We start from the raw sequence: 57,671 nt of genomic DNA on the forward strand, positions 1-57,671 counted from the left end.
CGGCTCCAACGAGGCGCGGTGGGCGGCTGGTTGGGGGCGGCGCAGATCCTCGGCGTGGTCGGCGGCACCGGGCTGGCGACGCTGGGCGGGGGTGTCGGCGCGGGGTACGCGGCGTGCGCGGTGTTCACCCTGGTGGGCGTGTTGCCGTACGTGCTGGGGCACCGGGATCCGCGGTTGCCGGCGTCGGTCCTCCCGCCGTGGTCGTGGCGGGGGTTCCTGGGCGGCTTCTGGCTGAGCCCGCGGCGCCACCCGGACTTCGCGTGGGCGTGGCTGACGCGCTTCCTGATCAATCTGAGCAACAGCATCGGCCTGCTCTACCTGCTGTTCTACCTGCGGGACCGCGTCGGGTATCCCGACCCGGAGAAGGGGGTGCTGATCCTCACGGTGGTGAACGCCTCGACGCTGCTGGCGACGGTGGTGGTCTCCGGGGTGTGGTCGGACCGGGTCGGGCGGCGCAAGCCGTTCGTGTACTGGTCGGGGATGGTGATGGCGGCCGCGACCGGCGTCATCGCCCTGTGGCCGACCTGGCCCGGCACGATCGTCGCCTCGGCACTCCTCGGCCTGGGCTTCGGGGTGTTCACCTCGGTCGACTTCGCCCTCATGACCGACGTCCTGCCGAAGGCCCTCGACCGGGGCAAGGACCTGGGCGTCATCAACGTGGCCAACTCCCTGCCCCAGGTGGCCGCCCCGGTCCTGGCCGCGCCGATCGTGACCTATCTGGGCGGCTACCGGGCGCTGTATCTGGTGGCGGCGGTGATCGGGCTGGCGGGGGCGGTGTTCGTGGGGCGGATCCGCTCGGTGGAGTAGACCCCGCGCGGGGGCGGCGCGGTGCATCGGCGGGCGGGGTAAGGCAGTTCACGGGCGGCGTGCGGTGGATCACGCGGGCGAGTGCGCCAGATCACGCGAGGCACAGGCCGTTCACAGACAACGGATCGGCCACTCCGTACGTCTTCCGTGCTGACCACGCTCGCCGCCGAAGGGACGCTCCGTGCCTACGCGTTCAACCAGACCATTCCGAACCCGCCCCGCACGGCAGGCGATAGCCGTGCTGGCGGTGTCCGGCACGCTGCTCGCGACGCCCTCGCTGGCGGCGCCCTCGGCGTTCGCGGCCGGGGCGCCCCCGACCGATCTGCGCGTGGACACGAACCGGGACGGCACGGTCGACGTCACCGGCACCACCGACACCGCCGGCGAGAACGGCTGGACCGTCGCCCGGGGCGCGCTGATGCTGCCCAACATCGACGACGACACCAAGCGCTGCCCGGTGACCGGCCCGAAGGGCAAGCCCCTCTCGGACGCCAAGCTGGCCGCCTGCAACGACGCCTCCGACACGAAGGTGAACGGCACGGCCGACGCCGCCGACCTGGCCCGGGTGCGGTCCGTACCGATGGCGAGCGTCCCCGCCGGGGCGCAGGGCAGCGTGAAGATCACGGCGGGCGCCCAGCAGACCCGGGTCTTCGTCAAGCGGGGCACGAAGTGGGAGCTCGTCACGGACAGGACCCGGCTCTCGCGGGCCGAGCTGAAGGCGGGCGTCGAGTTCGGCGTCGAGGCCCGTGACGTGATCCGGGACGCCGCGAAGTGGGACGGCACGGCCCGGGTCCGACTGACCGTGAAGTCCTCCAAGGGCACCACCGCGGACTCCGTCACCCTGCGCGTGGCCCCGCTGCTGACCCACCACCACCTGCAGAACGCCCAGCAGATGCTGGTCACCAAGATCTCCGGCGGCAACTACGGCAAGCTCAACCGCGCCTTCCGCGAGGGCCTGGACAAGGCCGCCAAGAGCGCCGGCATCACCCAGCCGACGGTGAACTTCACCAAGTACGGCGACATCTGGGCGCAGGACTTCGTCGAGCCCGCCTACGTCAGCATGACCGGCACGAACGGCAAGCGGCAGGCCATGCGGGTGATGCTGCGCTCCGCCCAGCTGGACCGGGAGTCGGGCCGGGAGCTGTTCGAGAAGATGCGCGGCCCGAACATCGGTGCCGTGCAGGTGACGGGCGCCAAGGACTCGGAGGAGTGGACGCTCAACTCCATGGGCAACCTGGAGACCATTCCGCCGTACGCGCAGGGCGACCGCTCCTACCCGGCGGGCCGGATCATCATGGGCCAGCGCCCGGACACCGGCTCCAAGCCGGCGAAGGTGATGCGGACGTTCCTGAAGTCGCAGGGGCTGCAGGACCCGCTGTTCCTCGACACGTCCTGGCTGCACGTGGGCCACGTCGACGAGTTCGTGCAGTTCCTGCCCGCCGACACCCCGCGCGGCTGGAAGATCGCGATCGCCGACCCCGAGGCGGGGCTCAAGCTGCTGCGCGACGCCAAGGCCGCGGGTCACGGCTCGACGTCGATGTTCTCCCTCCCGGGCGTGCCCTGGGAGAGCATCTCCGAGGCGCTCGGCTCCAAGCACCTGGTCTCCGACAACAACCTCGCCACGCGCCGCATCGAGGCCAACCTCGCGGTGCTCAAGCGCGAGACGGGCGTCACGGACGCCGAGATCGTCCGCGTCCCGGCCCTCTACACCCGGGGCCGGGAGATGGTCGGCGAGTCGCAGTCGGGCGGCGACGAGAAGATCCGTCTCCCCCGCCTGACCCGCCTCGGCGCCGGCTCCGAACTCCCGGACGCCGCACGGGAGTACGGCCAGCAGCGCCGGCTCGACGGCCCCCGGGCCGACCAGGGCGCCCTCACGCCCGACAGCTCGGCGGCGGCCTCCCCGGCGGCCCCGGCGCCCTCCGTCATGACCAGCGCCTACGTCCCGGGCGCCGTCAACGGCATCGTCCTCAGCCGCACCCACTACCTGGCGCCGCGCCAGTGGGGTCCCGTCATCGGCGGCAAGGACATCTTCACCGAGGCGGTGACCGCCGCGTACACGAGCGCCGGCATGAAGGTGTCGTACCTCGACGACTGGGAGACGTACCACCTCGGCATGGGTGAGATCCACTGCGGTACGAACACCCTGCGCACCACCTCGGCGGCCTGGTGGACGCGCTGACGCACACCGCCGCCGCCTGACCGCGCACGAGAGGAACGCCGCCGCCCCGGAGAACCTGGGCGGCGGCTCCTTTCACACCGGCTCCCGGCCCCGCAGGTCCGCCAGCCGCAGCAGCGCGTCATGGGCCGTCTCCCGCTGCGCGGGGGTGAGGGGCACCGCCTCGGCCCGGGCGAGCGCGGCGGTCGCCGTCTCCTCGTCGCCGAGCCGGACGGCGACGTCGGCCCGCAGCACGAGCAGCCGCAGCAGCAGGGGCTCCGCGGGCTTCTGAGCCGTCGCCAGAACCCGGTCGACCACCTTCGCCGCGCCCGCCGGATCGTCCTTCGAGTCGGCCAGCAGGGACGCGTGGTGCAGGGCCCGCGCGAAGGTCTCCTTGGGGGCGGGCCGGTGGCTCTGGTCCGTGCTCGTGGGCTGTCCGACGCGTACGCAGTTGCCGCCCGGGTCGGTCAGCAGGAACTGCCGCACGCCGTACGACATGTCCTTCAGCGGTCCGAGCCGTGGCAGTCCCCGTGTCGGTATCCGTCCGTAGGTCTCCTTGAGTCCGGATCTGAAGGCCGTGTAGAGGCCGTCGACGTCGTCCGTGATCACGTAGCACGTGCTGAAGGACCGGGTGGGATCGAACGCCTTCAGTCCGAAGAACTGGAGTTCGATGCCACCTCGCTCGACCACCGCGTACGGGTTGGGGCTGCGCTGTCGAAAGGTCACCTCGAAGCCGAGGGCCTCGTAGAAGTCCAGCACGGGCTGGAGTGTCCGGCAGGGAAGGATCGGGATCGTCTTCTCGCCCATCACTCCACTCTAGTCAAACTTGAACAGTGGTGTAAACGAGAAGGGGCGCCGGTGCGGGTCGTGGCGCCCCTCGCTCGTCCGGTTCGCTGTCAGAACCCCAGCTTGCGCAGCTGACGTGGGTCCCGCTGCCAGTCCTTGGCCACCTTCACATGGAGGTCCAGGAAGACCGGGGTGCCGAGCAGCGCCTCGATCTGCTTGCGGGACTTGATGCCGACCTCCTTCAGGCGCTTGCCCTTGGGGCCGATGACGATGCCCTTCTGGCTGGGACGCTCGATGTAGACGAAGGCGTGGATGTCCAGGAGGGGGCGGTCGGCGGGACGGTCCTCGCGGGGCAGCATCTCCTCGACGACGACGGCGATGGAGTGCGGCAGCTCGTCGCGGACGCCCTCCAGGGCAGCCTCGCGGATCAGCTCGGCGATCATGACCTGCTCGGGCTCGTCGGTGAGGTCGCCCTCGGGGTAGAGGGCGGGGCCCTCCGGGAGGAGGGGGACGAGCAGGTCGGCCAGCAGATCCACCTGCTTGTCGGCGACCGCCGAGACGGGCACGATCTCGGCCCACTCGAAGCCCAGCTCCTTGCCGAGCTGGTCGATGGCGATCAACTGCTCGGCGAGCTGCTTGCTCTCGACGAGGTCGGTCTTCGTGACGATCGCGATCTTCGGCGTCTTCCTGATGGACGCCAGCTCCTTCGCGATGAAGCGGTCACCGGGGCCGAGCTTCTCGTTCGCGGGCAGACAGAAGCCGATCACGTCGACCTCGGCCCACGTCGCGCGGACCACGTCGTTGAGGCGCTCGCCCAGCAGCGTGCGCGGCTTGTGGAGACCGGGGGTGTCGACCAGGATCAGCTGGGCGTCCGGCCGGTGCACGATGCCCCGTACGGTGTGCCGTGTGGTCTGCGGCTGGTCCGCCGTGATCGCCACCTTCTGGCCGACCAGAGCGTTCGTGAGGGTGGACTTGCCCGCGTTGGGGCGGCCCACGAAGCAGGCGAAGCCGGCGCGGTGGGCGGCCTCGGCCGGCTGCTCGGATGACTGGGTACGGACGCTCATGGCGCCCATTCTCCCTGATCCACGGAGTCCCGCCGCACCCGGCACCGACGGTGAGCTTTCCGAAACCCCCACGCAACGAAACGTCACCGAAACACACCTGTACGCTTCCGGAAACGCACGCCGATCACCCTCTGACGAGCCCCCGCCCCGCCAGAGAAAGGCCGTGCCGACCGTGACCCTCGCCGCGCCACTCGCCGCGCCGATCGCCGCGTCCCTCGCCTCACCGGCCGTCGACACCGGCGACACCGCCTGGCTGCTCGCCGCCACCGCCCTCGTCCTGCTGATGACCCCCGGCCTGGCCCTCTTCTACGGCGGCATGGTCAGGACGAAGAGCGTCCTCAACATGCTGATGATGAGCTTCGTGTCGATCGCGCTGGTCACCGTCGTATGGCTGGCCGCCGGGTATTCGCTCGCCTTCGGGGACGACGCCTTCGGAGGTCTCATCGGCGGTCTCGACCACCTCGGCATGGCCGACCTCGGCCCCGCCGACGTCCACGGCACCGTCCCGACCCTCCTCTTCGCCACCTTCCAGCTCACCTTCGCGGTCATCACGGCCGCGCTGATCAGCGGCGCGATCGCGGACCGGGCGAAGTTCGGGGCCTGGCTGGTCTTCGTGCCGGTGTGGACGCTGCTCGTATACGTTCCGGTCGCCCACTGGGTGTGGGGGCCGGGCGGCTGGATCCTCGACGGCCTCGGTGCCCTCGACTTCGCGGGCGGCCTGCCGGTCGAGGTCACCTCCGGCGCCTCCGGCCTGGCGCTGTGCCTGGTCCTCGGACCGCGGCTCGGGTTCAAGAAGGACGCGATGCGACCGCACAACCTGCCGATGGTCATGCTGGGCGCGGGCCTGCTCTGGTTCGGCTGGTTCGGCTTCAACGCCGGCTCCGCGCTCGGCGCCAACGGGCTGGCCGCCGCCACGTTCCTCAACACCCTCGCCGCCGGCTGCACCGGCCTGCTCGGCTGGCTCTTCGTGGAGCAGAAGCGCGACGGGCACCCGACGACGCTGGGCGCGGCCTCCGGCGCGGTCGCCGGTCTCGTCGCCATCACCCCGTCCTGCGGCTCGGTCTCCCTGCTCGGCGCACTCGTCATCGGCCTGGCCGCGGGCGTCGTCTGCTCCTACGCGGTGGGCTGGAAGTTCCGGCTGAACTACGACGACTCCCTCGACGTCGTCGGGGTCCACCTGGTCGGCGGGGTCGTCGGCACGGTCCTGATCGGCGTCTTCGCCGTGGAGTCGATGACCGGCGGACCCGAGGGCCTGCTCCACGGCGGCGGACTCGCCCAGCTCGGCAGGCAGTCGGTGGCCGTGGCCGCCGTCGGAACGTACGCCTTCCTCGTCACGTACGGCATCGGGAAGCTGATCGACAAGGTGCTGGGCCTCCGCGCGGAGGAGGAGCACGAGCACACCGGCCTCGACCTTACGGTGCACGCCGAGACGGCATACGATCACGGCGTCCTGGGCCATGGCGCCCCGGTCGGCGCGTCCGTCTCGTCCTCGTCATCGACGTCCTCCCCGTCCTCCACCCAGAAGGCCAAGGCATGAAGCTCATCACCGCGATCGTCAAGCCGTACCGCCTCGACGCGGTCAAGACCGCCCTGCAGGAGATGGGCGTGCACGGTCTGACCGTCAGCGAGGCCAGCGGCTACGGGCGGCAGCGCGGTCACACCGAGGTGTACCGGGGCGCCGAGTACCAGGTGGACCTCGTCCCCAAGGTCCGGATCGAGGTCGTCGTCGGGGACGCCGACTCGGACGCCGTGATCGACGCGATCGTGAAGGCCGCCCATACCGGGAAGATCGGCGACGGCAAGGTGTGGGCACTGCCGGTGGAGACGGTCGTCCGGGTGCGGACGGGCGAGCGGGGTCCCGACGCGCTCTGAGCCGGCGGAACAGCGGGTGAGGGGTGGCGCCGCCGGTGGGCGGCACCACCCCTCACCCGTGGCCCGGGTGCGTGCGGCGGATCAGTCGAAGACGAACGGCCCCGGCGACTGGGCCGCGCCTGCGGTGCAGGTCACCGGGAAACCGAAGATCACCATCTGCAGCGAGCCGCCGAAGGCCTCCAGCGAGTCTCCGGGAGCGACGGTGCCGGTCAGGGGCCCGACCTCCACGCCGTCCCCGGCGGCCAGCGCCGGGTTCTCGGTACCGGTGAAGGCGACGGTGCCGCCGCTCGCGTTCACGAAAGTGAGTGTGGACTGGATGGAGTCCTCGGCGAGGGCGATCGGCGCGGTGATCTCCTCGGAGGTGACGGTGACGGTCGCGGAGGTGCCGTCCTGTGTGGCCGTGAGCGTGGCCACTCCGGAACCGCCGATCGTGCAACTGGCGTTGATCGTCGCGACGTCAGGGGTGACGGCCACGGCGGTGGGGGCGAGCGCGAGGCCGGTGACGGCCAGCGTGCCCGCCACGAGCGCCGAGGCGGCTCCGAGTCGTATGCGTCTCATCGAGCGAATTCCCTTCCCTGGTACGGGACGGCGCACGGGGGCATGGGGGAGCCCCGTACGTCCCGGTACGGGCGTTGCCATGTGGGGGAGGTGCAATGCGCGGCCGCGCGGCGGAATATGACGGTCCGCCAGGAGAACGGCTCCATTGAGACGCGGGCGGCCCAAGATTGCAAGAGACGGTCCGCGGGTGATGCCAGGGCTGTCGAAAGTGGCCGAACCCGTTCGCCGACGGCACCGGCCGACTCGCCCGCCGGGCCGCGAGGGTGGGCCGATCTGTCCCGCCCCGCACGGTTTCGCCGGTGGCCGGGCCCGGATGTCCACTCGCCCGCGCATGAGTTTTCCCGCAGCTCGGCGGGCCGTTACCGGCCGTAACACGCTAGGGCGGGCGACTCCGGGCCCGCGCTCAGCCCGCCGTCAGCGTCGTGCGCACCGATCCGTCCGGTCCGGCCAGGAGCACCGGGGTCTTCGGGCCGCCGAGGTCCCGTACGGCGGCCCGGTCCTCGTCGGAGACGGTCTCGGCGGCGGTCACCACGGCCGCCGCCTCCAGGGACGTGGCGCCGGAGGCCACCGCCATGGCGACGGCCGTGCGCAGCGCGCTCAGCCGCAGGGAGTCGAGGGCCACGGTCCCGGCCACATAGGTACGGCCCGTCTCGTCCCGGACGGCCGCCCCCTCGGGCACGGCGTTGCGGGCCCGCGCGGAACGGGCCAGGGTCACGATCTTGCGGTCCTCGGGGTCGAGCGCGCTGCTGTCGGTCATGAGCCGAGCATACGGAGACCGGGCCCGCCCACCACGCCACGGGGTGTGTTCAGGGCCGGTCGAGACGGAGCCGCTGCGCCCGGGGCAGGCCCGCCACCACCAGGTCGTACGAGTCCTCGATCAGTTCCCTGGCGAGGTGATCGGGGAGGTCGCCGTCGAGGGTCACGGTGTTCCAGTGGCGTTTGTTCATGTGGTAGCCGGGGGCGATGAGGCCGGGGTGTTCGGTGCGGAGCCGGACCGCGTCCTCGGGGTCGCACTTGAGGTTGACCTTGAGGGGACGCTGGTCCGTCCAGCTGAGGGCGAACATCTTGCCGAGCACCTTGAAGACGGAGATCTCCGGACGGAAGGGGAAGTCCTCGACGACCTCATCGAAGGAGAGGCAGAAGGAACGCAACTCCTGTGGGGTCACTCGGACTTCTTCTCCCCCTCCGGCGCCTCGGCGGGACCGATCGGCTCCACCAGCACCGTGACGATCTTGTTCCGGCGGCCGGCCGCGGCCTCCGCGGTGAGGCGCAGGTCGCGCTCGTCCGGCAGGGCGACGACCGAGGAGGCACCGGCGATGGGGACACGGCCCAGGGCCTTGGCGAGGAGGCCGCCCACGGTCTCCACGTCCTCGTCGTCGTAGGCCTCCAGGCCGTACAGCTCCCCGAGGTCGGTGATGTCCAGGCGGGCGGTGACGCGGTAGCGGTCCTCGCCGAGGTCCTCGACGGGCGGGAGTTCGCGGTCGTACTCGTCGGTGATCTCGCCGACGATCTCCTCCAGGATGTCCTCGATGGTGACGATCCCGGCGGTGCCGCCGTACTCGTCGATGACGACGGCGACGTGGTTGCGCTCCTGCTGCATCTCGCGGAGCAGGTCGCCGGCGTTCTTCGTGTCGGGGACGAAGACGGCGGGGCGCATGGCCGTGGACACCAGCTCGCTCTCGGCGTCCCGGCTGATGTGCGTCTTGCGGGCCAGGTCCTTCAGGTACACGATCCCGACGATGTCGTCCTCGTTCTCGCCGGTGACCGGTATGCGCGAGAAACCCGAGCGCAGGGCGAGGGTGAGGGCCTGCCGGATGGTCTTGTAGCGCTCGATGGCGACCAGGTCGGTGCGCGGGACCATCACCTCGCGGACGAGGGTGTCGCCCAGCTCGAAGACCGAGTGCACCATGCGGCGCTCCTCCGCCTCGATCAGCGACTCCTTCTCGGCCAGGTCGACCAGCGCGCGCAGTTCGGCCTCGGAGGCGAACGGGCCGCGCCGGAAGCCCTTGCCGGGCGTCAGCGCGTTGCCGATGAGGATGAGGAGCGAGGGGATGGGCCCCAGGACCCGGGCCAGCGGCAGCAGCACGTACGCCGCCGCCGTGGCCGTGTTCATGGGGTGCTGGCGGCCGATGGTGCGGGGCGAGACCCCGACGGCCACATAGCTGACGAGGACCATCACGGCGATGGCGACGGCCAGGGACTGCCAGGTCCGGTCGAACGCCTGCAGACAGGCGTAGGTGACCAGCGCGGCGGCGGCCATCTCGCAGGCCACCCGCACCAGCAGCGCGAGGTTCAGATAGCGGGTCGGGTCGGCCGAGATCTGGGCGAGCTTCGCGCTGCCGCGCCGCCCGGACCGTACGGCCTCCTCGGCACGGAAGCTGGAGACGCGCGCGAGGCCCGCCTCCGCGCAGGCGGCGAGCCAGGCGACGACCACCAGAGCGACGGCACCCGCGATGAGAGTCGCGCTCATGACACGGTCGGCGCCGGGGAGGGGCCGGTGAAGCCCTTCTCCGCGCGCCAGCCGTCCACGATGGCGGCCTGCAGACCGAACATCTCGGCCTTCTCGCCCTGCTCCTCGTGGTCGTAGCCCAGCAGGTGCAGCACCCCGTGGACGGTGAGGAGCTGGAGCTCCTCGTCCATGGAGTGCTGCGTGTCCGCTTCCCTGCCCTGTTTCTCGGCGACCTCGGGGCACAGCACGATGTCACCGAGGAGGCCCTGCGGCGGCTCGTCGTCGTCCTTCGACGGCGGACGCAGCTCGTCCATCGGGAAGGACATGACATCGGTCGGACCGGGGAGGTCCATCCACTGGATGTGCAGCTGCTCCATGGCGTTCTCGTCCACCACGATCACCGACAGCTCGGAGAGGGGGTGGATGCGCATCCGTGTCAGCGCGTAGCGGGCGATGTCGAGGATCGCCTGCTCGTCGACCTCGGTTCCGGACTCGTTGTTGACGTCGATCGACATGGTGCGGTGTCTGTCTACTTCCCCTTGGGCCCGGACCGCCTGCCCCGGCCGCCCTGGTGGCCGCCGTTCTCGGTGCCGTGCTCGCTGTCGTACTTCTCGTACGCGTCGACGATACGGCCGACGAGCTTGTGCCGTACGACATCCTGCGACGACAACCGGGAGAAGTGCACGTCGTCCAGGCCCTCCAGGATGTCCTGGACCTGACGCAGACCGGACTTCGTGCCGTTCGGCAGGTCGACCTGGGTCACGTCACCGGTGATGACGATCTTCGAGTCGAAGCCGAGGCGGGTGAGGAACATCTTCATCTGCTCGGGCGAGGTGTTCTGGGCCTCGTCGAGGATGATGAAGGCGTCGTTCAGCGTTCTTCCCCGCATGTAGGCGAGCGGCGCGACCTCGATCGTCCCGGCCGCCATCAGCCTCGGGATCGAGTCCGGGTCCAGCATGTCGTGCAGCGCGTCGTAGAGCGGGCGCAGGTAGGGGTCGATCTTCTCGTAGAGCGTGCCCGGCAGGAAGCCCAGGCGCTCGCCGGCCTCGACAGCCGGGCGGGTCAGGATGATGCGGTTGACCTGCTTGGACTGCAGGGCCTGAACGGCCTTGGCCATGGCCAGGTAGGTCTTGCCGGTGCCGGCGGGGCCGATGCCGAAGACGATGGTGTGCTTGTCGATGGCGTCGACGTACCGCTTCTGGTTGAGCGTCTTGGGGCGGATCGTGCGGCCACGCGAGGACAGGATGTTCTGCGTCAGCACCTCGGCCGGGGTCTCCTGGCCGTCGCTGTTCCCGTTCTCGCTCGCTCTCAGCATGGCGATCGATCGTTCCACTGCGTCCTCCGTCATCGGCTGTCCGGTGCGGAGCACCAGCATCATCTCGTCGAACATGCGCTGGACGAGAGCGACTTCGGGGGCGTCGCCGACCGCGCTGATCTCATTGCCCCGGACATGGATGTCGACCGCCGGGAAGGCCTTCTCGATCACGCGCAGGAGGGAGTCGCCGGAACCCAGCACGGTCACCATGGGGTGCGCCGCGGGGACGGTGAACTGTGCTCTCGCCTTGCCCTGCGCGGGGGGGTGAGCTGTGGGTGTCTGAGTCATGAGCCGGCTCTGGGGCCGCGGTTCCTCCTTGACGCGGTGGGGCTGGTGTCGCCCCTTCCAGGGTACGACGCGGCGGTGACAGTGCTGTAGGGCTTTTCCGGGGCCGCTCGGGGCCGGCCCGGCCGTCAGCGCCAGACCGGTGCCCCCGCCCCTCCCGGGGTGGTCGCCTCGATCTTCGCGCGGATCTCCCGCATGACGTCCACGATCCGCCGCTCGTGCTCCGGGGTCAGGCGGGCGAGGGGGACCGAGCAGCTGACGGCGTCCTCGGCCGGGGTGTCGGTGCGCAGGGCGAAACCGAAGCCGACGATCCCGGTGACGCCCTCCTCGCGGTCGACGGCGTAGCCGCGGGCGCGGACACCGGCGAGGTCGGCGGCGAGGGCGTCGCGGGTGGTGCGGGTGTTCGGGGTGAGCGCCTCGTAGGGGCCCTCGGGGAGGTCGCTGTCGGGGCGTTCGGCGAGGAGGGCCTTGCCGAGGGCGCCGGCGTGGGCGGGCAGGCGGCGGCCCACGCGGCTGATCGTGCGCAGGTACTCGTGGGACTCGCGGGTGGCCAGGTAGGCGACGTCCGTGCCGTCGAGACGGGCGAGGTGGATGGTCTCCCCCAGCGCCTCGGACGCCTCGTCGAGATAGGGCCGTACGGCGCGTACGCGCGGGTCGGAGTCCAGGTAGCTGGTGCCGGTGAGCAGGGCGCGGATACCGATGCCGTAGAGGGAGCCGGTGGTGTCGGTGCGGACCCAGCCCCGGCCGATCAGGGTCCGCAGCAGGGCGTACATCGAGCTGCGCGGGACCCCCAGTTCGTCCGCCAGTTCCTGGAGGCGGGCGGGGCGGTCGCCGCGCGCGGCGAGCAGTTCCAGCACCTCGACCGTACGGGCCGCCGATTTCACCTCACGGACGCCCCCGGCGCCGTCTGTCTCCGCCATGGGCCGATCGTATGCGGGGCCGCGCCGCACGCCGGTGGCGCCTCTTGACGCTCCTCGTTCACTTACCTAATCTCCATCTTCATACATAGACGACGTCTCCATAGGAAGATGATGCGCGTGAGCCTCGACACGGACTCGGCGGCCGAACCGGGGAACGGCCCGGTCACGGACCGCTTCACGGACACGGTCCGGCGGCTGCGGCACGGCATGACGCAGGGCGTCCTGTCGTTCCCGCTCACCAGCTTCCGCACCGACCTCTCCCTCGACCTCGACGGCTTCCGCGCGCACCTCGACGCGCAGGTCGCCACCGGCCCCGGCGCCGTCTTCCCCGCCTGCGGCACCGGTGAGTTCTTCTCGCTCGACGAGGACGAGTACCGGCAGGTCGTGACCGCCGCCGTGGAGGTCACGGCCGGCCGGGTGCCCGTCGTCGCGGGCATCGGCTACGGCTGGGCGCAGGCCGTACGGTTCGCGCGGATCGCCGAGGAGGCGGGCGCCGACGCCCTGCTCGTGCTGCCGCACTACCTGGTCGCCGCCCCGCAGGAGGGCCTGGTCCGGCAGCTGGAGGAGATCGCCGCCCGCACCCATCTGCCGCTCGTCGCCTACCAGCGCGGCCAGGTCGCCTTCACCGCCGATGCGCTGCGGCGGATCGCCCGGATCCCGCACGTCGTCGGCCTCAAGGACGGCCACAGCGACCTCGACCGGCTCCAGCGCCTCACCCTCGCCGCACCCGAGGACTTCCTCTTCTTCAACGGCGCCTCCACCGCCGAGATCCAGGCCCGCGCGTACGCCGCCGTCGGCGTCCCCGCCTACTCCTCCGCCGTGCACGCCTTCGCGCCCGAGATCGCCGGTGCCTTCTTCGACGCGCTGCGCCGCGGCGACGACACGGCGGTGGACCGGCTGCTCCGCGGGTTCTACGTCCCGCTCGTCGAGCTGCGCGACCGTCGGCCCGGGTACGCGGTCTCGCTGGTCAAGGCGGCGGCCCGGCTGCGCGGCCGTCCCGTCGGCCCCGTACGCGCCCCCCTCACCGACCCCTCGCCCGCCGACCTCGCGGACCTGGAGAAGCTGCTGGCGGAGGGCCTCGACCTCGTCGGCGGCCACGTCGGCGGCCCCACGCGCGGCGCGTCCGCCGTCCCGACCGTAGGAGCCGCCCTGTGACCCGCGACCTGACCATCACCGAGGTCCGGCTGACCCCGATCCTGGTCGCCGACCCGCCGCTGCTGAACACGCAGGGCGTGCACCAGCCGTACACCCCCCGGCTCATCGTGGAGGTCGTCACCGCCGACGGGATCACGGGGGTCGGTGAGACGTACGGCGACACCAAGTACCTGGAACTGGCCCGGCCGTTCGCCGAGAAGCTGGTCGGCCGGCCGGTCGGCGATCTGAACGGGCTGTCCGCCCTCGCCGACGAAGTGGCGGTCGACGGCTCACGGGTCTCCGGGCAGGTCGACGTGGGCGGGCTGCGCGGTGTCCAGACCGCCGACAAGCTGCGGCTGTCGGTCGTGTCGGGGTTCGAGGTCGCCTGCCTCGACGCGCTCGGCAAGGCACTGGGGCTGCCCGTGCACGCGCTGCTCGGCGGGAAGGTGCGCGACCGCGTGGAGTACAGCGCGTACCTCTTCTACAAGTGGGCGGAACATCCCGAGGGCGTCCCCTGCGAGAAGGACGACTGGGGAGCGGCCGTGGACCCGGCCGGGATCGTGGAGCAGGCCCGGAAGTTCAAGGAGCGGTACGGGTTCACGTCGTTCAAGCTCAAGGGGGGTGTCTTCCCGCCGGACGAGGAGATCGCGGCGGTCCGCGCGCTGGCCGAGGCGTTCCCCGGGCACCCGCTGCGGCTGGACCCCAACGGGGCCTGGTCCGTGGCGACTTCCCTCAGGGTCGCGGACGCGCTGTCGGACCTCCTCGAATACCTGGAGGACCCGGCGCTCGGGACGCCCGCGATGGCCGAGGTGGCCGCGGGGACGTCCGTGCCGCTCGCCACCAACATGTGTGTGACGACCGTCGCCGAGATCGAGGAGGCGTTCACCAAGGGGGCCGTCCAGGTCGTCCTCTCCGACCACCACTACTGGGGCGGGCTGCGCAGCACGCGTGAACTCGCCGCTATCTGCCGGGCGTTCGGTGTCGCGGTGTCCATGCACTCCAACACGCATCTGGGGATCAGCCTGGCCGCGATGACGCATGTGGCGTCCACGGTCCCCGACCTCCACCACGCCTGCGACTCCCACTACCCCTGGCAGTCCGAGGACGTCCTCACCTCCCGGCTCAGGTTCGAGAACGGGGCGGTCCGGGTCTCGGACGCGCCCGGACTGGGCGTCGAACTCGACCGCGACCAGCTGGACCGCCTGCACCGCCGCTGGCTGAACGACGACGGAGCCCTCAGGGACCGCGACGACGCGGCGGCGATGCGGGTCGCCGAACCGGGGTGGGTGACACCGCGGGTGCCTCGCTGGTAACGGTGGTGGGTCGTTCGTCGACCGCGGCCCGGTGGGGCTTCTCGCGCAGTTCCCCGCGCCCCTGAAAGCACCAGGCCCTGCGGGCCTGAAAGGCGCCGGGGTGCGGGCCTGAAAGGCGCCGGGGTGCGGGCCTGAAAGCGCCGGGGTGCGGGCCTGAAAGCGCCGGGCGCAGCCCGTGCCTTTCAGGGGCGCGGGGAACTGCGCGAACAACCCCCACGACCCGCGGCCGCCAGAATCCGGAAGGGACCGATCCGAAAGGCGCACAGCGAGGTCACAGGGGCGGCAGCCCCGTTGGAACGCCCCCCACCCGCGCCACACACCCCAGGGCCCACCCCGCGCCCCCCGCCCCCCGGCGGAGCACTTGGTGCAGACTTACTGGATCCGCACCACGCCAGGGAGCACACCGTGACCGCGTTCAAGGGAGAGCGACCACACCGGCAACAGGTGGACCCGCTGGGGTCCCTGAGAGCACCGGACGACCCGCCCTGGGACGTCTACCTGACCGGCACCGTCTTCCTCGACATCATCTTCACCGGCCTCGACTCCGCCCCGGTGCGCGGCACGGAGTCCTGGGCGCGCGGCATGGGATCGAGCCCCGGCGGCGTGGCCAACATGGCGACGGCCCTGGCCCGGCTGGGCCTGAAGACCTCCCTCGCGGCGGCCTTCGGCGACGACCACTACGGCGAGTACTGCTGGGACGCCCTGGAGCAGGGCGAGGGCATCGACCTCTCCGCCTCCCGCACGGTCCTCGGCTGGCACTCCCCGGTCACGGTCTCGATGGCCTACGAGGGCGAACGCACCATGGTCTCCCACGGCCACGCGACACCCCCGGAGCAGTCCGAGCCGGAGTACCCGCCGCACGCCCGCGCCGCCGTCGCCTCCCTCACACCCGGCGTGCGCGCCCCCTGGATCGTGCGCGCCGCGAGCAAGGGCACCCGGATCTTCGCGGACGTCGGCTGGGACGAGACCGGCGCCTGGGACCTGTCGGCCCTGCCCGATCTCGCCCACTGCGAGGCGTTCCTGCCCAACGCCGCCGAGGCGATGCGCTACACCGGCGCCGACTGCCCCCGGGCCGCCGCCCGCGCCCTCACCGACCACGTCCCGGTGGCCGTGGTGACCCTCGGCGCGGAGGGCGCGTACGCCGTGGACGGCCGGACCGGCGAGACGGCGGAGGTGCCGGCCATCGCCGTGCAGGCCCTGGACCCCACGGGCGCGGGTGACGTGTTCGTCGCCGGCTTCGTCACCGGCACCCTCGCCGACTGGCCCCTCGCGGACCGGCTGGCCTTCGCGGGTCTGACCGCCGCGCTGTCGGTCCAGGAGTTCGGCGGTTCGCTGTCCGCCCCCGGCTGGTCGGAGCTGGCCGCGTGGTGGCACCGGGTGCGGTCCCTGGAGGACCAGGACCCCGCGGCACTGCGCCGGTACGCCTTCCTGGCGGATCTCCTGCCCAAGGACCACGTCAGCCCCTGGCCGCTGCGCCGCGCCGTCCCCACGATCGGCTTCCGCCGGTCGGCCTGACGCCTCGCCCCTCACCCGAACTCGTAGGCGTCCACCTCGGCGAGATACCGGGCCCGCCGCTCCTCGTCGTGCTCCAGGAAGGAGGCGGTGAAGGAGTTGCGGGCCAGTTCGCGCAGCCGCTCCTCGCCGAGACCCAGCGTGCGCCCCACGGCGTCGAAGTTGTCGCCGGCGTAGCCGCCGAAGTAGGCCGGGTCGTCGGAGTTGACCGTGCAGAGCAGGCCCGCGTCGAGCATGGCGGGCAGCGGGTGGTCGGCGAGCGTGTCGACGGTCCGCAGCCGGACGTTCGACAACGGGCACAGCGTCAGCGGGATCCGGTCCCGTACCAGCCGCTCGACGAGGGCCGGGTCCTCCATGCACCGCAGCCCGTGGTCGACGCGTTCGACACCGAGGACGTCCAGGGCCTCGGTGATGTACTCCGGCGGCCCCTCCTCCCCCGCGTGCGCGACCCGCCGCAGCCCCAGCGCGGCGGCCGCCTCGTAGACCGCGCGGAACTTGGCCGGCGGATGCCCGACCTCGGCGGAGTCCAGCCCGATCCCGACGATCCGGTCGAGATACGGCTCGGCGGCCTCCAGGGTGTCCAGGGCCGACGCGGCGGACTCGTCGCGCAGGAAGCACATGATCAGCTGGGTGGTGATCCCGTGCGTCTCCTCGCTCCTGCCCAGCGCCCGCCACAGCCCCTCGACGACCGTCCCCATCCCGACACCGCGCGCGAGGTGGGCCTGCGGATCGAAGAAGATCTCCGCGTGGCGTACGCCCTGGGCGGCGGCGCGGGCCAGATAGGCGTCGGCGAGGTCGGCGAAGTCCCGCTCGGTGCGCAGGACGGCCATCAGCTCGTAGTACAGGTTCAGGAAGGACTGCAGATCCTCGAACTCGTACGCCTTGCGGAGCGCGTCCGTGTCCGCGTACGGCAGCGCCACCCCGTTCCGGGCGGCCAGCGCGAACGCCAGCTCCGGCTCCAGGGTGCCTTCGATGTGCAGGTGCAGTTCAGCTTTGGGGAGGGACATCAAAGCATCGTACGGCCGCTCTACCGCCGTTTCGGAAGTGCCACCCGCATGAGGTCGTGCGCCACGGTCAGCTCGCCCTCGAACCCGGCGGCCCGCGCCTGCCGTTCGAACTCGGCGGGCTCGGAGTACCGCTGGCTGAAGTGCGTGAGCACGAGATGCCGTACGCCGCAGTCACGGGCCACCGAGGCGGCCTGACCGGCCGTCAGATGACCGTGGTCGACGGCGAGTCGGACGTCCTCGTCGAGGAACGTGGACTCGATGACGAGCATGTCGGCCGCGTCGGCGAGGGCGTAGACCCCGTCGCACAGCCGGGTGTCCATGACGAACGCGAACCGCTGGCCGCGCCGCGGCTCGCTCACGTCGTCCAGCGTGACGTCACCGACCGCGCCCTCCCGCTGGATCCGTCCGATGTCCGGCCCCTTGATGCCGCGCTCGGCGAGCCGCTCGGGCAGCATCCGGCGCCCGTCCGGCTCCACGAGCCGGTAGCCGTACGACTCGACGGGGTGCGAGAGCCTGCGCGCGTCCAGGGTGTACGACGGTGTGGCGGCGAGTGTCCCGCCCTCGCCGTCGACCGGCGCCTCGATCAGCCGGACCGTCTCCCGGTAGGCGGTGGCGTAGCGCAGGCGGTCGAAGAACCGCTGCCCGGAGCGCGGGTAGTGGGCGGTGACGTCGTGCGGGACGCGGTCGAGGTTGATCCGCTGGACGACACCGGCCAGCCCCAGCGAGTGGTCGCCGTGGAAGTGGGTGACGCATATGCGGTTCAGGTCGTGTGCGGCGACGCCGGCGCGCAGCATCTGCCGCTGGGTGCCCTCGCCGGGGTCGAACAGCAGCCCCTCCGCGTCCCAGCGCAGCAGATAGCCGTTGTGGTTGCGGTGCCGGGTCGGGACCTGGCTGGCCGTGCCGAGGACGACCAGTTCACGTACGGACACGGCGCTCTACCCGGGGGGCCACTGCAGGCCGCGGCCGCCGACGACGTGGGCGTGCGCGTGGAACACGGTCTGGCCGGCGCCGGTGCCGGTGTTGAAGACGATGCGGTAGCTCTCCAGCTTGTCCTCGTCGGCGACGGCCTTCGTCTCGCGCAGGACGTCGGCGGCGAGGTCCGGGGCGGCGGTGGCGAGGGTCGCGGCGTCGGCGTAGTGCGCCTTCGGGATGACCAGGACGTGGGTCGGTGCCTGTGGGTTGATGTCCCTGAACGCGACCGTCGTGTCGGTCTCCCGCACGATCGTCGCCGGTACGCGTCCCGCCACGATCCTGCAGAACAGACAGTCGTCCTGCGGCTCCCCAGCCATGTGTTGCCTCCCAGCACCGGTGATCGCCTACCGGGGCATGCTATCGCCAGGGTGCGTCGTCGGGTGCGGGTCCGTGGAGGCTTCTCGCGCAGTTCCCCGCGCCCCCAAAAGATCAGGTCCCCCGCGGCCCTGAAAGGTGTTCGGCGGCGGGCCCGAAAAGCAGGCGGCGCAGCCCCTGCCTTTCAGGGGCGCGGGGAACGCGCGATCAGCCCCCACGCACTCGCACCCGCACCCGCACCCGCACCCGCACCCCACATCGAACCCACACCCCGGCAACGAACCCGCGCGGCTACGACTCCGGCAGCGCGGGTGCCGTCCTCGCCGGCGTCGACTCCAATCCCTCCAGCGCGATCCGGATCGCCTCGTCGAGCTGGGGGTCGCGCCCGGCCGCGTGGTCCTGGGGCGCCTGCACGACCTCCACGTCCGGGTCGACCCCGTGGTTCTCGACCCCCCACCCGTACCCCTCCAACCAGAAGGCGTACTTCGGCTGGGTCACGAGCGTCCCGTCCACCAGCCGGTACCGGCTGTCGATCCCGACGACACCACCCCACGTCCGCGTCCCCACGACCGGCCCGATCCCGAGCGCCTTGATCGCCGCGTTGACGATGTCCCCGTCGGACCCGGAGAACTCGTTGGCGACGGCGACGACGGGCCCGCGGGGCGCGTCGTCGGGGTAGCTGGTCGCGCGCATCCCGCGCGGCAGGTCCCAGCCGACGATCCGCCGGGCCAGTTTCTCCACCACGAGCTGGGAGGTGTGCCCGCCCCGGTTCTCCCGGACGTCCACGACGAGTCCCTCCCGGGCGACCTCCACCCGCAGATCGCGGTGGAGCTGCGCCCAGCCGGAGCCGACCATGTCGGGCACGTGCAGATATCCGAGCCGGCCGCCGGACCTCTCGTGGACATAGGCCCGCCGGTCCGCCACCCAGGCGTGGTACCGCAGCGGCTCCTCGTCGGAGATGGGCACCACCACGGGGTGGCGCAGATCCCCGCCGCCGGACGGCAGGACGGTCAGCTCGACCGCCTTGCCCGCCGTGCCGACGAGCAGCGGTCCGGGCCCGGCCACCGGGTCGACCGGCTGCCCGCCCACGGCGACGATCGCGTCCCCGGCCCGCACGGCCACACCCGGCGCGGCGAGCGGCGAGTGCGCGTCGGGGTCGGAGGTCTCGGAGGGCAGCACCCGGTCGATGCGCCACAGGGCCGATCCCTGCGGGCCGTCCTCGTGCCGGGAGACGTCCGCCCCGAGCAGCCCCTGCCGCCGGTCGCCGGATCCGCCCCGGCCGCGCGGGGTGACGTAGGCGTGGGAGGTGCCCAGCTCGCCCTGCACCTCCCACAGCAGGTCCACGAGGTCGTCGTGGGTGGCCACGCGCTCCAGGACCGGGCGGTACCGGTCCAGGACGGCGTCCCAGTCCACCCCGCCGAGGTCCGGGCGCCAGAAGTTGTCCCGCATCAGACGGCCGGTCTCGTCGAACATCTGGCGCCACTCGGCGGCCGGGTCGACGGTCCGCCGTACGCGCGAGAGGTCGACGGTGATGTTGCTGTCGCTCTCGTCGTCGTTCGAGGCGCGCCGGTCGCTGGGGACGACCTTGAGCTTGCCGTCGGTCCACAGCAGGACCCGCTTGCCGTCGCCGCTGACGGCGACGTGGTCGGCGTCGGAGGCGAGGTACTCCAGGCGCCGCTGGGCGAGGTCGTAGCGCTCCAGGGACGTCTTGGGGTCGGGATCGTCGGGGGTGGCCCGGGAGTGGCCGAGGACGCCGGTGACGGGGTGGCGCAGCCACAGGACGCCGTCCTTGGCGGCGCGGAGGGTCGAGTAGCGGCCGGCCTCGACCGGGAAGGGGACGATCCGGTCGGCGAGACCGTCGAGGTCGATCCGGGTCGCCGGGGCGCCCTCGCTGTCCGGGGTCTCGTCCTTGTCGGGCGCCTCGAAGGGGCGGCCGTGCCGCTGCGGCCCGAAGGGCGACGGGGTGGTCGCGGCGAGCGTGATGAGGTGCGGCCGGGCCCCGCTGACGAAGTGGAGGTCGAAGACGTGTTCGTCGTAGACGGGGTCGAAGGCGCGGGCGGAGAGGAAGGCGAGGTGCTTGCCGTCGAGGGTGAACGTCGGTGAGAAGTCCTGGAAGCGCAGCGGGGTCGCCTCGGTGACGGACAGGTCGGCGGTGTTGGCGAGCTTGAGCTGACGCAGCGGGCGCGGGCCGGGGTGCGACCAGGCGAGCCAGGCGGAGTCGGGCGAGAAGACCAGCCCGGAGACCTCGCCGTCCTCGCTCCGGTCGACCTCCCGCACCTCACCCGACTCCCGTTCGACGAGCAGGACCCGGCCGTCGTGCGCGGCGACGGCGACCCGGCTGCCGTCGGGCGCGACCGCGAGCCCGAGGACCCGGCCCAGCTGCCCCGCGGCGAGCCGGCGTGGGGTGGCGCCCGGGGCGAGACCGGTCGCCGGGGCGAACTCCAGCCCGTCGTCGCCCTCCGCGTCCGTCACCCAGACCACCCACTCCTCGCCCTCCACCCGGAAGGTGCGCGGCAGCCGGGCCCGTACGCCGTCCTCGGCGACGAGCGCGCGGGCGGGGCCGGAGCGGTGGGTGACCCAGTGGATCGAGCCGCGTACGGAGACGGCGCTGCCCCGGGCCGTGTGGTCGGGCGAGGCGGAGCCGAGCCAGCGGGAGGCGTTCACCGGGAACGGCTGGAGGTCGACGCGCTGTCCGCCGAGCCGGATGTCGAGCCCGCGCGGCTCGGCCCCGTCCAGGTCGTCCAGGAGCCACAGTTCACCGGCGGACGCGTACACGACCCGGGTGCCGTCGGTGGCCGCGTGCCGGGCGTAGAAGCCGTCGAGCGGGGTGTGGCGGCGCAGGTCCGAGCCGTCCGCGAGGGAGGAGTACAGCGCCCCGACGCCCTCGTGGTCGGAGAGGAAGGCGATCCGGTCACCCACCCACAGCGGGTACTCGATGTTTCCGTCCAAGTCGGCGTGCAGCCGCGCGAATTCCCCGGCGCCCTCGCCTTCCTCGGTCGCGCGGTCGATCCACAGCTTGCCCGCCGTGCCGCCCCGGTACCGCTTCCACCAGGCGGCCTCGCGGCCCATCGGCGCGGACAGCAGCACGGTCGCGGGGCCGTGGGCGACATCACCGACCGGCCCGTACGGGAGAGTGGTGGCCGGGCCGCCGTCGAGCGGGACGGCGCGGGCCCAGCTGCGCCGGAGGCTGGCCTGTCCGTGGGTGCTGAGCGCGAGGACCCGGCCCTCGGGCGTCCAGCCGCGTACCTGGGTGCGCCAACTGCCCCAGTACGTCAGGCGCTTGGCCGAACCGCCGTCGACGGGCGCGACATGCACCTCGGGCGCGCCGTCCCGCGTGGAGGTCCACGCGACGGTGGTGCCGTCCGGGGAGATCCGGGGATGGTTCACGGGCACGTTGTCCGCGCTGACCCGCCAGGCACGGCCGCCGTCCAGAGGCGCGACCCACACGTCGTCCTCGGCGGTGAAGGCGACCAGGTCGCCGTGCAGGTGCGGATACCGGAAATACGCGAGCTGAGTCACCCGGTCACTGTAAGCAGCGTTCGGACTGATTGGGAGGGGTTTGGATCATGTCCCTCGCGAGGGACCAGGTCCCTCGCGCGGGGCCTCACTTGCCCTCGGGCACACACGCCGGGTCCTTCTGGCACCAGATGGTCTGGGTGACGGTGACCGTCACGGTCGGTCCCGGCCGGTCGGGATCCCGCGGCCCGTTGCTCGGGGCGGGGGCGTCGCAGTTGCCGAGCCCCTCGACGTGGAACCACTCCTTGCCGCCGACCTTCGCGGTCAGGTCCCCGCGTACGCACCTGCCGTTGACCTCCTTCGTCACCTTCCCGGTGAGGCTGATGTCCCGGCCTTCCCCGTCCTCGCCCGTGCAGTCGACGTTCGCGACGGTGGCGACGGACGCGGACGGCGACCCGGACTTCTTTCCCGCGTCGCCGTCGTACGAGGCCGTGCAGGTGAGCCACCGGACGTCGAGGCCCTCCCGCTCCAGCTCCTTGGTGGCCAGCTGGTCCGTCGTGAACGCGACCGCGCCGGTGTTGAGCCCGCCGCCCTCGCAGGCCACCAGGCTCATGACAGCGCCGAGTCCGAGCCCGGCTCCCAGCAGGAGCCGGCGCCCGCCGGTCCGGTGCGACCTGACACGCCTCCATACCCGCATGCACGGCAGCCTGCCACCGCCCGCCGCGTCACGGAAGACCGCGTGCGGTCATGCCGCCGGGAAGGGTGAACCGGGGTTGGGCGGGCGCGCGGGCGCCTCAGCCGCGCATCAGCAGCCATTCCTGCAGCTCCACCAAGTTCCCCTCGGGGTCCTTGAGATGGGCCACGCGCATCCGGTCGGTCATGAGTGCGGGCCCGTGCAGGAGCTGTGCACCGCGTTCGGTGATCTGCTCGCAGTACGCGTCGAGGTCGTCGACCCGCAGGACGACCAGCGACCGGTGCCCGTTCGCCGCGTCGGCCAGCTCCCCGAGGACCTCCGCCATCATCGCCCGGTCCTGCAGGGCGATCCCCGCGGACCCGATCGCCGGACTGAACTTCTCGTACGGCCCCTCGGCCGCCCCGGACTGCGGCTTCAGCCCGAGGACATCGGCGTAGAAGCGATAGCACGCGGCGAAGTCGGAGACGAGCAGCCTTACTTGGGCGAGTTCCACGATGCTCCCAGGGGTTGTGGGGACGGGGCCCGGACCGGGGCGGTCAGGACCAGCGTCCGGTTCTGCCCAGCAGCAGCGCCCCGGCCGCCGTCCCGGCGGTCGACGTGCGCAGCACACTGGGCCCGAGTCGGTACGCCCCCGCGCCCGCCTCGCCGAAGAGCGCCAGCTCCTCCGGCGACACGCCCCCCTCGGGCCCCACGACGAGCACGATCTCCCCGGCCGTCGGCAGCTCGGCCGTGGCCAGTGTCTCGTCGCCGCTCTCGTGCAGGACGGCGGCGAAGTCGGCGTTCGCCAGCAGTGCCGCGACCTGCTTGCTCGTGGCCGCGTCCGCGACCTCGGGGAAGCGCGTCCGGCGGGACTGCTTGCCCGCCTCCCGCGCGGTGGCCCGCCACTTGGCGAGCGCCTTCAGCCCCCGCTCGCCCCGCCACTGGGTGATGCAGCGGGAGGCGGCCCAGGGCACGATCGCGTCGATGCCGACCTCGGTCATGGTCTCCACGGCCAGTTCGCCCCGGTCGCCCTTGGGCAGCGCCTGGACGACGGTGAGACGGGGCTGCGCGGGAAGCTCCTCGACCAGGCCCCCCGTGTCCATGACGACCAGCCGGTCCTTGCCCTCGGCGGCCTTCACCACGCCGTTCAGCCACCGGCCCCGCCCGTCGGTGAGGACGACGTCCTCACCGGGCTGCAGCCGCTTCACCGAGACGGCGTGCCGCCCTTCGGGGCCGTCGACCACGATCTCCGGTCCCAGGCCGTCGAACCCGTCCACCACGAACACCGGAGCGGTCATCGGCCCTCGCTCCCGCCTCGGGCCCCGCCCGTCCCGCCGACCCGCGCGGCGGCCTGCTCGGCCTGCGCGGCGGCGATCTCGGCGGCCAGCACCCCGACCAGTTCCCCGGCCGGCAGGTCCCGGGCCATCCGGTGCCCCTGCCCGGCCCACAGCGCCATGCCCTGGGCGTCGCCGGCCTTGGCGGCGGCCTTGCGCAGCGGCGAGGTGAGGTGGTGGACCTCCGGGTAGGCGACGGGCGCGTACGGGCCGTGCTCGCGCAGGAAGCGGTTGAGCAGGCCGCGGGCCGGGCGGCCGGAGAAGGCACGCGTCAGCTCGGTGCGGACGAAGAGGGGGTCGGTCAGGGCCAGCTTGTGCACGGTGTGCGCGCCGGACTCGGGGGTGGCGAGGAAGGCCGTGCCGAGCTGGGCCGCGCTCACGCCCGCCGTGAGGAGGGCGGCGATCTGACCACCGCGCATGATGCCGCCGGCCGCGACGATCGGCAGGGCCACGGCCTCGCGGACCTGTGCGACCAGGGCGAGCAGACCGATGCCGGCGCAGTCCCGCTCGGGGTCGTCCCGGTGCGTGCCCTGGTGGCCGCCGGCCTCGACGCCCTGCACGATCACGGCGTGGGCCCCGGACCGCTCCACGGCCTGGGCCTCCTCCGCCGAGGTCGCGGTGACGAGGGTGAGCGTGCCCTTGCGGGCGAGGGACTCCACGACCTGCGGGGTCGGACAGCCGAAGTGGAACGACACCACCGGGACGGGGTTGTCGAGCAGCACGGCCAGCTTGGCCTCGTAGCCGTCGTCGCGTCCGCTGTCCGGGTCGCCCAGCTCGGCGTCGTACCAGGTGGCCTCACCGGCCAGCTGCTCCGCGTAGACGTCGACGGCGGCCGGCTCGGCGTACTCCGGCTGTGGCATGAACAGGTTCACGCCGAAGGGGCGCGAGGTCAGGGCCCGGAGCGCCTTGACCTCCTGGTACATCCCGTCGGCCGTCTTGTACCCGGCGGCGAGGAACCCCAGCCCGCCCGCCTCGGACACGGCGGCGGCCAGCCGCGGCACGGACACGCCGCCCGCCATGGGGGCCTGCACGATCGGCAGCGGGACGAGATCGGTCAGCGCGGAGGACATGACGGCATGGTGCCACTGTCCTGTGGACATCGCCGAATCGGGGGCGGTCGTGTGTTCGGGTGCGGGCGGGTGGGGGCTGGTCGCGCGGTTCGCCGCGGGCCTGGTCCTCAGGGGGGCGGGGAACCTCGCGAGAAGCCCCACGCACCCGCACCCGACAACGCATCCGCATACGCACCCGCACCCGCACCCGCACGGCTAACGCCCGTTGAACGCGTCCTTCAGCCGGGAGAACAGCCCCTGCTGCCCGGGCTGGAACTGCCCCGTGGGCCGCTCCTCACCACGAAGCACCGCGAGCTGCCGCAGCAGCGCCTCCTGCTCGGGATCCAGCTTCGTCGGCGTCTGCACCTCGACGTGGACGATGAGATCGCCCCGGCCGCCGCCCCGCAGATGCGTGACACCCCGGCCGTGCAACGGGATCGACTGCCCGGACTGGGTCCCGGGCCGGATGTCGACCTCCTCCAGACCGTCCAGCGTCTCCAGCGGCACCTTCGTGCCGAGCGACGCCGCCGTCATCGGGATCGTCACCGTGCAGTGCAGATCGTCTCCGCGCCGCTGGAACGTCGAGTGCGGCAGCTCGTGGATCTCGACGTAGAGATCACCGGCGGGACCGCCGCCGGGCCCGACCTCGCCCTCACCGGCGAGCTGGATCCGCGTGCCGTTGTCCACACCGGCCGGGATCTTGACCGTGAGCGTCCGCCGCGACCGCACCCGTCCGTCGCCCGCGCACTCGGGGCACGGGTTGGGGACGATCGTGCCGAACCCCTGGCACTGCGGGCAGGGCCGGGAGGTCATGACCTGGCCGAGGAAGGACCGCGTGACCTGCGAGACCTCACCACGGCCCCGGCACATGTCACAGGTCTGGGCGGTCGTGCCCGGGGCCGCGCCCTCGCCGCTGCACGTCGTGCAGACGATGGCGGTGTCGACCTGGATGTCCTTCGTCGTGCCGAAGGCCGCCTCGTCGAGGTCGATCTCCAGCCGGATCATCGCGTCCTGTCCCCGGCGCGTGCGCGAGCGGGGACCCCGCTGCGACGCCGTACCGAAGAAGGCGTCCATGATGTCCGAGAAGTTCCCGAAGCCGCCGGCGCCGAAGCCGCCCGCGCCGCCGCCCGCCTGGGACAGGGGGTCGCCGCCGAGGTCGTAGACCTGCTTCTTCTGCGGGTCCGACAACACCTCGTAGGCGGCGTTGATCTCCTTGAACCGCTCCTGTGTCTTCGGATCGGGATTGACGTCCGGGTGCAGCTCGCGCGCGAGCCTCCGGAACGCCTTCTTGATCTCGTCCTGGGACGCATCGCGGCGCACGCCGAGCACGGCGTAAAAGTCCGTGGCCACTTAAGACTCCGCCAGGATCTGTCCGACGTACCGTGCCACCGCTCGTACCGCTCCCATCGTTCCCGGATAGTCCATGCGCGTAGGTCCGACCACGCCCAGTTTCGCTACTGCCTCGCCGCCCGAACCGTAGCCGACGGAGACGACGGACGTGGAGTTGAGTCCCTCATACGCGTTCTCATGACCGATGCGTACGGTCATGCCCGAATCCCCGGCCTCGCCAAGCAACTTGAGGAGGACGACCTGCTCCTCCAAGGCTTCCAGAACGGGCCGGATGGTGAGGGGGAAGTCATGTCCGAAGCGGGTGAGATTGGCGGTTCCGCCGATCATCAGCCGCTCCTCGCTCTCCTCGACGAGTGCCTCCAGCAGGGTGGAGAGCACCGTCGTGACCGTGCCCCGGTCCTCGACGTCGAACGCCTCGGGCAGGTCCTCGACCAGCCTCGGCACGTCGGTGAACCGGCGGCCCGCGACCTTGCTGTTGAGCCGGGCCCGCAGATCCGCGAGTGACGTTTCTCCGAACGGCGCCGGGCAGTCGACCAGCCGCTGTTCCACCCGTCCCGTGTCCGTGATCAGCACGAGCATCAGCCGGGCGGGGGCCAGCGACAGCAGCTCCACGTGCCGCACCGTCGACCGTGTGAGCGACGGATACTGCACGACGGCGACCTGCCGCGTGAGCTGCGCGAGCAGCCGTACGGTCCGCGCCACCACGTCGTCGAGGTCGACGGCGCCGTCCAGGAAGTTCTGGATGGCGCGCCGCTCGGGCGGGGTCATCGGTTTGACGCCGGCCAGCTTGTCGACGAAGAGCCGGTACCCCTTGTCGGTGGGGATGCGGCCCGCGCTGGTGTGGGGCTGGGCGATGAAGCCCTCGTCCTCCAGCGCCGCCATGTCGTTGCGGACGGTCGCCGGGGAGACGCCCAGGTTGTGCCGCTCCGTGAGCGCCTTGGAACCGACCGGCTCCTCGGTGCCCACGTAGTCCTGGACGATGGCGCGCAGCACCTGCAGCCTGCGTTCACTGAGCACCGCGCACACCTCCAGCTCGCTCTCCTGTGGCTTCCCCTTGGCACTCACCCCGGGCGAGTGCCAACACTCCCCGCCCAGTGTACGGCGGTGGGGTACGCCCCCGGCAAGGCCGGTCCAGCCATGTCGTGCCGACGTGTACCGACCTGTCCGACGATGTCGGGCGCCCGCCGGACCTCGTCCTACCGCCGGGTACGCGACGACCGGCCCCCTCCGGCGGCCGAAAAGCGGCGGGGAGCCGCGGTGCGCCTCGGGGAGCTACGGCTAGCGTCGGCGCATGACGGTGACTTGGGAAGAGTGCGGGTGGCAGGAATTGACACCCCGGGTCGGACGGTGCCGCCTGCCCGGCTGGGACTGCACGGCCGGGCTGGTGGTCGGCAACGGTGCGGCCCTGCTGATCGACGCGGGTTCGAGCCTGCGGGAGGGCGCGCGGTTGCGCACCGAGGCGGGTCGGCTGCTCGGTGGCGCCCGTGTGACACATCTCGCGCTCACCCATCCGCATTTCGACCATGTCTTCGGAGCGGCCGCGTTCGCCGGGGTGGAGGTCTTCGGCGCGGTGGGGGTCGACGGCGTCCTGGACCGCGACCGCGAGACCCTCCGCACGGACGCCGTGCACCACGGCCTCCCCCCGGCGGACGCCACGGAGGCGGCCGACCTCCTCGTGACGCCCCGCCATCACGTGTCCGGCGAATGGACCCTCGACCTGGGCGGTGACCTGCGGGTCCTGCTGGCGAACGTGGGGCCGGGGCACACGGGCCACGACCTCGCGGTCCTGGTGCCGGGCACCGCGGACGGCTCACGCGAGGTCGTGTTCTGCGGGGACCTGGTGGAGGAGTCCGGCGAACCCCAGGCGGGCCCCGACGCGATCCCCGCCCGCTGGCCGGCCGCCCTGGACCGGCTGCTGGACCTCGGCGGCGAGGACGCGCTGTACGTGCCCGGCCACGGGGCGGTGGTGGACGCGGCGTTCGTCCGGGCCCAGCGGGACGCGCTGGCCCGCCGTTTCGGCGTGTCGGGCTGAGGGCGCGGGCATCCGGGTGCGGCTTCTCCTATCGTCACTCGAATGCGCCAGTACTCGCCCGATCTGACCCCTCCCTGGAAGAAGCCCGCCCCGGCTCCCGAGGTCCCGGCCGACCCCGGTCTGGTCGTCGAGGAGCCCGGCACCGGCTTCTGCGGCGCGGTCGTCCGCTGCGAGGCGGGCACGGTGACCCTGGAGGACCGCTTCGGCAAGCACCGCGTGTTCCCGCTGGAGCCCCGGGGCTTCCTGCTGGAGGGCCGGGTGGTGACGCTGGTGCGTCCCTCGTCGACGGCCCCGGCCCGTCCCTCCCGCACCGCCTCGGGTTCGGTGGCCGTCCCGGGCGCCCGCGCGCGCGTGGCCCGCGCCGGGCGCATCTACGTGGAGGGCCGCCACGACGCCGAGCTGGTCGAGAAGGTCTGGGGCGACGACCTGCGCATCGAGGGCGTGGTCGTGGAGTACCTGGAAGGCGTGGACGACCTGCCCGCGATCGTCGCGGACTTCGCGCCGGGCCCGGACGCCCGTCTCGGGGTCCTGGTCGACCATCTGGTCCCCGGCAGCAAGGAGTCCCGGATCGCGGCGTCGGTCACCAGCGAGCACGCGCTCGTCGTCGGCCACCCGTACATCGACGTCTGGGAGGCGGTGAAGCCGTCGTCGGTGGGCATCGCGGCGTGGCCGCGCGTACCGCGCGGGCAGGACTGGAAGACGGGGGTGTGCCGGGCGCTGGGGTGGCCCGCGGAGAACACGGGGGCGGTGTGGCAGGCCATTCTGGCTCGGGTCGACTCCTACAGGGATCTGGAGCCGGAGTTGCTGGGGCGGGTGGAGGAGTTGATCGACTTCGTCACGGCAGCCGGTGAAGCCTCACCCCGGTGACCGTCCCGAACTCGCTCGTGTCCAGCTTCAGGTCGAGCGATTCGAGCACCACCGGATCACCGAACTTGGTGATCCACTGTCCACGGTAGTCCGCTTGGTCCCCCTCTCCTACCGGGTCGGTCAAGAGAACGCAGTGCGCCACAATGGGGTCGACGATCAGATAAGCGGGAATCTTGCCTGCCGCGTAGATGGATCGCTTGACGCCGTAGTCCCGGTCGACACTCGTTTTCGAGACCACCTCGACCACCAAAGTGGCCAACTGAGAGGGAACCAGATTTCCCGAGGCCGGAGCCACGCCGCGTTCCAGCACGAGCAGGTCCGGAATGGGCTCGCTGGCTTCGCCGGTGATGTCGACATCCGTCGTCTGGAGCCGTTCCCAGCGCTTACGCGGGATCTGGTCCTGCACGTCCGTCACGATCCGGTTATGCACCAGATCGGGAGCAGCCATCATAACGATTTCCCCCCGGAGGAGCTCGACCTTGACGCCCTCGGGAGGCTCAAGCTCCTCGAAGTACTTGGTCATTCCACGCTCGTCCACAGCGGTCATCTCCGTGGCCCTCCACATCCGCCGCGTACTTTTAGCGGCAGCCTACGAACCAGGTTAGGTACCGAACCGGCGTTCCGCACCGATTCGCTCGCCCGAGTGATCAGTCCACCAGGTCCCGCACCACCGCGTCCGCCAGCAGCCGCCCCCGCAGGGTGAGCACCGCGCGCCCCTCCCCGTACGGCCCGGCCTCCAGCAGCCCGTCAGCCAGTGCCCGCCCGGCCGCCGCCAGGCCTTCCTCCCGCAGCAGCGACAACGGGCACCCCTCCCGCAGCCGCAGCTCCAGCAGGATGCGCTCGACACGGCGGTCCTCGTCCGCCAACAGCTCACGCCCGGCGCCCGGCGACTTCCCCGCCGCCAGCGCGCCCGCGTACGCGCCGGGGTGCTTGACGTTCCACCAGCGCACGCCGCCGACGTGGCTGTGGGCGCCCGGCCCCGCGCCCCACCAGTCGGCGCCGCGCCAGTACAGCTCGTTGTGCAGGCAGCGTCCGGCCTCGGAGGTGGCCCAGTTGGAGACCTCGTACCAGTCGAACCCGGCGGCGATGAGCATCTCCTCGGCGATGAGGTAACGGTCGGCGTGGACGTCGTCGTCGGTCATCGGCACCTCGCCCCGGCGGATGCGGCGCGCGAGCTGCGTGCCCTCCTCCACGATCAGCGCGTACGCCGAGACGTGATCCGGTCCGGCCCCGAGCGCGGCGTCCAGGGAGGCCCGCCAGTCGTCGTCGGACTCCCCCGGTGTGCCGTAGATCAGATCGAGGTTGACGTGGTCGAAGCCGGCGGCGCGCGCCTCCGCGACGCATGCCTCGGGGCGCCCCGGCGTGTGCGTACGGTCGAGGATCTTCAGGACGTGCTGCCGGGCGCTCTGCATCCCGAAGGAGAGGCGGTTGAAGCCGCCCGCGCGCAGGGTCTCCAGATAGGCGGGGTCGACCGACTCCGGGTTCGCCTCCGTCGTCACCTCCGCGCCGTCCGCGAGACCGAACTCGTCCCGGATCGCCCCCAGCATCCGTACGAGGTCGTCGGCGGCCAGCAGCGTGGGCGTGCCGCCGCCGACGAACACGGTGCGGACGGGGCGCGGGTCGTCGCCGAGCACCTTGCGGGCGAGACGGATCTCGTCGAGGACCGTGTCCGCGTAGTTGTCGCGGGAGGCGAGGACGCCACCGGTGCCGCGCAGCTCGGTGGCGGTGTAGGTGTTGAAGTCGCAGTAGCCGCAGCGGGTCGCGCAGTACGGGACGTGCAGATAGAACCCGAGGGGCCGCTCGGCCGCGCCGGCCAGGGCGCGCGCGGGCAGCGCGCCATCGTCGGGGACGGGCTCACCGTCGGGGAGTGCGGAAGGCATGTCCCCCATTGTCCAGCACCCCCGCCGGTCCTCATTCCGCCCTCAGCACCAGCAGCGCGAGGTCGTCGTCGGGTGGCCCCTCCCCGAACTCGTGGACGAGTCGTCGGATGCGTTCGGCGATCAGCTGGGCGTCGAGCCCGGCGCAGCCGGAGAGCGCGCAGGCCAGGCCGTCCCCGTCGTCGAACATGCGGGGGCCGCTGCGCCGCTCGGTGACCCCGTCGGTCACGCACAGCAGTGTGTCGCCGCGGCGCAGCTCGAACGTCTCGGAGACGTACTCGGTGTCCTCGATCACCCCGAGCAGCGTCTGCGGCTCGGCCACGGCCCGTACGTCGCCGTCGGGGCCCAGGAGCAACGGCAGCGGGTGCCCGGCGGAGGCGAGGGTGCAACGGACGCCGCCGTCGACGGGGACGAGTTCGCCGTAGAGGAGGGAGAGGAAGCGGGTCTGCGGGCCGTCGGGGTCGACGAGGCCGGGGTCTCCGGCCGTGACCAGGGCGCGGGCGGCGGCGTCGGCCGCCTCGGTGGCGTCGTCGAGGAGGAGCTGGTTGAGGCGGTCGAGCACGTCCGCGACGCCGTAGCCCTCGCGGGCGAGCAGCCGCAGCCAGGGCCGGGCGAGGCCGATGACGACGGCCGCCTCGGGGCCCTTGCCCTGGACGTCGCCGATCGCGAAGCACCAGCGGCCCCGGCCCGCCGGGAAGAGGTCGTAGAAGTCGCCGCTGGGTCCGCCCTTGTCGCACGGCTCGTAGACGAGTGCGCTCGACACGCCGGGGATCTCGGCGACCGCGCCCGGCAGCAGTCCGCGCTGCAGGACACGGCTGATGGTGGCCTGACGGGCGTACTGGCGGGCCGCGCCGATGGACAGCGCGATCCGCCGGCTGAGGTCCTCGACCAGCCCGGTCACCTCGTCGGGAAACCGCAGCAGCCCGGCCCGCCCGATCACGAGCGTGCCGAGCGGCCGCCCACCGGCGATGAGCCGATACGCGAGCGCGGCCCCGCCTTCGCCCTCCGGGCCCGAGCCGCCTCGGCCGCGCGCCGCTCGGCCTCCGTGCTCCGCCGGCGGTCCGGGTGCGCGTCGGGGCGCCCCGGCTTCGCCGTCCATCGCCGGCTCGACTGAGCGGTAGGACCCTCCGGAGGCCCACTCCACCGCCGAACCGGCCCCCGCCTGGGCCGGCCCGGCCACTCCGGCTTCGGTCGCTCCGGCCGCTCCGGCTTCGTCGGCCACCCCGGCCACTCCGGCTTCGGTCGCTCCGGCTCCGTCGGGCGCTCCGATCACTCCGGGTCCGTCGGCCACCCCGGCCACTTCGGCCTCGGTCGCTTCGGTCGCTCCGGCTTCGTCGGGCGCTCCGATCACTCCGGGTCCGTCGGCCACCCCGGCCACCCCAGATCCGTCGGCCACCCCGGCTTCGTGGATCCCTCCGTTCACTCCGGATCCGTCGGCCACCCCGGCCAGATCCGGGACCGGCCCGCCTGAGCCCTGCGGTCCAGGCCGGGCCGGGCCCCGGGACGCCGGGCCTTCGGCCACCGCGGCCGGCCTGGCCTCGCGGTGGGGCGCCCCGCGTTCCACCGGCCCGACCGCACCGGGGAGCACCCCGACGCCGGCCTCCGGCATCGGCACGGCTTCGCCCCGGGGAGCCTCGCCCACACCGACCACCACCTGCCCGGCGACGCCCGCCACCGGCCCCGCTTCGGACCTGGGCGCCCGGCCCTCCGCCTCCCTCTCCGTCGAGGGCCTGTCCTCGCCCTCCCGCGCAGACACGCCTTCAGCCTCGTGTGTCCCGCTGGCCGTGCCGGCCGCCGAGCGCGGTCCGCCCCCGGCTCCGGTCCCGGTCTCCTCAGCCGGTCCAGGCGTCGCGCCAGGAGCCGGACCACGGGCAACCCCGGCCGCCCCATCCCCCGTAGTCGACCCCGTACCCCGTCCGGACCCGGCCCCGCGCTCCGTATCCGGCTCCGTCGCCTCGGTCCCCGCCCCCTCACCCAGCTCCGGCCACGGCACAGGCACCGCCCTCGATCGCACCGCGTCGGGCAGCCTCGGGGGGTTCTTCTCCAGGGCCCGGCGCAGTTCCTCGATGCGGTTCTCGCTGCCGTGCCAGACGCGGGCGAGGCGGGGCGCGGGGCCGAACGAGGCGTCGCCCGCGCGCCAGCCCAGCCCCTCCTCCTCCAGCCACACCGCGCACCAGTCGGCCAGCCTCGGCACGAGCAGCTGCCCGGCGAGTGCGGCGACCAGGTCCTCGTCCAGCTGCCCGGTGAGCAGATCGGACGCCTCGGCGAGGAAGGAGAGGGCGCCCCGGTTCAGCCACTCCCGATCGTGCTCCCCACCGGGCCGGGGCACGGGCGCGACGAGGTCGACCGGACGGACGTCCTGTGCGGAGTCACCGGCGTACGCCCGCGCATCCCAGGCGTCGTCGGCCCGGTCCCCCAGGGCCGCTTCCGCCGCCGAGCCGCCCTCGTGCCCGCCGTACGGCTCGAACGCCCCCTCCACCGCCATCGCCCCGTCGACCGACAGCTGGGCCCAGACGGTCTTCACGCCGGTCCGGTAGGTGATCCCCCAGGCTTCGGAGAGCGCGGCGACCAGGCGCAGGCCCCGCCCGTACTCGGCTGCCCCGTAAGGCCGTTCGACGAGGTAGGGCCGTTCGGCGCCCTCACCCCGTACCGCCCGGGAGGGGTGGTGGTCCGAGACCTCCAGGAGCAGCCATCCGGGGGCGGTGGGTGCGTCGCGGCCGAGGCGGCAGAGCAGTTCGACATCGGTGCCGGCGTGGACGACCGCGTTGGTGACCAGCTCGCTGACCACCACGAGCACGTCCTCGACGAGGCGGACCGAGAACGCGGCGGCGCCGGGCAGGCCCAGCTCGGCCCACTCGGTGAGCGCGGCACCCACGAAGCGCCGGGCGGCTCCGGGCGCGAGCGGTCCGCCCTGAAGCGACAGGTGCGCCGTCGCGCGCCGGTCGAGTCCCGCGTACGCGGGCGCGGCGTACAGGGACTCGGAACCGACGCGCGCCGGCGCATCAGAAGCGCAGGACACGGTGTCCCGTTGCGTCGGAATGGCCCCCACTGAGCGGCTCCCTGAGAAAGTTCGGACGAATAGGCCTCAGGCGGCACGGCCAGAGTGACAGACTGACCACGCCCATAAGCACCGAGTTACCGAAGTGGGCCACCATGAGCGAGAACAGTGGTACGCGGTTGTCCGAAAACGGTCGGAAGGACAGCCAAACGGACGGACTGATCCGGGCGTCCGATCTCCGCGCGCTGGCGGCGGCCATGACCGCGGCCCGCGACGGCAGCTTCACGAAGGTCCCGCAGACGGGTCCCGCGCCGGTCGCGGAACTGTGCGCCCTCTTCAACCAGATCATCGACCGCAGCACCCACTTCGGCTCCGAAGTACAGCGTGTACGGCGCGAGTTGGTCCGGCACGGCCGCCTCGACGAGCGGCTCTCCGCCAGTCCGGGCCAGGGCGCCTGGGCGACCCGCGTCGACGACGTGAACCGGACACTCGACGCCCTGGTCGCCCCCGCCGTGAAGGCCACACGCGTGCTGGACGCGGTGGCCGGCGGCGATCTGACCCAGCGTGTCGACCTGCACGACGGAACCCGCCAACTCCGGGGCGACCTGAGGCGGTTGGGCAGCACCGTGAACAAGATGGTCGACCAGCTGTCGCTGTTCACCGGCGAGGTGACGAGGGTCGCCCGCGAGGTCGGCACGGAGGGACGCCTCGGCGGCCGGGCCAAGGTCCGTGGCCTGTCCGGCAGTTGGCGGGACGTGACGGAGGCGGTCAACACCATGGCCGCCCGGCTGACCGCGCAGGTGCGGGACATCGCCCTGGTCACCACCTCGGTGGCGCGCGGCGACCTCACCCGGACGGTGACCGTCGAGGCGACCGGCGAGCTGCTGGAGCTGAAGCTCACCGTGAACACGATGGTGGACCAGCTCTCCGCCTTCGCCGACGAAGTGACCCGGGTGGCCCGCGAGGTCGGCACCGAGGGCCGGCTCGGCGGGCGCGCGCAGGTGCGGGGTGTCTCCGGCGTCTGGAAGGACCTCACCGACAACGTCAACTTCATGGCGTCGAACCTGACGTCGCAGGTCCGCAACATCGCCCAGGTCACCACCGCCGTCGCCAACGGCGACCTGAGCCAGAAGATCACGGTCGACGCGCAGGGCGAGATCCTGGAGCTGAAGTCGACGATCAACACGATGGTCGACCAGCTCTCCGCCTTCGCCGACGAAGTGACCCGGGTGGCCCGCGAGGTCGGCACCGAAGGAAACCTCGGCGGCCGCGCACAGGTCCGGGGCGTCTCCGGCGTCTGGAAGGACCTCACCGACAACGTCAACTTCATGGCGGACAACCTGACCTCCCAGGTCAGGAACATCGCCCTCGTCTCCACGGCCGTCGCCCAGGGGGATCTCGGCAAGAAGATCACGGTCGAGGCGAAGGGCGAGATCCTGGAGCTGAAGTCGACGATCAACACGATGGTCGACCAGCTCTCCGCCTTCGCCGACGAAGTGACCCGGGTGGCCCGCGAGGTCGGCACCGAAGGAAACCTCGGCGGCCAGGCGCAGGTCCGGGGCGTGTCGGGCGTCTGGAAGGACCTGACCGACAACGTCAACTTCATGGCCCTGAACCTGACCTCGCAGGTCCGCAACATCGCGCAGGTGACGACCGCCGTCGCCAACGGCGACCTCTCCAAGAAGATCACCGTCGACGCCCGCGGCGAGATCATGGAACTGAAGGACACCGTCAACACGATGGTGGAGCAGCTGCGGGCCTTCGCCGACGAGGTGACGAGGGTCGCCCGCGAGGTCGGCACCGACGGCGCGCTCGGCGGCCGGGCCCAGGTGCAGGGCGTGTCAGGTGTCTGGCGGGACCTGACCGACAACGTCAACTACATGGCGGACAACCTGACTTCGCAGGTCAGGAACATCGCCCAGGTGACCACGGCGGTGGCCAACGGCGACCTCTCCAAGAAGATCGACGTGGACGCGCGCGGCGAGATCCTGGAGCTGAAGACCGCCATCAACACGATGGTCGACACCCTGTCCTCCTTCTCCTCCGAGGTCACCCGCGTGGCCCGCGAGGTCGGCTCCGAGGGCCGACTCGGCGGCCAGGCCCGGGTCGAGGGCGTCTACGGCACCTGGAAGCGCCTGACGACGAACGTGAACGAGCTCGCCTCGAACCTGACCACCCAGGTCCGCGCGATCGCCGAGGTCGCCTCCGCCGTGGCCCAGGGCGACATGTCCCGCTCGATCACGGTGGAGACGCAGGGCGAGGTCGCCGAGCTGAAGGACAACATCAACCTGATGGTGGCCAACCTCCGCGAGACGACCCGCGCGAAGGACTGGCTGGAGTCCAACCTCGCCCGCCTCGCCGCCCTGATGCAGGGCCACCGCGACCTGATGGAGGTTGCCGACCTGATCCTGCGCGAGCTGACCCCGCTGGTGAACGCCCAGTACGGCGCTTTCTACCTGGCCGACCCCGACGAGGACGGCGCTGCTCCGCTCCCGGTGGCGCCCACCAAGGGCCTCGCCTTCATCGCGGGCTACGGCGCGGCGCAGGGCGCGACCGTCGAGACCGGCGGCCTTCCCGTGCACGGGCTCGTCGCGCAGGCGGCCCGCGAGAAGAAGCGGATCCTGGTGGAGGAGGCCCCGCCGGGCTACATCAAGATCAACAGCGGTCTCGGGGAGGCCTCCCCGTCCAGCGTCGTGATCATCCCGATCCTCTTCGAGGACAAACTCCTCGGCGTGATCGAGCTGGCGTCCTTCTCCCGCTTCTCCGACGTCCACCTGGCGTTCTTCGACCAGTTCGTGAACACCATCGGCGTCGCCATCAACACGATCATCGCCAACTCCCGCACCGAGTCCCTCCTCGGCGAGTCCCAGCGCCTCGCCATGCAGCTCCAGGAACGCTCCGACGAACTCCAGAAACAGCAGGCGGAGCTGCGTCGCTCGAACGCCGAACTGGAGGAGAAGGCGGCCCTGTTGGCCACCTCCTCGCAGTACAAGTCGGAGTTCCTGGCGAACATGTCCCACGAGCTGCGCACCCCGCTGAACTCGCTGCTCATCCTGGCCCGGCTGCTCTCCGACAACCCGGACGGCCATCTCACCGACCAGGAGGTGCAGTTCGCCGCCACGATCCACCGCTCGGGCTCCGACCTCCTCCAGCTGATCAACGACATCCTCGACCTCTCGAAGATCGAGGCCGGCCGGATGGACGTACGCCCCAAACGCCTGCCGCTCATCAAGCTCCTGGACTACGTCCACGCCACGTTCCGCCCGCTCACCCTCGACCGGGGCCTGGCCTTCGAGGTCGCGGTCGGCGAGAACGTGCCGCGCGAGATGCACTCGGACGAGCAGCGCCTTCAGCAGATCCTGCGCAACCTCCTGTCCAACGCCATCAAGTTCACCGCGTCCGGCCGCGTCGAACTGGCCGTCAACCGCGTCAAGGACCCCGACCACCGGTTCACCCGCGAGGACCACGACGAGGTCATCGCCTTCGCGGTCTCCGACACCGGAATCGGTATCGCGCCCGAGAAGCTCCCGGTGATCTTCGAGGCGTTCCAGCAGGCCGACGGCACCACCAACCGCAAGTACGGCGGCACCGGTCTCGGCCTGTCCATCAGCCGGGAGATCGCCGGTCTGCTGGGCGGCCGCATCATCGCCGAGAGCGTCCCCGGCAAGGGCTCCACCTTCACCCTGTACGTGCCCGTCTTCAGCCCCGGCCACGGGCTGCCGGAACCCGCCGCGGCCGAGGAGCCCGGCACCCTCGTACCCGAGCAGCTGACGACCGAGCCGTACCCGGCCGCGCACGACAGCGACGACACCTGGCCCGCGCCCACCAAGCTGGAGGCGTGGAAGGCGGGACGCGCCGGCCAGGTGCTGCCCGGCCGCCGGGTGCTGATCGTCGACGACGACATCCGCAACGTCTTCGCGCTCACCCACGTCCTGGGCCGCGTCGGCATGCCCGTCCTGTACGCGGAGAACGGCCGCGAGGGCATCGAGACCCTGGAGCGCAACCCGGACGTCGAACTCGTCCTGATGGACATCATGATGCCGGAGATGGACGGCTACGAGACGATCTCCGCCATCCGCCGCACCCCACGCTGGGCGGGCCTGCCCATCGTCGCCCTCACCGCCAAGGCGATGCCCGGCGACCGCGACAAGTCCATCGCCCGCGGCGCCAACGACTACGTTCCGAAGCCCGTGGACGTCGACCAACTGCTCACGGTCGTCTGCGCGGTCCTGGACCCGGAGAGCCCGGAGAACACGCAAGGCATGCAGAGCACGGAGGACATGCAGAGCACGCAGGGCACGCGGAACCCGGCGGACACGGCGGACCCGGCACCCGAGAAACGCACCGACGAGAACGAGGCACCCTCACCATGACCACTCGGGACCGGACCGACGGACGCGCGGGCATCCTCCTCGTCGACGACATGGAGGACAACCTGATCGCCCTGGAGGCCGTCCTGGCATCTCTCGACGAGCCGCTGGTACGGGCCCGTTCGGGCGAGGAGGCCATGAAGGCCCTCCTGAGGCAGCGCTTCGCCGTCGTCCTCCTCGACATCCGGATGCCCGGCATGGACGGCTTCGAGACCGCCGCCCACATCAAGCGCCTCGACCAGACCAAGGACGTCCCGATCATCTTCCTCACCGGCACGGACGCCGACGCCGGTTACGCCTTCCGCGGCTACGCCACCGGCGCGGCGGACTACGTCACCAAGCCCTTCGACCCCTGGGTGTTACGGGCGAAGGTGAGCGTCTTCCTGGAACTGCACCGCAAGAGCCGGCAGTTGGAGAGCCTGATGACGAGGCGGCGCGAACACACGGAACACCTCGACGCGCGCCTCGCGGCCCTGGACAAGCAACTGGCCCAGTCCGCCCCGGACCTGACGGAGGTCCGAATACAGATCCAGGACCTCCGTCAGCTGGTGGCAGGAGAGGCGGGAGAGGCGGGAGAGCACAGCCCGTGACCCGGAGGACGGGGGACGCGGGGGCCGCACGACCGGCCCTCCCGGACCGCGCCTCGCCATCGGTCCCCCGCCCCGCTCCCGTGCGGCGGACGCTACGCCTCCCGAGCGCCCGCGTACATCTCGTCGATGAGGTGCTGGTACTCCTTCTCCACCACCGGCCGCTTCAGCTTCAGGCTCGGTGTCAGCTCACCGTGCTCGACATCGAGATCCCGCGGCAGCAGCCGGAACTTCTTGATCGTCTGCCACCGCTGCAGTCCCTCGTTCAGCTGGGCGACATGCCCCTCGATCATCTCCACCGTCGCCGGCGCCGAGATGATCTCCTCGTAGGACTTGCCCGCCAGCCCGTTCTCCGCGGCCCAGCCCTGGAGGGACAGCTCGTCGAGGGCGATGAGCGCGGTGCAGAAGTTGCGGTCGGCGCCGATCACCATGACGTTGGACGTGAACGGGCAGAGCGCCTTGAACTGCCCCTCGATCTCGGTCGGCGCGATGTACTTGCCGCCGGACGTCTTGAACAGGTCCTTCTTGCGGTCGGTGATCCGCAGGTACCCGTCGGGCGACAACTCCCCGATGTCACCGGTGTGGAACCACCCGTCGGCCTCCAGGACCTCCTCGGTCTTCTCCGGCAGCCCGTGGTAGCCCTCCATGATGCCGGGGCCACGCAGCAGGATCTCGCCGTCGTCCGCGATACGCACCTCCGTACCGGGCAGCGGCTTGCCCACCGTGCCCGTACGGAAGGCCTCGCCCGGGTTGAGGAAGGACGCGGCGGAGGACTCGGTGAGGCCGTAGCCCTCCAGGATCGGGATGCCCGCGCCGGCGAAGAAGAAGCCGATCTCGGGCGCCAGCGCGACCGAACCCGAGACACAGGCGCGCAGCCGGCCGCCGAACGCCTCACGCAGCTTCTTGTAGACCAGCGCGTCGGCGACCTTGTGCTTGGCCTCCAGCCCGAACGGGACGGACGTGGTGCCCGTGCGCCGGAAGTTGTCCTGGCTGACCTTGGCGTACTCGCGGGCGACCCCGGCCGCCCACTGGAAGATCTTGTACTTGGCCGGGCCGCCCGCGCGCGCCTTGCCGACGACGCCGTTGTAGACCTTCTCGAAGATGCGCGGCACGGCCGCCATGTAGGTCGGCCGCACGACCGGCAGATTCTCGATGATCTTGTCGACCCGGCCGTCGACGGCGGTGATGTGCCCGACCTCGATGTGTCCGGCCAGGAGCACCTTGCCCATGACGTGCGCGAGCGGCAGCCACAGGTACTGCACGTCCGCCGGTTCGAGCAGACCGGTCGCGCCGATGGCCTTCGCCATGTACGCCCAGTTGTCGTGCGGAAGCCGGACCCCCTTGGGGCGGCCCGTGGTGCCCGAGGTGTAGATGAGGGTGGCGAGCTGGTCCTTGGTGATCGCCGCGACCTTCTCCTTGATCAGGTCGGGGTTCTTCTCCAGGTACGCGGCGCCGCGCTTCTCCAGGTCGGCCAGGGAGAGCACCCAGTCCTCGGAGAGGTCCGCGCCCTCGGGGTCGATGACGACGACATGGGCCAGCTCGGGCAGCTCGGCCTTCTTCTCGCGGGCCTTGTCGAGCTGCGCCGCGTTCTCGGCGATGAGGACCCGGCTGCCGGAGTCGGACAGGATGTACGCGGATTCCTCGGCGTTCGTCTGCGGGTAGACCGTGGTGTTGGCCGCGCCCGCGCACATGATGCCGAGGTCGCACAGGATCCACTCGATCCTGGTGGCCGAGGACAGGGCGATGCGCTGCTCCGGCTGTACGCCCAGCTCGACGAGGCCGGCCGCGATGGCGTTGACCCGTTCGGCCGCCTGGGCCCAGTTCAGCGACTTCCAGTCCGACGGGCCCTGGCCCGAGGCCGGCGCCACGGGGTAGCGGAAGGCCTCGGCCTCCGGTGTGGCCGCCACGCGCTCCAGGAAGAGGGCCGCCATGGACGGCGGGCGGTTCTCGATCAGGGTCTGTGTGTCGCTCACGACATCCTCCGGGGCACGCGACAGCGCGGCTGGCTCATGGACTGTGTGCTCAGGACTGCGCGGCTGGCTCAAAGCGGCTGTTGTTTAACTCGCGAGTAACCATCGAGTGGTGATCAGGGTAGAGCGCGGTCGGCCGGTTCGTAAGGGGCGGCGGGCAGTCACTTTCCACCGAGAACAACCCTACGAACACACGCCTGTATCTCCCGGACGACCTGCGGGCCCGTCGCGCCGAAACGCGACGGGCCCGCATCATGCCCGAGTTTCCGCGGGTAACAGCGCTCACCCCGCGGACCGGGGCCCCCGCCGCCCGGTGGCTACTTCTTGCCCTTGCCGCTGCCGGCACTGTCGTCGCTGGACAGAACGGCGATGAAGGCCTCCTGCGGAACCTCCACAGAGCCCACCATCTTCATCCGCTTCTTGCCCTCCTTCTGCTTCTCCAGCAGCTTCCGCTTCCGGGAGATGTCACCGCCGTAGCACTTGGCGAGGACGTCCTTGCGGATGGCGCGGATGGTCTCGCGGGCGATGACCCGCGACCCGATCGCGGCCTGGATGGGCACCTCGAAGGCCTGCCGCGGGATCAGCTCGCGCAGCTTGGCCACCAGCCGCACACCGTAGGCGTAGGCGGCGTCCTTGTGGGTGACGGCCGAGAAGGCGTCCACCTTGTCGCCGTGCAGCAGGATGTCGACCTTGACCAGGCTGGAGCTCTGCTCACCGGTGGGCTCGTAGTCCAGGGAGGCGTAGCCGCGCGTCTTCGACTTCAGCTGGTCGAAGAAGTCGAAGACGATCTCCGCGAGCGGGAGCGTGTAGCGGATCTCGACCCGGTCCTCGGAGAGGTAGTCCATGCCGAGCAAAGTGCCGCGCCGGGTCTGGCACAGCTCCATGATCGAGCCGATGAACTCGGAGGGCGCGAGGATCGTGGCGCGTACGACGGGCTCGTACACGGCGTCGATCTTCCCCTCGGGGAACTCGCTCGGGTTGGTGACCGTGTGCTCCGCGCCGTCCTCCATGACGACGCGGTAGACCACGTTCGGAGCGGTGGCGATCAGATCGAGCCCGAACTCGCGCTCCAGCCGCTCACGGATCACGTCCAGGTGCAGCAGACCGAGGAAGCCGACGCGGAAACCGAAGCCGAGCGCGGCGGAGGTCTCCGGCTCGTACACCAGCGCGGCATCGTTGAGCTGGAGCTTGTCGAGGGCGTCGCGCAGCTCGGGGTAGTCGGAGCCGTCCAGCGGATACAGACCCGAGAAGACCATCGGCTTCGGGTCCTTGTAACCGCCGAGCGCCTCGGTGGCACCCTTGTGCAGGGTGGTGATCGTGTCACCGACCTTGGACTGACGGACGTCCTTCACACCGGTGATCAGATAGCCGACCTCGCCGACCCCGAGGCCGTCGGCCGCCTTCATCTCCGGGGCCGAGACGCCGATCTCCAGCAGCTCGTGGGTCGCGCCGGTGGACATCATGCGGATCCGCTCACGCTTGTTGAGCTGCCCGTCGATGACACGCACGTACGTCACGACACCGCGGTAGGAGTCGTACACCGAGTCGAAGATCATGGCCCGCGCGGGCGCGTTCTGGACGCCGATCGGGGCCGGGACCTCGGCGACGACCCGGTCCAGCAGCGCCTCCACGCCCAGACCGGTCTTGGCGGAGACCTTGAGCACGTCCGCCGGGTCACAGCCGATGAGGTTGGCGAGCTCCTCGCTGAACTTCTCCGGCTGGGCGGCCGGCAGGTCGATCTTGTTCAGCACGGGGATGATCTTGAGATCGTTCTCCATCGCCAGGTAGAGGTTGGCGAGGGTCTGGGCCTCGATGCCCTGAGCCGCGTCGACGAGGAGGACCGTCCCCTCGCAGGCCGCCAGCGACCGCGAGACCTCGTACGTGAAGTCGACGTGCCCAGGCGTGTCGATCATGTTGAGGATGTGCGTGGTGCCCGGATCATCGGTCGGCGCCCAGGGCAGACGCACCGCCTGGGACTTGATCGTGATGCCACGCTCACGCTCGATGTCCATGCGGTCGAGGTACTGAGCACGCATCTGCCGCTGCTCGACCACACCGGTCAGCTGGAGCATCCGGTCGGCGAGCGTGGACTTGCCGTGGTCGATGTGCGCGATGATGCAGAAGTTGCGGATCAGAGCCGGGTCGGTACGGCTCGGCTCGGGCACATGGCTAGGGATCGCGGGCACGCAGGGTCCTGATTCTTGAGGTGTCCGCAGCCGTCTGCGGTCTCGGGTCGGATCTAGCGGGTCTTGAACGTAGGCACCATGGTCCCACGGGCGGAGAACTGCGACCGGTTTGGGCCGACCCGTGGACGGCTGGTAGCGTGGGCGGCTGTGTCTCATGCCCTCTCAGCAGGAGACACATCCCTAGGAAATCAAACGGTGTCCGAGGCGTGCGCGGCGTGTCCTGCACGATCTCCACGGTCTCGCACACCTGTAGCTGAAAAGGCTCATTCGTGGCGAACATCAAGTCCCAGATCAAGCGGAACAAGACCAACGAGAAGGCGCGCCTTCGCAACAAGGCCGTCAAGTCGTCGCTCAAGACCGCGATCCGCAAGGCTCGCGAGGCCGCTGCCGCGGGTGACGTCGAGAAGGCCACCGAGTACCAGCGCGCTGCCGCGCGCCAGCTCGACAAGGCCGTCTCGAAGGGCGTCATCCACAAGAACCAGGCCGCCAACAAGAAGTCGGCGCTTGCTTCCAAGGTCGTGGCCCTCAAGGGCTGAGCTCCACTTTGATCTGACCGCCGGCTGGACCCAGAGCGGGCCCTCTCTCATCCGCTCCCACCCGGCACCCCGGACCCGTACGCGGCCTGCGTTCGCCACGCGGGTACAGGTCCACAAGCATTGACCGAGGCCCCGCCCCCATCCCTTCCCCAGGGACGAGGACGGGGCTTTTGTCATACCTGCCCGTCGACGGAGACAGCGTGAGGGGTTCTCGGGAGCGAGGGCGGCGGGCTCTCCGGGCACGCAGGGGCGCAGGGCTTCTCGGGTGCGGGGCGGAGAGCTCTCCGGGCACGCACGGGCTCAGGGTTTCTTGGAGCGGGGTCGGCAGCTTTCCCCGACTGAGGGAACCGCTGGGATTCTCTGGCGTGGGGGGATCGGCGGGCTTGCGTGAGCCCAGGGAGCGGCACGCTCGCAGGGCATGGAGCACCGCAGGCTTTCAGGGGCGCGGGGAACTGCGCGACAAGCCCCGACGCTCCCGCACCCGCCCACGCACAGTCGCCCGCTCCCCCACGCTCCTCCCCCCGGCGTAGAAGGGGCAGCGCCCCTGGGGACGGGACAGGACGGGACGGGACGGGTAGGGGCGGCGGGGGCGAAAAACTCAGCCCCGACGAGACCGAGCCGCCCGAGCGATCACCACAACCGCCTTCTCCAACGCGTACTCGGGATCATCCCCCCCGCCCTTCACCCCCGCATCCGCCTCAGCCACCGCCCGCAACGCCACAGCCACCCCGTCCGGCGTCCACCCCCGCATCTGCTGCCGCACCCGATCGATCTTCCACGGCGGCATCCCCAACTCCCGCGCGAGATCCCCCGGCCGCCCACCCCGCGCCGACGACAGCTTCCCGATCGCCCGCACCCCCTGAGCCAACGCACTGGTGATCAACACCGGCGCCACCCCCGTCGCCAACGACCACCGCAGCGCCTCCAACGCCTCCGCCGCCCGCCCCTCGACGGCCCGGTCGGCCACCTCGAAGCTCGACGCCTCGGCCCGCCCCGTGTAGTACCGCCCGACAACCGCCTCGTCGATCGTCCCCTCGGCATCCGCGACCAACTGCGACGCCGCGGCCGCCAGCTCCCGCAGATCACTCCCGATCGCGTCGACGAGCGCCTGGCACGCCTCGGGAGTCGCGGACCGCCCGAGCGTGCGGAACTCTCCCCGCACGAACGCCAGCCGATCCCCCGGCTTCGTCATCTTCGGGCACGCCACCTCCCGTGCCCCCACCTTGCGCGCCGCGTCCAGCAGCGCCTTCCCCTTGGCACCCCCCGCGTGCAACAGCACCAGGGTGATCTCCTCGGCAGGGGCCCCCAGATACGCCTTCACGTCCTTGACGGTGTCGGCCGAGAGATCCTGCGCATTGCGTACGACCACGACCTTCCGCTCCGCGAAGAGCGACGGACTCGTCAGCTCGGCGAGCGTGCCGGGCTGCAACTGGTCCGAGGACAGATCCCGTACGTCCGTGTCGGCGTCCGCGGCCCGCGCGGCGGCCACCACCACCTGCACGGCGCGGTCGAGCAGCAGCTCCTCCTGTCCCACGGCAAGCGTCACGGGGGCGAGAGGATCGTCATTCGCAGTCTTCTTGGCCATCTCGGAAAGCATCCCACGCCCCACTGACAACCCACCCCGCCCCGCACGGCACCGGCACCGGCACCGGCACCGGCACCGGCACCGGCACCCCGGAACAGTGCAGGGAACCGCGCGGACACTCCCACCGACCAGCAGCCGCCGAACCACCCCCGCGCTCCCCGACGCTCCCCGGTCACCGGGGCGTCACGGCTCCTCCCGGCGCCGGGGCGTCAGGGCTCCTCCCGCCACCCCTCCCACTCCCCAGCGAACTCGTCCAACGCCACCGGATCGAGCCGCCCCCGCTCGTCCCGCAGCACCAACAGCCACTGCGCGTCCTCGGCGTCGTCCTCCCCCGCCAGCGCGTCCCGCACCAGCTGAGGCTCCTCGTCCAGCCCGAACCGCTCCCCGAGGGCCTCCGCCGCCGCCTCGGCCGCGTCACGATCAGGCAGCACCAACACATGTCTCACATCGCTCACGCCCCCATTTTCCGTCCGCCCTCCCCCTGCTCCTCCGGGGCCCCTCCCCCTCCCCCACCCCCACCCTCCCCTCCCGCCCTACCCCAAGCTCCCCCTCCCGTCCCCCACCTCCGGCACCCGCCCCAGCTCGATCCCGAACCGCTCCCGGTACACGGCCAGCACCTCCCCGTCCGTCGCCGGCTCGGTCACCTCCCGGTCGCCCTCCGCCGAGGTGACCGTGAGGGTGCGGCCGCTGAGCGTGCTGCGGCCGCCGTCCTCGGCGACCCGGGAGCAGACGAGAGACCGGGTGAAGTGGGAGGCCGGTGAGGTGCTGTGCCACCAGGCCCCGGCCACGAAGTCCCCGAGGACCCTCGGCCGCACCTCCAGCCGGTACTGCGGCTTGCCGTCCCGGAACACGTCCAGGTCCCCGAAGTCCCGCCCCCCGCTCTGTCCGTCCGCCTGGGCCACCCGGAACGTGCCTCCCGGATCCTTCTGCTCCTCCCGATTCCCGAACTCCAGCGGACAGTGGCTGTTCGCCCCGAACCCGACATCGACCAGCCAGTCACCCCCGTCCACCGTCCCTACCCGCAGCGCGAGATGGTCGTACGGGATGCCGAGCCGCTCCTGCTCGTCGTACACCCGCGCCGCGAGCAGCGTCACGTCGAATCCGAGCGCCGCGAGCAGTGCCCCGAACAACCCGTTCAGTTCGTAACAGAACCCGCCTCTGCGTCGCCCCACCACCTTGTCCAGCAGCCGCTTCTCCTCCAGGACGATCTCCTCACCCAGGTGGATCGACAGGTTCTCGAACGGCACCGCCCGCAGATGGCGCAGGTGCAGTTCACGCAGCACGTCGGCCGTGGGCCGGGCCGGCCGCTCGGCTCCGAGGCGGCGAAGGTAGGCGTCAAACTCTGAGGTGTCCATGAGGTCAGTCTCGCGCCACGAGCAACTCCTTCGCCGTGCCCGCGACAGCGATCGCGCCGTCCTCGTCCGTACGCAGCACCGTGGCGCCCCCGGCCCGCAGCGCGGCGACCGTACTGGGCGCCGGGTGACCGTACGGGTTGTCCGCGCCGACCGAGATGAGGGCCAGCCGTGGAGCCATCGCACGTATCAGTCCAGGGTCCTGGTAGGCCGAACCATGGTGGGCGACCTTCACCACGTCCACGGCTCCCAGCGCCGCGGCCTCCGGTGATCCCGCCAGTTCCCGCTGGCCCGGAGGCTCCAGGTCGCCCAGGAGCAGCAGGGTCAGCCCGGCCGAGCGGACGAGCATGGTCACGCTGGCGTCGTTCGGCCCGTCCGGCGCGGCGGCGTCGGCCGGTGGCCACAGCACCCGCCAGGTGAGGCTGCCCGTGCGCCGCTCCTCCCCGGCCACGGCCCGGGTCAGCGGGATCCGCCGGTACGCCGCCTCCCTGCGCACGAACTCGGCCTGTTCCACAGGCTCCTCGAAGCCGGTCGCCGCGATCGCCCCCACCGCACGCCCTCGCAGCACTCCCGGCAGCCCCATCACGTGGTCGGCGTGGAAGTGGGTGAGGACCACGAGCGGGATCCGGGTGATGCCGAGTGCCGTGAGGCAGCGGTCGACCGACACCGGATCGGGACCGGCGTCCACGACCACGCCGGCGCCGTCGCCCGCCGCGAGGACGCTCGCGTCCCCTTGCCCCACATCGCACATCACCAGGTGCCAACCCGGCGGCGGCCACCCCGTGATCACCCTGGTCAGGGGCGGTGGCTGCACCACGACCAACAGAAAGGCCAGCAGGCAGGCTCCCACCAGATACGGGTGGCTGAGGAGGCGCCGCCCGATCAGGAGGACCACCACGGTGACCAGGACGAGGAGCAGCGCACCGGTCCAGCTGCCCGGCCAGTCCACGCCCGCGCCGGGCAGCGACGCCCCGGTGCGGGCGATGTCCGCGATCCAGCCGGCGGGCCAACTCGCGCACCAGGCGAAGCACTCGGCGACGGGCATCGCCACCGGGGCCGTCGCCAGCGTGGCGAACCCCAGCACCGTGGCCGGGGCCACCGCGAACTCCGCCAGCAGGTTGCACGGCACCGCCACCAGGCTCACCTTGGCCGACAACACGGCGACGACCGGCGCGCACACCGCCTGCGCGGCCCCCGCCGCGGCCAGCGCCTCGGCCGGACGCGGTGGCACCCGGCGCCGCTGGAGCGCGGCGCTCCAGCGCGGGGCGAGGGTGAGCAGGGCTCCGGTCGCGAGGACGGACAGCAGGAAGCCGTAACTGCGGGCCAGCCACGGGTCGTACAGGACCAGCAGCAGGACCGCCGTCGCCAGCGCGGGGACGAGGGACCTGCGACGTCCCGTCGCGATGGCCAGCAGCGCGATCGCACCGCACGCGGCGGCCCGCACCACGCTGGGTTCCGGCCGGCACACGATCACGAACCCGAGCGTCAGCGCACCACCCGCCAGCGCGGTCGCCCGCAGAGAGATGCCGAGCCGGGGTGCGAGTCCCCGTCGCTCGGCCCGCTGTGCCAACCCCGGCGGTCCGATGAACAGGGCCAAGAGAATCGTGAAGTTGGCCCCGCTGACGGCGAGGAGGTGCGTGAGATCGGTCGCCTTGAACGCCTCGTCCAGCTCGGCCGGGACCCGCGAGGTGTCCCCGACGACGAACCCCGGCAGCAACGCCCGCGCGTCGGCGTCCAGCCCGTCGGTCGCCTCCCGCAGTCCCGCGCGCAGCCGTCCCGCGAGCCGCTGCACGGCGCTCGGCTCCTCCGTCACCACCGGCGCCCCACCGCCCCGCACCCGCAGCACGGCGGCCACCCGGTCGCCGCCGACCATGGCCGGCGCGACCCGCGCCGCGATCCGCACCCGCGTGGACGGCAGAAGCGAGAGCCACGACGCTCGACCGGACCGCTCGTCCACGTCGACCATGACCAGCACCGGTGTGCGTGTCCGCACGACCGTCCCGTCCGGGCCCCGCACCCGGCGTACCTCGGCCTGGAGGAGCACGGCGGCCGGGGCCGCGTGGTTGCCCTTGATGCGGGGGCGGGTGAGCCGTGGGTCGGCCGTCAGCCGGACCTCCGCGGTCACCCGGGCGTACTGCTCGGCCAGAGCGGGGACGGGCCCCCGCCGCAGATCCGCCCCGTGCAGTCCGGCGGAAGCGGCGGCCGCTCCGGCACAGAGCAGCACAGCGGCGACGGACATCCTCGTCCGAGCCCCGGTCCCACCCCGTACCGGCCCGTCCGCACGCCCCGGCCTGGGCCGAAGGACCAGCAGGGCCGAGCCCACCACCAGGCAGATCACGACCACTCCCGTGACCCAGCCGGGCGAGGCATGCACCATGAGCGCCGCCGTCCCCCACGCGGCCAACGCCGGGGGCACGAGACGCAGGTCCGTCGGTCCCTCCTGTCTGGGGTGGGCGTCGCCGAGCCGGGTGCCGGAGGCCGCGTGCACGGCGGGCCGCGGCGGGGCGCCCCCCGCATCGACTGCCGCCGTGGCCCCCTCATCCGTCGTACTCACGGCTGTACGAGGTCGCGCAGGTCGGCGAAGCGACGGTCCCCGATGCCGTTCACCTCGCGCAGTTCGTCGACCGAGCGGAAGCCGCCGTGGCGGGTGCGGTGGTCGATGATGTGCTGGGCGAGGACGGGTCCGACGCCGGGCAGGGTGTCCAACTGGTCGGCGGTGGCGGTGTTGAGGGAGACGGGGGTCGTGGGCGCGGCCCCGGTGACGGCGCCACCGGCCCCGACCGCACCCGCCCCGGGCATCGCGCCTGGCCCGGACACCGGCATCGGACGTCCGACCAGGACCTGCTCGCCGTCCACGAGGATTCGGGCACGGTTGAGCCCGTCGGTCCTCGCCCCCGGCCGGACACCGCCCGCCGCCCGTAGCGCGTCGGCGACCCGGGAGCCGGCCGGCAGCCGTTGGATGCCCGGCCGGCGGACCTTTCCGCCGACGTCCACCACGATCGAGGGCCCCGTCGAGGCGACCGCACCGGCCGAGGCGTCCGGCACCGCCGCCGCCCGGCCGTCCCCCGGCTCACCGTACGAGGCCGCCGGGCCCCCCGAAGCGCCTGGGGCACCCGCCCGCACCACCTCCGGCGCGCTCACGGTCTGGGTCCGGCCCGTCCAGAAGTGCTGGGCCGCGAACACCGCCGCGACGACCAGCACCACGCTCAGCGCGACCACGCTCTTGCGTTCGGTGGCACAGCGCACCTGCAACCACAGCGGCAACCGCTCCCGCAGGGCCGGCCCCATCCGCTCCCGCCACGCACCCCTGACCGCACGATCGGCTTCTCCGAAGCCGACGTCACGACCGGTCGCGAACCTGTCCGCCCCAGCGGTCCTGCCGGTGACGGCGTCTTCCCTGCCGACGACGACGGCTTGCTCCTCGGCGATCTCGACGATCTCGATGGTCTCGGCGGTCTCGGCGGTCTCGGTGATCTCATCGACATCGACGTCACCACGCACTGCGGAAGCCCCAGAGCTCACGGCCCCCTCCGCGGCGAGAGCCCGGACCGCGCGGCCCTCGCTGTCTCCCCTCGCCGTCCCCCCGGTCGCTCCCGGCGGCCCGTGCCCCAACTCCCTTGGTTCTCGCGCCCTCTCGGGGAACAGTGCCTCCGCGCGACGGCGGAGCGTCTCCGCCGTCGCCCGGCGGCGGCCGGCCCTGCCCCCGGGCTGTCGAAGGCGGTGGCGGGCGCGTCCGTCGGAGGACGGGCCCCTGCCGGGGCCGCTGGTGACCGTCGCAGTGCGTGAACGTGATCGAAGTGCCATGCCACGAGGATCGGGCAGACTCGCCCCATCGCGATGATCTTGCTCAATTACGGTGGATTACTACCGGGTTGTGGATAACTCCGTCACCCACACGAGCGCTGAAAGTCTCGACGCCCTCACGCCCCGACTCACCGACTCACCGACTCACCGACTCACCGACTCACCGAGGTGAGACGACGACCCCCAGCAGTCCGGGCCCCGTGTGCGCCCCGATCACCGCTCCGACCTCGCTCACATGCAGGTCGGCCAGTCCGGGCACCCGGCTCCGCAGCCGGTCCGCGAGCGCCGAGGCCCGCTCGGGCGCGGCAAGGTGATGGACCGCGATGTCGACCGGCGCGCTCCCCGCCCGCTCGGCGACGATCTCCTCCAGGCGGGCGATCGCCCTGGACGCCGTACGAACCTTCTCCAGCATCTCGATGCGGCCACCGTCGAGCTGCAGCAGCGGCTTGACGGCCAGCGCGGAACCGAACAGCGCCTGGGCCGCGCCGATCCGTCCACCCCGGCGGAGATAGTCCAGGGTGTCGACGTAGAAGAATGCGGACGTCCCCGCGGCCCGTTTCTCGGCGGCCGTGACGGCCTCGTCCACCGTGCCGCCCGCCTCGGCGGACTCGGCGGCGGTCAGGGCGCAGAACCCGAGGGCCATCGCGACCATCCCGGTGTCGACCACGCGCACCGGCACGGGCGCGTCGCGGGCCGCGAGCACGGCCGCGTCGTAGGTGCCCGAGAACTCGGCGGAGAGGTGGAGGGAGACGATGCCCGTGGCGCCCGTCTCCGCGACCCTGCGGTAGGTCTCGGCGAACAGTTCGGGGCTGGGGCGCGAGGTGGTGACGGACCGTCGCTTCTGCAGCGCCAGGGCCAGGGAACGTGCGGAGATCTCGGTACCCTCGTCGAACGCCTGGTCGCCGAGGACCACGGTCAGGGGCACCGCGATGATGCCGTGACGCTCCATCGCCGGCGGCGGCAGGTAGGCCGTGGAATCGGTGACGATCGCGACATGGCGGGACATGAGCTGGAGGTTACCCGCCCAGCCCCGTCGACGGCAGCCCGGCCCCTCTCACCTGCGACCGTACGGAGCGAGCCGACCGTCCCGGGCGAGCCGTCCGCCGTGGCGACCGGATCAAGTCGTGCTCTCCGGGCGGGGCTTCTTCTGCCACGGATACGTCGGCCGCGCGCTCGCCGGGGCGATCGCGGGCTTGGGCGGCCCCTCAGCGCCGGGGGACTCACCACCACGGGACTCGGCGGCGCGGGGCTCGGCCGAGCGCGACGCGGGGGGCTCCTGCCAGGTCTGCCCCGTGGAGGCGGTGGCCTCGGGCTTCGGCGCCTCGGGCCACACCGCGGCGGGTTCCGTCGTCCAGTGCCGCAGCGCGCCCGCCTCGACGTCGATCTGCGCGCTGAGCGTGTCCAGGTCTTCCTCCGCGAACCTGCGCGCCCTGTCGTGCGCGGCCCAGCGCAGGGAGTCGGCGGACTTGACGACCCGCTCCGTGCGCTCGCGCAGCGCGGGGAGCCGCTGGGCCAGCTTGCTCCGGTCCGGTTCGGGCTCCAGGCGCCGGAGCTCGTCGTCCAGCTCCCGGCCGTGCTTGCTGAGCTGCTCGAAGAGGGCCAGGGACTCCTTCAGGGACTCGTCCTCACCCACCCCCGCCTGCAAGGCCTCCTGGGTGGCCCGCATCGACGTACGCAACTTCAGCCGCAGATCGGCCAGTTGCCCCGCCGGGCCCGGCTGGGCCAGGCTTCTGGCGCGCAGGGTGGTGTCCTCGACGGTCCGCTTGGCCTGGGTGATCGTACGGTCCACGCCACGCTTGGCCGCGCCGACCGCCTTCACCGTGGCGTACACGCCCAGCGCCACGAACAGCACGAAGAACAGGGCGACGATTGCGATGACGGCTTCCACGACGCGCTCCTCCTCCGACCGGCACGGCATGTGCTGCGGCGCTCTTCAACGGTAAACGCAACGGGCACGTCCCGAGTTCCACCGGAACCCGGAACCTGCCCGTAGGGGACGACCCTGAACCACCGCCGACAGCACCCGCACGATCACCCGCAGCCGCACGACCTACCGCGGCATATCCACCACCCGCCGGCAGCCGAACGACCACCACCCGCCGGCCGCCGCCGACTACCACCGGTCGTCAGTTGACCACCGTCAGTCCTCCTCAGGCCACCGTCAGTCCTCCTCAGACCACCGCCAGCCGCCGCGGACCACCGACGGTCGCTCTCAAACCACCGCCGGGTCGCCCCACGGTCCACCGCCAGCCACCCCGCAGCGCCCCACGGTCCACCATCAGTCGTCCCGCAGCGCCCCACCGACCACCGCCAGCCGCCCCGCGGCGCCCGGCGGAGCACTCCGCCGGGCGCCCCGCTCACGTGACGATGTTCACCAGCTTCGGCGCCCGCACGATCACCTTCCGGATCGGGGCTCCGGCCAGCGCCGCGACCACCTTCTCGTCGCCGAGGGCCACCTTCTCCAGCTCCTCCTCGGAGATGGCCGGCGACACCTCCAGGCGGGCCTTGACCTTGCCCTTGATCTGGACGACGCAGGTGACGGCCTCGTCGACGACATACGCCGGGTCGGCGACGGGGAAGTCCCGGTGCACGACCGAGTCCGTGTGGCCCAGCTTGCGCCACAGCTCCTCGGCGATGTGCGGGGCCAGCGGCGCGACCAGCAGGACCAGGGCCTCGGCGACGGGGCGGGACACCGGGCCGCCCACCTTGGTCAGGTGGTTGTTCAGCTCGGTGATCTTGGCGATCGCGGTGTTGAACCGCATGCCCTCCAGGTCCTGCCGTACGCCGTCGATGGCCTTGTGCAGCGCGCGCAGGGTGTCCTCGCCGGGCTCGTCGTCCACCACGGTCACCTCGCCGGTGGCCTCGTCGACGACGTTGCGCCACAGCCGCTGCAGCAGGCGGAACTGGCCGACCACCGCGCGCGTGTCCCACGGCCGGGAGACGTCCAGCGGGCCCATCGCCATCTCGTACAGGCGCAGCGTGTCCGCGCCGTACTCCTCGGCGATCGACTCGGGAGTGACGGCGTTCTTCAGGGACTTGCCCATCTTGCCCAGCAGGCGGCTGACCTTCTCGCCCTGGTAGTAGTAGGCGCCGTCGCGCTCCTCCACCTCGGCGGCCGGTACCGCGAAGCCACGGCTGTCGCGGTAGACGAAGGCCTGGATCATGCCCTGGTTGAACAGCTTGTGGAACGGCTCGGCCGAGGAGACGTGCCCCAGGTCGAACAGGACCTTGGACCAGAAGCGCGCGTACAGCAGGTGCAGCACGGCGTGCTCGGCGCCGCCGACGTACAGGTCGACGCCGCCGTGCGGCCGGCCCTCGCGCGGACCCATCCAGTACCACTCGATCTCCGGGTCGACCAGCTTCTCGGAGTTGTGCGGGTCCAGGTAGCGCAGCTCGTACCAGCAGGAACCGGCCCAGTTGGGCATGGTGTTGGTCTCGCGGCGGTACGGGCGCGGGCCGCGTCCGTCGCCCAGGTCCAGCGTGACGTTCACCCAGTCCTCGTTGCGCGACAGGGGCGTCTCGGGCCGGGTGTCGGCGGCGTCCGGCTCGAAGGTGCGCGGCGAGTAGTCCTCGACCTCGGGCAGCTCCAGCGGCAGCATCGACTCGGGCAGCGGGTGGGCGACGCCGTCCTCGTCGTAGACGATCGGGAAGGGCTCGCCCCAGTAGCGCTGGCGGCTGAACAGCCAGTCGCGCAGGCGGAAGTTGACGGTGCCGTGACCGATTCCGGACCGCTCCAGCCATTCCGTGATGCGCGCCTTGGCCTCGACGACGCCCAGGCCGTCCAGGGACACGCCCTCACCGCTGGAGTTGATGATCTTCGCGTCGTACGAGGCGAAGGCGTCCTCCCAGGTGGAGGTGTCCGTGCCGCGGCCGTCGGTCGGCTCGACGATGCAGGTGACGGGCAGTTCGAAGGCGCGCGCGAATTCGAAGTCGCGCTGGTCGCCCGCCGGGACGGCCATGATCGCCCCGGTGCCGTAGCCCATCAGCACGTAGTCGGCGATGAAGACCGGGATCCGCTCGCCGTTGACGGGGTTGGTCGCGTACGAGCCGGTGAAGACGCCGGTCTTGTCCTTGGCCTCGGCCTGCCGTTCGACGTCGGACTTGGAGGCGGCCTGCGCGCGGTAGGCGGTGACGGCGTCGGCCGGGGTCGCGTGGCCGCCGGTCCACACGTCGTGGGTGCCCTCGGGCCAGGCGTCCGGGGTGAACTTGTCGACCAGCGGGTGTTCGGGGGCCAGGACCATGTAGGTCGCGCCGAACAGGGTGTCGGGGCGGGTGGTGAAGACGGTGATGTGCTCGCCGTCGATGGGGAAGTCGACGCGGGCGCCCTCGGAACGGCCGATCCAGTTGCGCTGCTGCAGCTTGATGGCCTCGGGCCAGTCCAGCTCGTTCAGGTCGTCCAGCAGGCGGTCGGCGTAGGCGGTGATGCGCATGTTCCACTGGCGCAGCTTGGCCTTGAAGACGGGGAAGTTGCCGCGCTCGGAGCGGCCGTCGGCGGTGACCTCCTCGTTGGCCAGCACGGTGCCCAGGCCGGGGCACCAGTTGACCGGCGCGTCGGAGGCGTACGCCAGGCGGTGTCCGCCCAGCACGTCGGCGCGCTCGGCGGCGCTCAGCCCGCTCCAGGAGCCGCCGCCGGGCAGCGCGCGCTCACCGGACTCGAACTGGGCGACCAGCTCGGCGATGGGGCGGGCCCGCTTCGCCTCGTCGTCGTACCACGAGTTGAAGATCTGCAGGAAGATCCACTGGGTCCACTTGTAGTAGTCCGGGTCGATCGTGGCGAACGACCGGCGCTTGTCGTGGCCCAGGCCCAGCCGGCGCAGCTGGGACTTCATGTTGCTGATGGCCGCTTCGGTGGTGATCCGGGGGTGCTCACCGGTCTGCACGGCGTGCTGCTCGGCGGGCAGGCCGAACGCGTCGAAGCCCAGGGTGTGCAGGACGTTGTGGCCGGTCATCCGCTGGAAGCGGGCATAGACGTCGGTGGCGATGTAGCCCAGGGGGTGGCCGACGTGCAGACCCGCACCGGAGGGGTACGGGAACATGTCCATGACGAACTTCTTGGGCTTGGCGGCCAGTCCGGGGTCGCCCGCCAGATCACCCGTCGGGTTGGGGGCCGCGTAGGTGCCCTCGGCGTCCCAGAAGTCCTGCCAGCGTGCCTCGATGTCGGCCGCGACGGTGGCCGTGTAGCGGTGCGGCGCTGCGTCCACCGCCGTGTCAGTGGCAGCGGGGTTCGTCTCGCTCATGATCCTCAAAGCTCCATCGATCGTCTCTGCCAGCGGCTTGTGTCGTCGGAAAACGAAAAATCCCCTCGCACAGGAGGGGACGCCGCGCCGATGCCGACCACGCCGTTCGTCGGCGGTCGGGACTGATCAGCGCGGCTCACTAAGCAGAAGGCGTACGGCACGCATGGGCTCAGGGTACCGCAGCCCTCACAGCCGTCGCGACGAGGTTCCGGCCCTCGACAGGCGTGGACCAGCGGCGTGTCCGCCACATGTTTCGGCCAAAAAAGTTGAACTTTATTCAAAACTTACTTCGCGTAACAGCCGCTAACGGGCATCCGAGATGTGAGATTGGCCCTTGATAACAGCGCAATAACTCAAACCGCGTACCGCCCGGTATTGGCACCACTTACAGTTCGACGACGGGACCGCTTTCCCGAACTGTTCGGAGTTGCCCCCATGAACCCTCGTCGCAGTAACAGCTCGATGCCCCAGACCGGCCGTTCGGCCTACGGGATAGCCACGGCTGCCGCTCTGCTGCTGATACCCGTAAGTGTGCTGGTCGGAGGTGACGCGTACCGGGAGTTCCTCGACTTCGGAGCGGGCGTGCTCTCGCTCGTCTCGCTCACACTCTCGGTGCTCTGGGGGCTCGTCGCCCAGGACCGGACCCTGCTCACCGTGCGCCAGCGGATCATCGGCCAGGCCGTCCACCGGACGACCGCCATCGCCTCGGTCGCGTTCCTCGTGCTGCACGTCGCGGTCAAGTTGGCACTCAACCACGTATCCGCGCTCGCCCTGTTCCCCTTCGCCCTCGGCGTGACGGGCACGGGAGTACTCATCGGTTTCGGCGCGACCGCCGGATCCCTCATGATCTTCGTCGCCATCACCGGCGCGCTGCGCAGCAACTTCGCGTCCCCGGCGCCGGTCGCGGCACGCTGGCGCGCGATGCACATGATGGCCTACCCGGCCTGGTGTTTCGCGCTCGTGCACGGACTCTACGCGGGTCGCGAAGCCAAGCCGATCTTCGTGATCCTGTACGCCACCGGCCTGATCGCCGTCGCCGCCGCCCTGTTGCTGCGCTCCGCGCCGCGCCCGGTCAAGCGCCAGGTGGTCGAGCGGATCGCCGCCGTCCTCGGCACCGACGGCCAGCGTCCCCCCGAGGTCGACGACCTCGTGAAGTCCCGCTCCGCACTGCAGGGCACGGACGAGCCCGGCGGACGCCGCGAGGGCGGCCGGCGCGAAGGCGGACAGCGCGACCGGATGCGCGACACCGGCCAGTTCCCGCTGCCCGGCTTCGGCGGCGGACAGGGCAACCCCCCGCTCGGCGACCCGCTGGTGCCCCCGCAGCGCGGGGCGGCCGCCTCGGCCGACAGCGGCCCCGGCTTCGCGGCCGCCTACCGCGCGGTGTCGATGACCCCGCGCGCGGCGGAGCCCACGGCGCCCTATCTGACCCAGCAGCAGCCGCCGTTGGACATGCAGCCCACCCAGGCCATGCCCCGCATGGACGACGGCTCGACCACCGGGAGCACCCGCTGGCCGGCCCCGTCCCCGCCGCCGGTGGGCGAGGCGCCCCCGTCGTCGTACGACCCGATGCAGGACACGTTCGCCGGACAGCCTCTGGGCGGACAGACCTATCCGGGCCAGGCGTACCAGAGCCAGACCTACCAGGGCGAGACGTACAACACGGGCGTCTCAGAAACTCCCTACGGAACCGCTGAGACGAACGCCCCCTACGGCACGTACAACCCGAACGACACGTACAACAGCGGTCCCGCCACTGAAACGCTGTCCGGCTACGACGACTACAACCAGCCGGGCTCAGGCGAACCCTGGAACGCGCCTTCCGGAGGATTTAAGTGAACGAGGCCCTTCCCGACGTCCCCGAGGTCCGAGTGGTGGGGCTCCCCCAGCTCACCTCGGGCTTCGACCTCGTCGAGAGACTCGACCTCCCCATGCACCTCAAGGTGC

Annotated in this window: 46 protein-coding genes (2 of these 46 only partly in view); 14 read left to right on the top strand and 32 right to left on the bottom strand. The window is 71.7% G+C overall.

The window, feature by feature from the left end; genetic code table 11:
* A protein-coding gene (locus STRBO_RS0132500) for an MFS transporter (RefSeq protein WP_005479212.1) crosses the window boundary here: on the top strand, window positions 1-807 show its 3' portion. It extends 447 nt beyond the left edge of the window; 807 of the gene's 1,254 nt are visible here — the last part of the coding sequence; its start codon lies off the left edge, out of view; its stop codon occupies window positions 805-807.
* Window positions 808-1,045: 238 nt separating this feature from the next.
* Window positions 1,046-2,986 carry a protein-arginine deiminase domain-containing protein gene (locus tag STRBO_RS0132505; RefSeq protein WP_005479215.1) on the top strand — a complete coding sequence of 647 codons (1,941 nt, stop codon included), beginning with the start codon at window positions 1,046-1,048 and terminating at the stop codon, window positions 2,984-2,986.
* A gap of 72 nt (window positions 2,987-3,058) precedes the next feature.
* Here the strand turns inward: STRBO_RS0132505 and STRBO_RS0132510 are convergent, their stop codons facing one another.
* Both STRBO_RS0132510 and era read right to left on the bottom strand, forming a co-directional pair.
* Window positions 3,059-3,769, bottom strand: a complete 711-nt coding sequence (locus STRBO_RS0132510) for a bleomycin resistance protein (RefSeq protein WP_020115424.1) — start codon at window positions 3,767-3,769, stop codon at window positions 3,059-3,061.
* Between the two features lie 89 nt (window positions 3,770-3,858).
* The gene (gene era / locus STRBO_RS0132515; protein WP_005479218.1) at window positions 3,859-4,821 is read right to left on the bottom strand and encodes a GTPase Era; all 963 of its coding nucleotides are present in this window, start codon (window positions 4,819-4,821) and stop codon (window positions 3,859-3,861) included.
* A 154-nt stretch (window positions 4,822-4,975) separates the two neighbouring features.
* Between era and STRBO_RS0132520 the strand changes: the two genes are divergently transcribed.
* On the top strand, window positions 4,976-6,349 hold the full coding sequence (locus tag STRBO_RS0132520) for an ammonium transporter (RefSeq protein WP_005479221.1): 1,374 nt from the start codon (window positions 4,976-4,978) through the stop codon (window positions 6,347-6,349).
* Complete coding sequence (locus STRBO_RS0132525) at window positions 6,346-6,684, top strand: P-II family nitrogen regulator (RefSeq protein ID WP_005479223.1); 339 nt, start codon at window positions 6,346-6,348, stop codon at window positions 6,682-6,684. Before STRBO_RS0132520 ends, STRBO_RS0132525 begins: the two co-directional genes overlap by 4 nt.
* Window positions 6,685-6,765: 81 nt before the next feature.
* Here STRBO_RS0132525 and STRBO_RS0132530 read toward each other — a convergent pair whose 3' ends face one another.
* The 7 genes from STRBO_RS0132530 to STRBO_RS0132560 form a co-directional block, all read right to left on the bottom strand.
* Complete coding sequence (locus STRBO_RS0132530) at window positions 6,766-7,242, bottom strand: hypothetical protein (RefSeq protein WP_005479225.1); 477 nt, start codon at window positions 7,240-7,242, stop codon at window positions 6,766-6,768.
* A gap of 403 nt (window positions 7,243-7,645) precedes the next feature.
* The gene (locus STRBO_RS0132535; RefSeq protein WP_005479227.1) at window positions 7,646-7,999 is read right to left on the bottom strand and encodes a hypothetical protein; all 354 of its coding nucleotides are present in this window, start codon (window positions 7,997-7,999) and stop codon (window positions 7,646-7,648) included.
* A 49-nt stretch (window positions 8,000-8,048) separates the two neighbouring features.
* Window positions 8,049-8,408 (bottom strand): MmcQ/YjbR family DNA-binding protein, encoded by a 360-nt coding sequence (locus STRBO_RS0132540; protein ID WP_005479229.1) that lies wholly within the window; start codon window positions 8,406-8,408, stop codon window positions 8,049-8,051.
* On the bottom strand, window positions 8,405-9,712 hold the full coding sequence (locus STRBO_RS0132545) for a hemolysin family protein (RefSeq protein WP_005479231.1): 1,308 nt from the start codon (window positions 9,710-9,712) through the stop codon (window positions 8,405-8,407). Before STRBO_RS0132545 ends, STRBO_RS0132540 begins: the two co-directional genes overlap by 4 nt.
* Window positions 9,709-10,206 carry an rRNA maturation RNase YbeY gene (ybeY, locus tag STRBO_RS0132550; protein ID WP_005479232.1) on the bottom strand — a complete coding sequence of 166 codons (498 nt, stop codon included), beginning with the start codon at window positions 10,204-10,206 and terminating at the stop codon, window positions 9,709-9,711. Before ybeY ends, STRBO_RS0132545 begins: the two co-directional genes overlap by 4 nt.
* Window positions 10,207-10,220: 14 nt before the next feature.
* Window positions 10,221-11,294: a PhoH family protein gene (locus STRBO_RS0132555; protein ID WP_028796967.1), complete on the bottom strand. Its 1,074-nt coding sequence runs from the start codon at window positions 11,292-11,294 to the stop codon at window positions 10,221-10,223.
* Window positions 11,295-11,419: 125 nt separating this feature from the next.
* Window positions 11,420-12,211: an IclR family transcriptional regulator gene (locus tag STRBO_RS0132560; protein ID WP_005479235.1), complete on the bottom strand. Its 792-nt coding sequence runs from the start codon at window positions 12,209-12,211 to the stop codon at window positions 11,420-11,422.
* Between the two features lie 111 nt (window positions 12,212-12,322).
* Between STRBO_RS0132560 and STRBO_RS0132565 the strand changes: the two genes are divergently transcribed.
* The 3 genes from STRBO_RS0132565 to STRBO_RS0132575 all read left to right on the top strand — a co-directional run bounded on the left by STRBO_RS0132565 (window position 12,323) and on the right by STRBO_RS0132575 (window position 16,173).
* Window positions 12,323-13,366 carry a 5-dehydro-4-deoxyglucarate dehydratase gene (locus STRBO_RS0132565; protein ID WP_020115425.1) on the top strand — a complete coding sequence of 348 codons (1,044 nt, stop codon included), beginning with the start codon at window positions 12,323-12,325 and terminating at the stop codon, window positions 13,364-13,366.
* Window positions 13,363-14,658 carry a glucarate dehydratase family protein gene (locus STRBO_RS0132570; RefSeq protein WP_005479239.1) on the top strand — a complete coding sequence of 432 codons (1,296 nt, stop codon included), beginning with the start codon at window positions 13,363-13,365 and terminating at the stop codon, window positions 14,656-14,658. The genes STRBO_RS0132565 and STRBO_RS0132570 overlap by 4 nt, the downstream gene beginning before the upstream one ends.
* A gap of 405 nt (window positions 14,659-15,063) precedes the next feature.
* Complete coding sequence (locus tag STRBO_RS0132575) at window positions 15,064-16,173, top strand: carbohydrate kinase family protein (RefSeq protein WP_005479241.1); 1,110 nt, start codon at window positions 15,064-15,066, stop codon at window positions 16,171-16,173.
* A gap of 11 nt (window positions 16,174-16,184) precedes the next feature.
* Here STRBO_RS0132575 and STRBO_RS0132580 read toward each other — a convergent pair whose 3' ends face one another.
* From STRBO_RS0132580 to hrcA, 10 genes are all read right to left on the bottom strand, one after another.
* The gene (locus STRBO_RS0132580) at window positions 16,185-17,177 is read right to left on the bottom strand and encodes an adenosine deaminase (protein ID WP_005479242.1); all 993 of its coding nucleotides are present in this window, start codon (window positions 17,175-17,177) and stop codon (window positions 16,185-16,187) included.
* 20 nt (window positions 17,178-17,197) lie between these two features.
* On the bottom strand, window positions 17,198-18,106 hold the full coding sequence (locus tag STRBO_RS0132585) for a ribonuclease Z (RefSeq protein ID WP_005479248.1): 909 nt from the start codon (window positions 18,104-18,106) through the stop codon (window positions 17,198-17,200).
* Between the two features lie 6 nt (window positions 18,107-18,112).
* Window positions 18,113-18,466 (bottom strand): histidine triad nucleotide-binding protein, encoded by a 354-nt coding sequence (locus STRBO_RS0132590; protein ID WP_005479250.1) that lies wholly within the window; start codon window positions 18,464-18,466, stop codon window positions 18,113-18,115.
* A gap of 289 nt (window positions 18,467-18,755) precedes the next feature.
* Window positions 18,756-21,983, bottom strand: coding sequence for a S41 family peptidase (locus STRBO_RS0132595; protein WP_005479253.1), 3,228 nt, complete (start codon window positions 21,981-21,983; stop codon window positions 18,756-18,758).
* An 85-nt stretch (window positions 21,984-22,068) separates the two neighbouring features.
* On the bottom strand, window positions 22,069-22,533 hold the full coding sequence (locus tag STRBO_RS0132600; protein ID WP_005479254.1) for a hypothetical protein: 465 nt from the start codon (window positions 22,531-22,533) through the stop codon (window positions 22,069-22,071).
* 181 nt (window positions 22,534-22,714) lie between these two features.
* Entirely contained in the window at window positions 22,715-23,107 is a 393-nt protein-coding gene (locus tag STRBO_RS0132605) for a VOC family protein (protein WP_005479256.1), read from the bottom strand.
* Window positions 23,108-23,150: 43 nt separating this feature from the next.
* Complete coding sequence (locus tag STRBO_RS0132610; protein ID WP_005479258.1) at window positions 23,151-23,891, bottom strand: 16S rRNA (uracil(1498)-N(3))-methyltransferase; 741 nt, start codon at window positions 23,889-23,891, stop codon at window positions 23,151-23,153.
* Window positions 23,888-24,997 carry a nitronate monooxygenase gene (locus tag STRBO_RS0132615; RefSeq protein WP_020115427.1) on the bottom strand — a complete coding sequence of 370 codons (1,110 nt, stop codon included), beginning with the start codon at window positions 24,995-24,997 and terminating at the stop codon, window positions 23,888-23,890. Before STRBO_RS0132615 ends, STRBO_RS0132610 begins: the two co-directional genes overlap by 4 nt.
* Window positions 24,998-25,192: 195 nt before the next feature.
* Window positions 25,193-26,326, bottom strand: a complete 1,134-nt coding sequence (gene dnaJ / locus STRBO_RS0132620) for a molecular chaperone DnaJ (protein WP_005479261.1) — start codon at window positions 26,324-26,326, stop codon at window positions 25,193-25,195.
* Entirely contained in the window at window positions 26,327-27,343 is a 1,017-nt protein-coding gene (hrcA, locus tag STRBO_RS0132625; RefSeq protein ID WP_028796968.1) for a heat-inducible transcriptional repressor HrcA, read from the bottom strand. It lies immediately after the preceding gene.
* A gap of 274 nt (window positions 27,344-27,617) precedes the next feature.
* On the opposite strand from hrcA, the gene STRBO_RS0132630 reads away from it, so the two are divergent.
* Complete coding sequence (locus STRBO_RS0132630; RefSeq protein ID WP_005479263.1) at window positions 27,618-28,358, top strand: MBL fold metallo-hydrolase; 741 nt, start codon at window positions 27,618-27,620, stop codon at window positions 28,356-28,358.
* 42 nt (window positions 28,359-28,400) lie between these two features.
* The gene (locus STRBO_RS0132635; protein WP_005479265.1) at window positions 28,401-29,225 is read left to right on the top strand and encodes a DUF3097 domain-containing protein; all 825 of its coding nucleotides are present in this window, start codon (window positions 28,401-28,403) and stop codon (window positions 29,223-29,225) included.
* On the opposite strand, the gene STRBO_RS0132640 is transcribed toward STRBO_RS0132635, so the two are convergent.
* The 3 genes from STRBO_RS0132640 to STRBO_RS45165 form a co-directional block, all read right to left on the bottom strand.
* On the bottom strand, window positions 29,194-29,772 hold the full coding sequence (locus tag STRBO_RS0132640) for a Uma2 family endonuclease (RefSeq protein ID WP_020665649.1): 579 nt from the start codon (window positions 29,770-29,772) through the stop codon (window positions 29,194-29,196). The genes STRBO_RS0132635 and STRBO_RS0132640 overlap by 32 nt on opposite strands.
* Window positions 29,773-29,872: 100 nt before the next feature.
* The gene (gene hemW / locus STRBO_RS0132645; RefSeq protein ID WP_028796969.1) at window positions 29,873-31,105 is read right to left on the bottom strand and encodes a radical SAM family heme chaperone HemW; all 1,233 of its coding nucleotides are present in this window, start codon (window positions 31,103-31,105) and stop codon (window positions 29,873-29,875) included.
* Between the two features lie 31 nt (window positions 31,106-31,136).
* Window positions 31,137-34,151 (bottom strand): ATP-binding SpoIIE family protein phosphatase, encoded by a 3,015-nt coding sequence (locus STRBO_RS45165; protein ID WP_020115430.1) that lies wholly within the window; start codon window positions 34,149-34,151, stop codon window positions 31,137-31,139.
* A gap of 104 nt (window positions 34,152-34,255) precedes the next feature.
* Here STRBO_RS45165 and STRBO_RS40710 point away from each other — a divergent pair, with 104 nt between their 5' ends.
* Window positions 34,256-38,473, top strand: a complete 4,218-nt coding sequence (locus STRBO_RS40710) for a HAMP domain-containing protein (RefSeq protein WP_245170634.1) — start codon at window positions 34,256-34,258, stop codon at window positions 38,471-38,473.
* The gene (locus STRBO_RS0132660) at window positions 38,470-39,060 is read left to right on the top strand and encodes a response regulator (protein WP_005479272.1); all 591 of its coding nucleotides are present in this window, start codon (window positions 38,470-38,472) and stop codon (window positions 39,058-39,060) included. Before STRBO_RS40710 ends, STRBO_RS0132660 begins: the two co-directional genes overlap by 4 nt.
* A gap of 92 nt (window positions 39,061-39,152) precedes the next feature.
* Here the strand turns inward: STRBO_RS0132660 and STRBO_RS0132665 are convergent, their stop codons facing one another.
* Window positions 39,153-41,030 (bottom strand): AMP-dependent synthetase/ligase, encoded by a 1,878-nt coding sequence (locus STRBO_RS0132665; RefSeq protein ID WP_005479273.1) that lies wholly within the window; start codon window positions 41,028-41,030, stop codon window positions 39,153-39,155.
* 314 nt (window positions 41,031-41,344) lie between these two features.
* Window positions 41,345-43,213: a translation elongation factor 4 gene (gene lepA, locus STRBO_RS0132670; protein ID WP_028796970.1), complete on the bottom strand. Its 1,869-nt coding sequence runs from the start codon at window positions 43,211-43,213 to the stop codon at window positions 41,345-41,347.
* A gap of 269 nt (window positions 43,214-43,482) precedes the next feature.
* Between lepA and rpsT the strand changes: the two genes are divergently transcribed.
* Complete coding sequence (gene rpsT, locus STRBO_RS0132675; RefSeq protein ID WP_005479277.1) at window positions 43,483-43,749, top strand: 30S ribosomal protein S20; 267 nt, start codon at window positions 43,483-43,485, stop codon at window positions 43,747-43,749.
* Window positions 43,750-44,347: 598 nt separating this feature from the next.
* Here rpsT and holA read toward each other — a convergent pair.
* The 8 genes from holA to leuS all read right to left on the bottom strand — a co-directional run bounded on the left by holA (window position 44,348) and on the right by leuS (window position 55,727).
* Window positions 44,348-45,334 carry a DNA polymerase III subunit delta gene (gene holA / locus STRBO_RS0132680; RefSeq protein WP_202498814.1) on the bottom strand — a complete coding sequence of 329 codons (987 nt, stop codon included), beginning with the start codon at window positions 45,332-45,334 and terminating at the stop codon, window positions 44,348-44,350.
* Between the two features lie 209 nt (window positions 45,335-45,543).
* Window positions 45,544-45,789 carry a hypothetical protein gene (locus STRBO_RS0132685; protein WP_078595581.1) on the bottom strand — a complete coding sequence of 82 codons (246 nt, stop codon included), beginning with the start codon at window positions 45,787-45,789 and terminating at the stop codon, window positions 45,544-45,546.
* Between the two features lie 78 nt (window positions 45,790-45,867).
* Window positions 45,868-46,689, bottom strand: coding sequence for an arylamine N-acetyltransferase family protein (locus STRBO_RS0132690; protein ID WP_020115433.1), 822 nt, complete (start codon window positions 46,687-46,689; stop codon window positions 45,868-45,870).
* Between the two features lie 4 nt (window positions 46,690-46,693).
* Window positions 46,694-49,174, bottom strand: a complete 2,481-nt coding sequence (locus STRBO_RS0132695) for a ComEC/Rec2 family competence protein (RefSeq protein WP_005479283.1) — start codon at window positions 49,172-49,174, stop codon at window positions 46,694-46,696.
* Window positions 49,175-49,236: 62 nt separating this feature from the next.
* Window positions 49,237-50,187, bottom strand: a complete 951-nt coding sequence (locus STRBO_RS0132700) for a ComEA family DNA-binding protein (protein ID WP_005479284.1) — start codon at window positions 50,185-50,187, stop codon at window positions 49,237-49,239.
* 463 nt (window positions 50,188-50,650) lie between these two features.
* On the bottom strand, window positions 50,651-51,496 hold the full coding sequence (locus STRBO_RS0132705) for a DegV family protein (RefSeq protein WP_005479286.1): 846 nt from the start codon (window positions 51,494-51,496) through the stop codon (window positions 50,651-50,653).
* Window positions 51,497-51,607: 111 nt separating this feature from the next.
* Entirely contained in the window at window positions 51,608-52,408 is an 801-nt protein-coding gene (locus tag STRBO_RS0132710; protein WP_005479287.1) for a hypothetical protein, read from the bottom strand.
* A 439-nt stretch (window positions 52,409-52,847) separates the two neighbouring features.
* Window positions 52,848-55,727 carry a leucine--tRNA ligase gene (gene leuS, locus STRBO_RS0132715; protein WP_020115434.1) on the bottom strand — a complete coding sequence of 960 codons (2,880 nt, stop codon included), beginning with the start codon at window positions 55,725-55,727 and terminating at the stop codon, window positions 52,848-52,850.
* Window positions 55,728-56,162: 435 nt separating this feature from the next.
* Between leuS and STRBO_RS0132720 the strand changes: the two genes are divergently transcribed.
* Together STRBO_RS0132720 and STRBO_RS0132725 are read left to right on the top strand one after the other, a co-directional pair.
* Window positions 56,163-57,563 (top strand): ferric reductase-like transmembrane domain-containing protein, encoded by a 1,401-nt coding sequence (locus STRBO_RS0132720; protein WP_202498815.1) that lies wholly within the window; start codon window positions 56,163-56,165, stop codon window positions 57,561-57,563.
* Window positions 57,560-57,671: the 5' end (the start) of an NADH-quinone oxidoreductase subunit NuoF family protein gene (locus tag STRBO_RS0132725; RefSeq protein WP_005479295.1), read on the top strand. It continues 1,502 nt past the right edge of the window; the window shows 112 of its 1,614 coding nt (coding positions 1-112); its start codon is at window positions 57,560-57,562; its stop codon lies off the right edge, out of view. Before STRBO_RS0132720 ends, STRBO_RS0132725 begins: the two co-directional genes overlap by 4 nt.

Source organism: Streptomyces bottropensis ATCC 25435 (assembly GCF_000383595.1).
GTDB classification, from domain to species: domain Bacteria; phylum Actinomycetota; class Actinomycetes; order Streptomycetales; family Streptomycetaceae; genus Streptomyces; species Streptomyces bottropensis.

What these genes read in the sequence shown, in the direction of transcription:
- STRBO_RS0132510 (WP_020115424.1), bottom strand. Translation starts at nt 3,769, where the DNA reads ATGGGCGAGAAGACGATCCCGATCCTTCCCTGCCGGACACTCCAGCCC.
- era (WP_005479218.1), bottom strand. Translation starts at nt 4,821, where the DNA reads ATGGGCGCCATGAGCGTCCGTACCCAGTCATCCGAGCAGCCGGCCGAG.
- STRBO_RS0132525 (WP_005479223.1), top strand. Translation starts at nt 6,346, where the DNA reads ATGAAGCTCATCACCGCGATCGTCAAGCCGTACCGCCTCGACGCGGTC.
- STRBO_RS0132530 (WP_005479225.1), bottom strand. Translation starts at nt 7,242, where the DNA reads ATGAGACGCATACGACTCGGAGCCGCCTCGGCGCTCGTGGCGGGCACG.
- STRBO_RS0132535 (WP_005479227.1), bottom strand. Translation starts at nt 7,999, where the DNA reads ATGACCGACAGCAGCGCGCTCGACCCCGAGGACCGCAAGATCGTGACC.
- STRBO_RS0132545 (WP_005479231.1), bottom strand. Translation starts at nt 9,712, where the DNA reads ATGAGCGCGACTCTCATCGCGGGTGCCGTCGCTCTGGTGGTCGTCGCC.
- ybeY (WP_005479232.1), bottom strand. Translation starts at nt 10,206, where the DNA reads ATGTCGATCGACGTCAACAACGAGTCCGGAACCGAGGTCGACGAGCAG.
- STRBO_RS0132555 (WP_028796967.1), bottom strand. Translation starts at nt 11,294, where the DNA reads ATGACTCAGACACCCACAGCTCACCCCCCCGCGCAGGGCAAGGCGAGA.
- STRBO_RS0132560 (WP_005479235.1), bottom strand. Translation starts at nt 12,211, where the DNA reads ATGGCGGAGACAGACGGCGCCGGGGGCGTCCGTGAGGTGAAATCGGCG.
- STRBO_RS0132565 (WP_020115425.1), top strand. Translation starts at nt 12,323, where the DNA reads ATGCGCGTGAGCCTCGACACGGACTCGGCGGCCGAACCGGGGAACGGC.
- STRBO_RS0132580 (WP_005479242.1), bottom strand. Translation starts at nt 17,177, where the DNA reads ATGTCCCTCCCCAAAGCTGAACTGCACCTGCACATCGAAGGCACCCTG.
- STRBO_RS0132590 (WP_005479250.1), bottom strand. Translation starts at nt 18,466, where the DNA reads ATGGCTGGGGAGCCGCAGGACGACTGTCTGTTCTGCAGGATCGTGGCG.
- STRBO_RS0132600 (WP_005479254.1), bottom strand. Translation starts at nt 22,533, where the DNA reads ATGAGCCTGGTGGCCTGCGAGGGCGGCGGGCTCAACACCGGCGCGGTC.
- STRBO_RS0132610 (WP_005479258.1), bottom strand. Translation starts at nt 23,891, where the DNA reads ATGACCGCTCCGGTGTTCGTGGTGGACGGGTTCGACGGCCTGGGACCG.
- STRBO_RS0132615 (WP_020115427.1), bottom strand. Translation starts at nt 24,997, where the DNA reads ATGTCCTCCGCGCTGACCGATCTCGTCCCGCTGCCGATCGTGCAGGCC.
- STRBO_RS0132630 (WP_005479263.1), top strand. Translation starts at nt 27,618, where the DNA reads ATGACGGTGACTTGGGAAGAGTGCGGGTGGCAGGAATTGACACCCCGG.
- STRBO_RS0132635 (WP_005479265.1), top strand. Translation starts at nt 28,401, where the DNA reads ATGCGCCAGTACTCGCCCGATCTGACCCCTCCCTGGAAGAAGCCCGCC.
- STRBO_RS0132640 (WP_020665649.1), bottom strand. Translation starts at nt 29,772, where the DNA reads ATGACCGCTGTGGACGAGCGTGGAATGACCAAGTACTTCGAGGAGCTT.
- hemW (WP_028796969.1), bottom strand. Translation starts at nt 31,105, where the DNA reads ATGCCTTCCGCACTCCCCGACGGTGAGCCCGTCCCCGACGATGGCGCG.
- STRBO_RS40710 (WP_245170634.1), top strand. Translation starts at nt 34,256, where the DNA reads ATGAGCGAGAACAGTGGTACGCGGTTGTCCGAAAACGGTCGGAAGGAC.
- STRBO_RS0132660 (WP_005479272.1), top strand. Translation starts at nt 38,470, where the DNA reads ATGACCACTCGGGACCGGACCGACGGACGCGCGGGCATCCTCCTCGTC.
- holA (WP_202498814.1), bottom strand. Translation starts at nt 45,334, where the DNA reads ATGGCCAAGAAGACTGCGAATGACGATCCTCTCGCCCCCGTGACGCTT.
- STRBO_RS0132690 (WP_020115433.1), bottom strand. Translation starts at nt 46,689, where the DNA reads ATGGACACCTCAGAGTTTGACGCCTACCTTCGCCGCCTCGGAGCCGAG.
- STRBO_RS0132705 (WP_005479286.1), bottom strand. Translation starts at nt 51,496, where the DNA reads ATGTCCCGCCATGTCGCGATCGTCACCGATTCCACGGCCTACCTGCCG.
- STRBO_RS0132710 (WP_005479287.1), bottom strand. Translation starts at nt 52,408, where the DNA reads ATGCCGTGCCGGTCGGAGGAGGAGCGCGTCGTGGAAGCCGTCATCGCA.
- leuS (WP_020115434.1), bottom strand. Translation starts at nt 55,727, where the DNA reads ATGAGCGAGACGAACCCCGCTGCCACTGACACGGCGGTGGACGCAGCG.
- STRBO_RS0132720 (WP_202498815.1), top strand. Translation starts at nt 56,163, where the DNA reads ATGAACCCTCGTCGCAGTAACAGCTCGATGCCCCAGACCGGCCGTTCG.